We start from the raw sequence: 56,842 nt of genomic DNA on the forward strand, positions 1-56,842 counted from the left end.
GCCTTGCGGCTCAACTGGAGGTCCAAGAACTTGACCCTGCTGTCCTACAGCTATTGTATCACGGGCACCTCAAAGCCTGCTGATACCTGAAACTATTTACTTTTAACTTATTATACGAGGAGGCTCGGCCATGCAGTCCGAACGATGGGCCAATATCGGGCGCGAAATCCTGTTTTCCGCCCGCAGCGAGCTTTATATGAACCTGCCGTTCCTCGACGGCGCACTCGCGGCGCTGCCGGTGCAGGACGGCTTCGAGACGAGCTCGCTCGCGACCGATGCAAAGGCGCTGTATTTCAGCGGCGCGTGGCTTGCGCAGCGCTTCGAGCGCAGCCGCACGAGCGTCAACCGCGCCTATCTGCACACGGTCTTTCACTGTCTGCTGCGCCATCCGGCGAAAATGCGCGGCCGCGACCGCGATCTCTGGTCGCTCGCGTGCGACATTGCGGTCGAAAGCCTGCTCGACAGTCTGGATTACCGCTGCCTCGCGCCGGACAAGACCTCGGTGCGGCGGCGCAGCCTTTACCGCTCGCTGCACGAGCATATGCCTGTGCTGACAGCTGAGGCGGTCTACCGCCATTTCCGCCGCGAGCGCATGAATTCATACGACTGCGCGACGCTCACACGCGTTTTCGCGGTCGATGAGCACACGCTCTGGCCCGAGGATGATGACGATCAGGACCGCCGCTGGCAGCAGCAGGCGCAGCGCACTCAGACCGCCATGGATACGGTTTTCGCCAGCGAAGCGACCGGCGGCGAGGCCGTGCGCGAGCAGCTTGCCGTCTCCGCGCGCCGCACGACCGACTACCGCGCCTTTCTGCGGCGGTTTTCCGCCCTGCGCGAGGAGACTGCCATCGACGCAGACTCGTTCGACTACGGCTACTACGCCTACGGTCTGCGCCGCTACGGCAATATGCCGCTGATCGAGCCGCTGGAAACGCGCGAGACGCGCAAAATCGAGGATTTCGTCATCGCCATCGACACCTCCATGTCCACCTCGGGCGAGCTCGTCCGCGCCTTTCTCGAAAGGACCTGCGAGCTGCTCCAGCAGAACACGAGCTTTTTCCGCCGCATCAACCTGCGCATCCTGCAATGCGACGACAAGCTGCGCTCGGACAAGGTTATTCACGACGCGAAGGAATTTGCCGACTACATGTCGCATTTCGAGCTTATCGGCCAGTCTGCGACCGATTTCCGCCCGGTTTTCGAGCACGTCGACCAGCTTGTCGCTGAGGGCGCGTTCCACTCGCTGCGCGGTCTTCTCTACTTTACGGACGGTCTCGGCCTGTACCCGAAAAAGCGCCCGAAGTACGACGCCGCCTTCGTCATGCTCGAGGGCGAGTGCTGGCCGGACAGCGTTCCGCCCTGGGGCATCCGCGTCATCCTCCGCGAGGACGAAATTTTAACGGAGCTGTCGCAAAATTGAAGTTTTTCCGACAGGTCACGCGGCCCGGTGCAAAAGGATTTTTCCCCTGCACCGGGCCGCTCTTTGTGTATCTGGTTGTTTTCGCGGATTACTTGACGATTTCCTTTGCGGCAGCCGCCAGAACGTCTACCTTCGCCTCAGCCTCGGCCTTGTTCGCGCCCTTGGCCATGATATATACCTTGACCTTGGGCTCGGTGCCGGACGGACGAATGATAAAGGTCGTGCCGCCCTCGAGCTCGTAGTACATGACGTTCTGACCCTTGAGCTCCATCGGCTCGACTCTGCCGTCTGCCATGCAGGTACGGGTGCCCGGCATGTAGTCGCGGGTGAAGTCGACCTTGTCCGGGCCGACAGCGGTCAGCGGCTTGTCGCGCAGCTCCTGCATGAGCTCCTTCATGCGCTGGAGACCGGAAACGCCCGGCATGACGATGGAAATGGTCTGCTCGCAGTAGTAGCCGTACTTTTCGTACATCTCTTCCATTGCGTCGTACAGCGTCTTGCCCTGCGTGCGGTAATAAGCCGCCATCTCCGCGATCAGCATGGAGGCGGTGACTGCGTCCTTGTCGCGCGCATAGTCGCCGCACAGATAGCCGTAGGACTCCTCGAACGCAAAGATGTACTCATGCGAGCCGTCCTTCTCGAACTGCTTGATCTTCTCCGCGAGGAACTTGAAGCCGGTGAAGGTGTCGAAGCACGCAACGCCGTTCTTCTCTGCCGCCGCGCGCGCCATCTCGGTGGTGACGATGCTCTTGAGCACCGCCGGATGCGCCGGCATGGTGTTCGTCAGCTTCTTCGCGGTGATGATGTAATCGGTGAGCAGCACGCCGACCTGATTGCCCGACAGGGTGACGTACTCGCCGGACTTGTCCTTGAGGACGATGCCGGTGCGGTCCGCATCCGGGTCGGTGCCGATGATGAGGTCAACGTCGTTCTTCTTTGCCAGATCAATAGCCAGATAGAAGCCTTCCTTGTACTCCGGGTTCGGGTTCTTGACGGTCGGGAAATCGCCGTCGATCTTCATCTGCTCGGGCTCGCAGATAATGTGCTTGTAGCCCAGACGGCGCAGGATCTCGGGCACCAGACGGTAGCCGGCGCCGTGGAACGGCGTGTAGACCAGCTTGAAGTCGTCTGCGACCTGCTTAACGCAGTCCGGATTGACCGCGACCTTGATGACCTCGCCGAGGTACGCCTCGTCGGTCTGTTTGTCCAGAATGCGGATCATGCCGCTCTTGACCGCTTCGTCGAAATCCGTGGTCTTAACGCCGGTGAAGATGTCGGTTGCCGCCATTTCCTTTGCGACTACGTCCGCCTCGGCCGGGGGCAGCTGTGCGCCGTCCTCCCAGTAGACCTTGTAGCCGTTGTATTCCTTCGGGTTGTGGGATGCGGTGATGTTGATGCCCGCGATGCAGCCGTAGTGACGGACTGCAAAGGACAGCTCCGGGGTCGGGCGCAGCTCGTCGAAGATCAGCGCCTTGATGCCGTTCGCGGCGAGGATGCACGCGGACTGCTTTGCGAACTCGGGCGAGAAGTGACGGGAGTCATATGCGATCGCAACACCGCGGTCCATCGCCTCCTGACCGTTCGATACGATCAGCTTCGCAAGGCCCTGCGCCGCCTGACCGACGGTAAAGCGGTTCATGCGGTTGAGGCCGACGCCCAGAACGCCGCGCAGGCCTGCCGTGCCGAACGACAGCGGCGCATAAAAACGGCTCTCGATCTCTTCTTTATCGTCTGCAACCGACTGCAGCTCTGCGTGCTCCTCTGCGCTCAGTGCGCCGCTCTCCAGCCAGTGCTTGTATTCAGCCATGAAATCCATGTCTATCACCTCTCCAGATATTTGCTCCGGCAGGCGCGCTTTCGCCATCTGCCGAAGCCTCTATCTAAATTATACGATATTTGCCTGTCAATGCAAGGGGATTTTGCGCGAATTATAAAAAACTCCCGCAGCATCTCGTTGTTCTGCACAGTTTTACGTCAATTCTTTTGTGCATTCATTCAGGGAAGGTCTGGAAGCTCCGTCGGACTCCGAGGCGCGTTTCTCTTGCGATATACGGCTGATTATGCTACGATGATACTATATTCAGGCGGAAAGGGCGAAAAAATTGATACAGTGTTTTGTCAAAAAGGAATATGAGCCGCCGTTCGGGCTGACCCGGCCGCCGCGCCTGTTTTCCGTCAGCAGGACGGATGCAGAGGCATCCGCGCATCCGCGCGTCATGCACGCGCATGACGATCTGGTGGAGATCGTGCTCGTGCGCGGCGGCGAGAGCCGTTATTTCGTCGGCGGCATGCCGTATGACGCGCGCCGGGGCGACCTGTTCATCTATAACAGCCGCGTGGTGCACGATGAGCCGTCCGGCCCCGACCGGCCGGTTGCCTCGTTCAGTCTGGCGCTCGGCGGTCTGAGCGTACCCGGACTGCGCGAAAACGCGCTCATCCCGGACGATGCCTCGCCTGTCTGCCCGCTGACCGAGGCGCAGACCGTCCGGCTCGAGCGGCTGTATGATGTGCTGTACAGCGAGCTGACCGCAGGCAACGACGACGGCGCGCATCATCTGCTGATGGCGCTGCTGACGCTCGTGCAGCAGTTCCTCGCAGCCGCCGCGCAGGACGGCAGCCGCGGAGAAAACGTATTCGCGCAGCGCATCAAGGACTACATCGACCGGCATTTTGCCGAGGATTTCTCGCTTCAGAGCATGGCGGACGCGCTGCACGTCAGTCCGTACTACCTCGCGCATGTCTGCAAGGATGTGACCGGCTATTCGCCGCTTCAGTATGTCCTGCGGCGGCGCATCGGCGAGGCGCAGACGCTGCTCATCACGACCGAGCTGCCGGTGACGCGCATCGCCGCACAGGTCGGATACGACAATCCGAGCCATTTCAACGCGCAGTTTTCCAAGGCGGTCGGCATGTCGCCGCGAACGTTCCGGAAGGAATATGTTTTTCATAAATAAGCTGTCGCGAAAAGGACTTTTTCGACAGACTGAGAGCGCTCCCGACAGGGAGCGCTCTGCTTTTATCATTTTTCCAGCTCTTTGATCTGCTGCTCCATGGTCGGCACGTCGCATTTTCCGGTGCGGATCGCCTCGAGAACCACCTCCGGAGACGCCGGAACCTTATTGATGCGCACGCCGATGGCACGCGACACGGCGTTCAGGATCGCCGGCGTCACCGGCACGGTCGCTACCTCGGAAATGCCCTTCGCGCCGAACGGACCCTGCGGTTCGGGGTCCTCGATCAGAATGATCTCGTAGTCCGGCGTATCCTCGGCGCGCGGCAGACCTAGCTGACGGTACAGCGTCTTGACCGGATAGCCGTTTTCCGTCGGGTATCCCTCGCTCAGCGCATATCCCTGCCCCATCGAGCAGGAGCCGTGCATCTGACCCTCGATGATATGCGGATTGATGGCGCGGCCGACGTCATGCGCCGCGATAACCTTGAGCAGGCGCACCTCGCCGGTCTCCCTGTCCACCTCGACAATAGCGGCCTGCGTCGCATACGCATATGCCGGGAAGTTGCGGTACTTCGCGCCGCGCTTTTTCGCGCCCTCGAAGTCACCGATGGCAAAGCACGGGTCGCACGCATAATAATACTCGGCACGGCGTTCCTCGCCCGGCTGCCACGGACGGCTGTCTAAATCCTGTCTGAGCTTGACGCACGCCTCGTACACCGCGCGGCCGCCGCACAGCGTCTGACGCTCGGAGACTGACTCGCCGGTCGGTATCGTCAGCTCGGTATCGCCGTTCGTGATATAGATGTCGCAGATGTCCATATCCAGCGTTTCCGCCGCGACCTGCGTCATGGCGGTGCGGAAGCCCTGTCCCATATCCGTGCCGGATACGATCATGTGCAGGTGGCCGTCACCCTGTAAAATCAGTTTGCACGCGCCGTCATCGGTGAAGATGCCCTTGCCGACGCCGACGTTCTTGAAGCCCGAGGCCATGCCCCAGCCGAGCACCTTACTGCCCTTCGGATACTGACCCTCGTACTCCTTGAGCGCCTTTTTCAAGCTTTTTTCGCACTGGTTGATGGTATCCATCATGCCCATGCTGTATTTGAGCACCTCGCCGCCGACCGACGTCGCGCCCGGATAGACAGCGTTGCGGCGGCGCAGCTCGAACGGGTCGATGCCCAGCTTTTCCGCCATCATGTCCATCGCGGTCTCGATCGAAATCGCCGCCTGATTGATGCCGTAGCCGCGGAACGCGCCGCCCTGTAAATTGTTGTTGCGGATGGCTGAGCCCTCGACGCGGACATTGGGAATAATATACGGGCCGCCGCTCATCAGCGCGCCGGTCATCAGCGTGCCGTAGCTCTCGCACTCATACGGGCCGCCGTCCGAGAACATTCGGCAGTCCAGATATTGAAACTTGCCGTCCGGCGTAAAGCCGATCTCGTAGTCCGTATGATAGCCGTGCCGCTTGGTGGTGAGGAGCAGGTCCTCCCTGCGCGTCAGCGTGATCTTGACCGGCTTTCCGCACGCGAGCGCGGCCACGGCCGCCGGCGCCTCGAGGAACGCATCGCATTTCTTGCCGAAGCCGCCGCCGAGCGGCGTCACGATGACACGGATGTCCTCCTCGGGCTTGTCCAGAATCTTCGCCAGCATGCTGCGGATCTCGAACGGCGCCTGCGTGCAGGCATAGACGGTCGTTTTTCCGTCCTGCACCATGCCGATGGCGGAGACCGGCTCCATGCAGGCGTGCTCCTGCGGCTCGATCTCCTTGGAAACGTTTATCTTTACGATGTCCGGCCGCTGCTTTGCCTGCTCCACATCGCCGCTCTTGCGGCCGGTGTGCACGATAAAGCTGTTTTTTCGGTAGCCGTCCGCCATCGTGTAGATGCCGGGCAGTTCCTCATAGTCGATCCTGACCAGCTTCGCGGCCGCTCTCGCGTGCTCCACGGTATCCGCCACGATAAGCGCCAGATGGTCGCCGAGGAAGTTCACCTCGTCCGTGCAGAACACCGGCTGCTCAGGCGTCCACGTGCCCATTTTGTTCATGCCGGGCACATCGGCGGCGGTGACGATGCGCACCACGCCCTCCGCCTGTTCGGCGGCGGTGCAGTCCATCGCGTTAAGCCTTGCGTGCGGCACCGGCGCCCAGACGAACGCACCGTGCAGCAGAGTATCCGCGCCGATGTCCTCCGCGGTGTAGTCGTCGCAGAATTTCAGTTTGCCGCCGGTCTTGTCCATGCCGTCCACATCCCAGACCGACTTGCCGACCGCGGAGCCGGTGATGGGCGGTACGGTCTGGTTTTCACCGACCACGATGACCGTGCTTTCGTGCGTGCGGAAGCTGTCGATGTCCGGCGTTTCGCCGCGCAGGCGTGCTGCCGCCAGCTTGACCGCCTCGATGATCTTGACATAGCCGGTGCAGCGGCAGTAGTTGTTCTTCAGTCCTTCATAGATCTCCCGCTCGGCCGGCGCGGGATTGTGCAGCAGCAGCGCCTTGGTCGCCATGACCATGCCCGGCGTGCAGAAGCCGCACTGCACCGCGCCGACATCGAGGAACGAGCGCTGAATGATCGGCAGCATGGCATCGTTCGGCGCATTTTCGATGGTCTCTACCGTTTTTCCGTCCACCCGGCGCAGCAGCGTCACACACGAGCGCGTCAGCCTGCCGTCCACAAGGACGCTGCACGCGCCGCAGTGTCCCGTGCCGCAGGCCTCCTTCGTGCCCTTCATGCATTTGACATCCCGGAGGAACTCCAACAGCGTGCGGCTTTCGCCGTCCTGCACCTCGACCGATGCGCCGTTGAGCGTAAATCGAATCATTGGATCTCGCCCTCCTGCCGTTACCTGATCTTTGCCTTGATGCGCATAAAGCGTCTGTGGCCGGAGTCCAGCGCCTCATAGAAGTCGTCGCTGTCCTTCGGGTCGTCCCTGGTCAGCTTCGAGACGACATACATCAGCACGAGCGCGGTCGCGAGGCCGATGGTGCCGTACCACACATAGCCGAGGTCCCAGACGAAGAACGTCAGACAGATGACGATCGCACCGGCCGAGATGGAAACGATGGCCGCCTTGCGGGTCGCCCACTTGCAGTAGATGCCGAATACCAGCGCCGGGAACAGCGACTCGACCAGAGAATCCGCGAAGATCATCAGATTATAGACGTATTCCCAGTGCATGAGCGAAACGCCGACCGTCACCGCGCCGAACAGCAGAATGACCACGCGGACGACCGAGGTCTCGGACGCCTTGAATTTGCAGTGGCCGATGCCGACCAGCAGGTCCTTGTAGATGATGGACGACATGACCATCAGCAGCGCGTTCGCGGTGGACAGGCCGACCGCCAGCACGCCGATGAGGAATACGATCATCAAGATCTGCGCCAGCACGCCGTGCGTGCCCGCGATGATGTTGCACATATACGGGATGACCAGTTCGGTCTCCGAGCTGGTAAGGTCAGGCATGGCCGCCAGCGCGACCAGACCGATGAGCATCGTTCCGCCCCAGACGATGATCTGGAGGAAGGGCGCGAGGAATGCCATCTGCCGCTGGTCCTTCAGGCCCGCGCTGTAATAGCCCGAGCGCACAAAGACCTGCGGCAGCAGCAGCGTGTAGCCGAACGCGCACGCGAGCGGATAGCTGACGCGCGACGGATAGGTGCACACGCCGATCGGACCCGGATAGGAGAACCAGTCCGGCGTCTGCACGCGGACGGTCTGGAAGGCCTCGATGAGCGAGCCGTTGAACACGACCTTGAGCGTGACGAAAATGATCGCCCACAGCGCCAGAATGAAAAACCAGCCCTGTACGGCATCCGCCAGCGCGGTGGATTTTACGCCGCCGAGCATGACGAATACGGTCATGATGATGCCGCAGATGAGCGTGAAGGTCTGCGAGGACACCGCGCCGCCGGTCGCGACCTCAGCCGCGCGGCCGCCCGCCACTAGAACCGCCGAGATGAACGGCACGGCACAGACGATGTAGACGAGGTCGATGATGACGGTCAGCGTCTTGGACCTGTAGCGGCAGTAGAAGAAATCCGCCGGTGTGGTGAAGTGCTTCTGCTGGTTGACCAGCCATACCTTGGTCATCGTGAAGTAGCAGATGATCGGGAACATGGAGTAGATGCACATCTCCGAGAAAAAGTATCCCAGTCCGTAGCGGTAATACGCGCCCGGGCCTGCAAAGAACACCCAGACGCTCATGCACGAGGCGATGTACGTCATGACCATGACCGGCCACTTGAACCGGCCGCCCTGTAAATCGACCCTGCCTGCGTCGCGCTTTTCCTTCCATGTCGTGTAGCGTGCGATAGCGATCAAAAACAGAAAGTATGCCGCAAAAACGATCCATACTGTTCTGCCCGAAAGTAAACCCTGTGTTGTCATTTCTCTGTTATCCTTTATCTGTTCCGTTCGGTTTCAGCCGCGGGATGCGTATCCTCCTGCGCCGTCTCTTCCTGTTCCTCGTCCTCGATCAGAGGATATTCCTTTTCGGTCAGCTTGCAGCCGATGTACACGGAGAGCACCGTGCCGATAAAGCTGATGAGGCCGTGCACGATGCAGGCCGTTTCATTGCCGTAGGCCGGAAATCCCGGGAAATTATAAAATACCCAGAAAAAGAACACCGCCGCCAGCCAGCATTTTTCCGTTCTTCCGATTTTCATAGCTTATTTCACCTTTTCATTCCTTCTGCGAGCGCCATTCGCCGAGCAGCGCCTCCGAATCCACGACCAGTCCCAGATGCAGCGAGATCATGCGCAGCGCCGGCTCCTCCAGATGTTCGGAGCCGCGGGTCAGATCGCGCGGCACGACCACGCGGAAATCGCGGTTCGCGGCGTCGAACGCGGTATTGATGACGCAGCAGTCGGTCATGCAGCCGGTCAGCACCACGCGGCGGATGCCCAGATTGCGCAGCAGCAGCTCGAGGTCGGTGGGGTAGAACGCGCTCAGGCGCTTTTTCGTCGTCACCATGTAATCCTCGTCGTGTACGTCGATGGACATTCTGTTCCAGCGTGTGCCCTCGAGGGCGTGCTCTGCGATGTTGGGGATTTCGCCGACCGTAACCGGAAACACCATGCGCCACGCCGACGGGAACAGCTTTTCATCCGCGCCGTCCCTGCGAAGCGTCGAGCGCACATGGATGACCGGCAGGCCGAGTGCGCGCGCCTCGTCCATAAAATGATTCAGCGGCTCGATGATCTCGCGTCCGCGCGGAGACGGACACGGGCAGTCCGGGTCGGTTGACAGATGGCCGTCGTGCATGTCAATGGTGATGACTGCCGTGTCGTGCCGCGTGAGGAATACCTCCCGCAGCTTGTCCGGGACCTCCTTTTCGACACTGTCGAAATATGCTTTCATTCGTTTATGCTCCTTCCCTGTCAAGCACCGCCGCTCTTATGATGCGGTGCTGCCGATAGCCGTTTTACAGCTATTATAGCACACGTGTCATGACATGTGCAAACTTTTTAGTCTTGCGCGAAAAAAAATCCGAGGCGCATGGCCTCGGATGAAACTGTCGTAAAACGATCGTCTTTCCTCTGTATCTTCTGTTATTTCTTTGCGGCGGCGGCAATATTGCTCAGCGCCTTCGCGACCTGCGCCCGGTTTACATTGCCCAGCGGGTTGAATGCGTTCCTGTTGTCGCCCTGCATAAGGTGGTTCTTGATGCAGAACGAAACCGACGAGATGGCCCAGTTCTGGATGCTGCGGCTGTCGCTGAACTCATAGACCGCCATGCCGTCGCCGGGGACAATTTCGGCAAGACCGTTCTCCGCGAACAGCTTCATCGTGCGCTGAAGGACGGCTGCGAACTCCTGCCGGGTGATAGCGGCGCCGGGGTTCAGCTTTTTGTCCGAGCCGGTCATGATGCCGTGATTGTAGCAGAACGCCATGGCCGACGGATAGCTCTGACCGACGTCGGCGTAATCCGCCATCTTCGAAATGCCCTCCAACGACGGCTCACCGGCGAATTTTGTGCTCAGGCAGCGTGCGGCGCGGTAAATCGCGTCCGCGACCTCCTGACGGGAAACCGTGCGCGACGGCTCGAAAACGGGTGCGCCGTTCTCCGGGTGTCCGACGTCCATCAGGTCATATTCCATCACATAGCGCACCGCCGGCGCATACCAGTCCTGCGACGCAACATCCGCCGGCAGCATGATCGGGGTGTCGTCCGCCGCGAGCGCCGCGGTCGTCATGGACAGCGCGGTCGCGCCGGTCAGAAAAAACGAAAGAACCTTTTTGAAGGTCATCGTGTGTAGCTCCTTTCGAGGGAAATTGGCGAAGATGTATTTTCTTCGGCTATATGATTATACTACAGGTTGTGCTTTTTGTGTATAGTATGGGTGCAATTGTAACGCAGGTGTAACACTTTGCTTCGGGGCGCAAAAAAGCCCTGCTTTCCGAGGAAAACAGGGCCTTGCGTATCCTTAAAACAATTAAAAACGAATGATATCGCTTACTCTGCGGTGTACGGCAGAAGAGCGATGTGACGTGCACGCTTGATTGCCTCAGTCAGCTGACGCTGATGAGCAGCGCAGGTACCGGTCATGCGGCGGGGCAGGATCTTGCCGCGCTCGGACATGTACTTCTTCAGCTTACCGGCATCCTTAAAGTCAACGTGTGCAACCTTATCTACGCAGAAAGCGCAAACCTTGCGACGGCGACGGCCGCGCTGCGGACGCTCTGCACGCTCCGGACGGGGAGTAAATTCCTTCTTGGTTTCTTCCATTGTCACGTAACCTCCTTCAGATTAGAATGGGACATCGCCGTCATCGTCAGCGAGCTCCTGAAAATCCGAATCTCCCGCCGGGAGATCGAACGCCGGAGCAACCTGCGACGCGGCAGGCTCGGGCCGCATCTGCGAACCATTATCATAGCCGCCGGTAAAACCGCCCTGACCGCCTGCGTTGTAGGCGTCGCGGGACTTCTTGGTCTCACCGAAGGAAACCTCATCGCAGTTGACTTCAATCGCGGTGCGGTTGTTGCCGTTCTGATCCTGCCAGCGGCGGGACTGGATACGGCCGACTACGATCGCCATGGAACCCTTGGTGAACCACTGTGCAACGAACTCTGCCTGACGGCCCCATGCGACGCAGTCGATGAAGTCGGTCTGGCGTTCGCCGTTCTGATCCTTGCGACCGCGATCGATCGCGAGAGAGAACGAGCACACAGCCATGTTGGACTGGGTATGACGAAGTTCGGGATCACGGGTCAAACGACCCATCAGAATAGCCTTATTGAGCATTTTCAGTTCACCGCCTTAGTCGTCCAGGCTGACGATGATAGAACGCATAACGCCGTCCGTGATCTTGTAGATACGGTCCAGCTCAGCCGGGAACTCGGGCTTGGACTCAAAACGGATCAGAGTGTAAACACCCTCCGTCTGATCCTCGATCGGGTACGCCAGGCGACGCTTGCCCCAATCCTCGACCTCTACGTTCGTGCCGTTTGCCTCGACGAGAGACTTGAACTTGTCCACAACAGCGGTAGCTGCTGCCTCTTCCAGAGACGGGTTGACAATGAAGATCGTCTCGTACTTGCCAGAAATCTTTGCCATATTCTTAGCACCTCCTTTTGGACTTTTGGCCCACACCCTTTGATGTGAGCAAGGATACTATACCATTATAACCAACCGTGGCGAAAAGTCAAGAGAAATTTTCAAAAAAATCTTGACGAATTTTCAAAACCATGCTATACTGAAAAAGCTGTGAACGAGAAAACTCTCATTTCAGCGGCAATAACTGCTTGCGTGGCTCAGTTGGTAGAGCAGCGCATTCGTAATGCGCAGGTCGCCGGTTCGAGTCCGGCCGCAAGCTCCAGAGTCCTTCCGAAATTTCGGAGGGACTTTTGCTTTTTTGTTCCCGATTTTTCGCTCTTGCAGGGAAAAAGGGGACAGAACCGCATGTCTGTCCCCTGCTCCCGCTACTTTGCTGCCAGCGCGGCTGCGACCGTGTCGAACGCCGGCGACGCTTCCTCCTTTCCTGCAAAGGTGCGCCACAGCCTGTCCACGCGCGCCAGGCCGCCGCCGAGCGCGGTATAGAACACGAGCTGCTCCATGCCCACCCGGGCGTTGGTCAGCCGCAGATGCACCATGCAGCGCTCCGCGCTGAGCGCGATGGGATGCGTGAAGCGCAGCGCGTCGAATTCGCTCGCGTAGGCCCACCGAAACAGCTCGCCCTCGGCCAGCTCATGCACCGTGCCGTGCTCGCCGAGACGCACCGCCGTGCTGCTCAGCACCACGCCTGCTCCCATGCTCGTCAGTCCGTCGCCCTCCCGCTCGGGCGCTTCGCACGATGCAAGGACGCACAGCGCCGCCTCGCCGCCCTCCCGCATCGCGATCCTCCGCAGCGCGATCGAAGAGGCGGCCTTTTTCGTTCCCTCGTGTCTGCCTTCTCCTGTTTTCTGCTGTATTTCTGTCAATGCTGCCGTATTCGTAACCGGTTCCTCCGTTTGTCTTGGTTTGCCGCAGGCGGTTCCCCTTCCCCGCGGATGCCTATTGTATCACGGCTGCACCGCGAGCCGTGCCGAAGGCGGCAGAGAGGAAATACATCCTTGTGACGAAAAGATTTCCCGGCGGTTTTTGTTCCGCAAAACACAGAAAAAATGCTCCCATACGGTTTTCTACGCCGCATGGGAGCACTTTTTATTCTACAAGACCGGAGGCCAGCTCCAGCATGGTCTGCGCGTCCAGACCGGTATCAAAGCCGTACAGAGAATAGCTCATGCCGTCCTTCTGCCAGCTTACCGACTGAAACTGCCTGTCCTCGACCTCGTCCGAGCCCTCGCTGATGGTCAGCTCGCCGCGGCGCTCCAGTTTCTTTTCCTCGTCGCTCGGCTCGTAGTCGGGCGGAACGAAGCGGTAATGCGAGTCCCGGAAGGCAAGCGTCACGCCGTTTACCTCCTGCACCTCGTCCGGCTCCGGGTCGCTGTTCTCCTCGTCGGAGAACACGGTATAGGTCTTGTGCGCGTTGAAATTCAGCGTTACGCCGTCCTTTTCGTACTCCGCGTTCACCTCATCGACCTGCTCGGACTTGCCCGCCGCGCTCTTCGCCGTGGCGGCCACGTCATAGCCGTGCGAAAACGTGAAGTCGCCGATCGTCTCGGGCAGCGTGAGCGCCGCGCCGGCATCCTCCATGTGCTGCTGCGTCTGCTCCATGCTCAGGCGCTGGTCAGACCACGAATGGCTCGTGATGCTGCCGAATGCACCGGCGGCGAACGCGCCGGTCACGGTGATGGCGGCGACGGCCGCAAGCGCGATCAGACGGCGGCCCCAGCGGCGGCGCGGCCTGCTGCTCCCGTTCTTCAGCGCGAAGTCCACACGGGTCTTGAGCTTGTCGGGCGCGTGCAGCTCATCTGCGCACCGGTGCAGCATATCCTTCATTTCCTTGTCAAAAACGGTCTCATTCATGTGATACAGCCTCCCTCGGCTCTGTCTCTCCTGCGGTCAGCGCCTGCCGCAGATGACGGCGGGCGGAAAACAGGCGGCTCTTGACCGTGCCTTCGGTCACGCCGGTCGCCTGTGCGATCTCTTTTACGGAGCGGTCGTCAAAATAGTACAGCACGACCGCCACACGGCGTTTCTCGTCGAGTGTGCGGAGCGCGGCATACAGCCGGCGCTGCTCCTCTGTGCGCAGCACGGCGGAAAGCGCGCTTTCGCCCGTGTTTTCGTCGAAAAACTCACTGACCGGCGTTTCGCGTCTGGCCTTCCGGCAGTATTTCCACGCCGCACGGCTGAGCGTGCGGAGCAGCCACGGCCGGAATTTCGCGCCGTCGCGCAGCGAACCGATCGACTGCGCACAGGCGACAAACGCCTCCTGCGCAAGATCCTCGCCGTCCGTCCGGCTGCCGGTGATGAGGCAGGCGAGCCGGTATGCGTCGTCCTTGTAGCGCTCGTAGAGCGTGTCGAACGCCTGCATATCGCCCTGCTGCATGCGCCGGACGAGTTCACAGTCTGTCATTCTATCCTGTCCTTTCCTGGCAGGCGCGCCCCCTGCTTTCGATGCATCTGTATATAAGAGCCGCGGGAACGGATTTGGTTCAAAAAAAAATTTCCCGGCGCCGAAATTTTTTCGGAAGCCGGGAGATTTCAGAATTCTGCCGTCACCATGAGCTTGGCAAAGGCCGCGCGGGTGATGGTCTGCTGCGGACGGATCGTGCCGTCGTCATAGCCGGAGATCAGACCGCGCTCCATGCACAGCGCGACTGCCGCGCGCCGGGAGACCGGGATGGCCGCGGCGTCCTTGAGGTTTTTCAGCGCCGCTGCCGTTTGCTGTTCCCCGGGGAGCGCCGCGCCGCCGCGCACGAGCACGTTCGCAAACACCTGCATCGTGTCCGCGCGGGTCATCGCCGCCTCAGGGTCGCGCGCCGGGTCGAGACCGTCGAGCAGACCGGCGCTGCCGGCGGACGATACCGCACCGGCGTACCAGACCGTGCTGTTCGAGGCGGTGCTCAGGCCCTCGCGCCGCGCGAGCGTCATGCACACCTCGGCCTCCGTGACCGTGTCCTCCGGGCGGAACGCGCCCGAAGCGCCGTTCATCAGGCCGTCAGCCGCCGCCTGCTCGATATAGCCGGATGCCCAGTAGCTCGCCGGAACATCGGTAAACGTCGTTTTCGCCGCCGCGAGCGGACGGGAGTACGGCGTCTGGAGCGCCGCCCAGCACGCGCTCTTATGGTCGACCGCAGCGCCGAGCGCCTCGTAGGTCAGCAGATAGCTCTCCGTGTAGGCGCGGCGCGTCTCGCTCTCGTATTCATTATAGTAATAGGTGATCCCCTTCGTGCTGATGCGCGGAAAGCTGTACAGATACAGCTCATGCTCCGCCGGGAGCAGCTTTTTCACGGTATCGATGTAGTCGCCCGTCAGCAGATCGGTCAGGCGGTACTGCCTGCCGGTATTGAGGTCAAAGGCAAGGCTGTTGTTCCAGACCGACGAGCCTGCGCCGCGTCCGCTGACGCAGTTCGCCCACACGACGAGCACGCTGCCCTCGACGGACGCGCCGTAGGTACCCTCGAGCGCCTCGTATTCCGCCGTGACCGAAGGGCCCTTGAGGAAGAACGAGCGAATGTCATCGTTGATGCTCTTCTGCACCTTTGCGTCCGCAAGGCCGCTGATCTCCGGAAAACAAACGTCCCAGCCGTGCTCGGTGCCGTCCGACTGATAGCCCATGAATTTCTCGTAGTGCACGGTTTTGGCCGTGATGCCGCTGCCGAGGTCGAACGAAGCCGCCTGCGCCAGCAGCGTCCTGCCGGTCGAAAGATTGATGTATTTCGTGGTCTCATCCTGCGTCACGCGCACGACGTTTTCGCTCAGGAGCGTGGGATTTTCCGCATTTTTCAGGCTCGCAAAATAGCCGCCGTTCTTTTTGAAGAAGATCAGGCTGCCGTCCGCCATGCCGTGCCACGAAAGACCGTAGCGCAGCTCGTTAAAGCCGCCGACATAGCTCATCGTGCGGTAGGCGATGTTGCCGTTCGCGTCCACCGCAGAGGCCGAACCGTCCTCGCTCCGCGCGGCATACAGGCCGTCTCCCATGTAGCTGAGGTAGTAATACGTCGGCGCAGTCAGCAGTTTTCCGTTCGTGCCGATGAGGCCCCAGCGGTTGATCTGGCGCACCATCGCCGCGCCGTCACGGAACTCAGAGATCGTTTTATAGAGAAAATCCGTGAGATATTCGCCCTTCGAGATCGAGTACAGCGCGCTGTTCGTGCCGTTGGTCATGACGACCGTATCGCCGCCGTAGACCGTGTAATATGCCGGGTCCGCACCTGCGTCGAGCGTCGCTTTTGTCGCGCCGGCGGTGTCGATGACGAGATAGGCGCCGCTCAGGCTGCGCACGAGCGCGAGACCGTCCGAGAACGCGCCCGCAGCGGCATATTCCGCCGCGAAGGCCGCCGTGCCGTCCTCCTTCACAAAGGAATACCGGCCGGTCTGCGCGTTTCTGCACAGCAGCAGTCCGTCCTCAAAAAAGCCCTCAGCGCCCGGATAGGAACCGAGCTTCGTGCCGGAGAGCGTGTAGTAGACGCTGTGATCGGCGTAGCGGTAGGCGATCATGCTGTCCGAAAAATCGACCGAGACCGGAGACTCGGTGTAGTCGACGATCAGCTTTCCCTCGCGGTCGATGACTGCGGTCTGCCATTTTTCGTCCTCGACCGCCGCAAGGCCGCAGGGCGCGAATTCTCCTGCGCTGGCGTAGGCGAAGGGCAGCACGGTACGCCCTTCCTCATCGAGATAACCCGAACGGGTCACGCCGTCGATGTCCGTGCGGCTCGCCGGGAAGATGTTTCCCACGGCTCCGGCCGCCGTCATCACGGCGAACACCGCAAAAACGGTGCACAAAAGTTTTTTCATCATAGCAGTTTTCCATCCTTGGAGCAGTATTATTCACAGCGCCGCGCGGCGCTGCTCACGTATCAGACCGGGGACAGATATCCCCAGTTAAAATTATACCCTCCTGCTCCGCCGGAGACAAGCAAACCGGACCAAGTGTAACAAACATGACATAAGCAAGCCAAATATTACAGTTATGTTACTGTATCAGAAAAACAAAAAAGGCCGGGAACAGGTCCCCGGCCTGCGGCACTCGCGCGACAGCGCGCATAAAATAGCAATCACTCCGTGATTGCATGAAAACCGGGGGCGTGTACCTCGGTTTTCATACTTCTGGAGGGAGAAAGTTTCCGTATGGGAACTTTCGGACGACTCGTGTTCTGCGAAGTCAGAACACATCTTGTCGGCGAAACGTCAGTTTCGCGACAGGCTCTTCACTCTTCGTCCAGCACCTCATGCAGCGCCCTTTGCAGCTTTTCGCTCGTCTCGACGAGAGCAAGCTGCTCTGCATCCTGCATCCGCCCGAAGGCGGCGCGCTCGAACGCACAGATTTTATCGCTGAGCGGCTGTGCGCAGGCGCGGCCTGCTTCGGTGAGGCGGACATAGCGGCGGCGGTGGTCGACGCTCGACACCTCGCGCACCGCATATCCCTTTCGCTCCAGACCGCTGACCATGCTCGCGACCGTCTGCTTGGGCAGGCCGAGCCGCGTGCCGATCTCGCTCTGCGTCAGGGGCTGCTCCACGCAGCACAGCAGATCGAGCAGATACAGCAGGTTCGCCGTCACGCCGAGGCGCGCCGCAAAGCGCTCGTAGGCAGCGTTGATGCCTGCCCACGTTTCATAATACCGCATGATCAGCTGTACAGCTTCCGGGTTTTTCATGGCAGTTTCTCCTTCTTCGTGCGGTTTTTATCCTGCGGCGGCACCGTAGCGCGCCACCAGCAGCCGCGCCATGTCCATGGCCTTTTCGGTTTTTTCCAGACGGAGCGACAGGTAGGGCGACGAGCCTGCGTTAAGCAGCAGGCGGCCCTTGAATGCGGCGTCGCCGCACAGCGCGGACAGACGTACGAAATCGGTCTCCGCGAACGTGAGCAGCAGGCGTCCGTCCTGCTGCTTGATCTCGGCGATGCCCTTTTCGCTCGCCTGCGAACGCAGCAGCGCAATATCGAGCAGCGCGGTCGCCTCCTCGGGCGGCTCGCCGAAGCGGTCGATCAGCTCGTCGAGCATATCGCTGCGCTGCTCCTCGGTGCGGATGAGCGCGATGCGGCGGTAGAGGTCGATGCGCTGACCGGCGTCCGGCACATAATCCGACGGCAGGTTTGCCGACAGCAGCAGCTCGGCGGCGCAGTCCACGCGCGGCTTGGGCGTTTCGCCCTTTTCCTCCTGCACGGCCTCCTCGAGCAGCTTGAGGTACAGGTCGTAGCCGACGCTCATCATATGGCCGGACTGCTCGGGGCCGAGCACGTTGCCCGCGCCGCGGATCTCGAGGTCGCGCATGGCGATCTTGAAGCCCGAACCGAACGCCGCGTATTCGCGGATGGCCGACAGGCGCTTCTGCGCGATCTCGCTCAGCGCCTTGCCGTGGCGGTAGCACAGGTAGGCGTAGGCGTGGCGCGAGGAGCGGCCGACGCGGCCGCGGATCTGATGCAGCTGCGCCAGACCCATGCTGTCCGCGTTCTCGATGATGAGCGTGTTGGCGTTCGGGATGTCGATGCCGGTCTCGATGATGGTCGTGCAGACCAGAATGTCGATCTCGCCGTCCGCCATTTCATTCATGACCTTTGCGATCTCCTTCTGCCCCATTTTTCCGTGAACAATGCCGATCCGTGCATCCGGGAGCCGCTGCTGCCACATGCCTGCACAGCGCTCGATGGACTCTACGCGGTTGTGCAGATAATAGACCTGACCGCCGCGCGACAGCTCGCGCCGTATCGCATCGAGCAGCACGCCGTCGTTCTGCTCGAGCACGAAGGTCTGCACCGGATGGCGGTTCATCGGCGGCTCCTCGATGGAGGACATATCGCGGATGCCGGACAGCGCCATGTTGAGCGTGCGCGGAATGGGCGTTGCCGACAGCGTCAGAACGTCCACGTTTTTGCTGATTTCCTTGAGCGTCTCCTTGTGGCCGACGCCGAAGCGCTGCTCCTCGTCCACGACGAGCAGGCCGAGATCCTTGAACTTTATCTTTTTGTTGAACAGCTTGTGCGTGCCGATGACCAGGTCGATCGACCCGGCTTCGAGCTTTTTCAGCAGCTTTGTCTGCTCTGCGCCGGTTTTATAGCGCGTGAGCAGCTCGATCGTGATCGGATGGCCCTGAAAGCGCTGCATCGCGGTCAGGTAATGCTGCCGCGCGAGCACGGTCGTCGGCACGAGGATTGCCGCCTGCTTGCCCGCCAAAATGCACTTCATCACGGCGCGGAGCGCGACCTCGGTCTTGCCGAAGCCGACGTCGCCGCACAGCAGACGGTCCATCGGCCGGTCGGACTGCATATCGTCCTTGATCTCCGCGATGCAGCGCAGCTGATCGTCGGTCTCCTCATACGGGAACGCCTCCTCGAACTCGCGCTGCCATGCGTCATCCTCCGGGAAGGCGAAGCCCTTGACCTTGGCGCGCGCGGCGTACAGCCTGATGAGGCCGTCGGCCAGCTCCTTTGCCGCCGCCTTGGCGCGCGCCTTGGCCTTTGTCCAGTCCGTGCCGCCGAGCCTGTTCAGCCGCACGCGCTCGGTGTCGCCCGAGCCGATATATTTGGAGATGAGGTCGAGCGACGTCGCCGGGACATAGAGAAAATCCGTTCCGGCGAAGGCGATCTTGATGAAATCACGCTCGGAACCGTCCACCGTCATGCGCTCCATGCCGATAAAGCGGCCGATGCCGTGGTGCTCGTGCACGACGAGGTCGCCGGGCGACAGGTCGGTGAACGACTTGACGCGGTCGCGGTTCGAGCGCTTGACCTTGGCCTTTTTGCGGCGTGCGAGCACCTGCCCCTCGGTCATGACCACCAGACCGAGATCCGGATATTCAAAGCCGGCGGAGATCGTGCCCTCCATGATGTTGACGCAGCCGCCCTTCGGGAGAAGGTCGCTCAGCTGCACCTTGAGGCCGCTGTCGGTCAGCGCGTCGAACATATTTTTACAGCGCAGCGTGCTGCCGCAGACGACCGCGACCGCGCGTCCCTGCTCAGTATAGCTGCGGATGTCGGCGGACGCCATGTCCAGATTGCCGCCGTAGGCATTCATCTGGTTGGCGACGAAATTTTCGAGATGCTGCGGCGCAAGCTCGGGAATGCTGTTCAAAAAGCTGTCCATGCGGACGATCTGCCGCTTTATGCTGCAAATCCCGGCGAAATCCAGCGCGTAGCCGTCCATGCCGCCCGGCAGCTCGCCGCGCTCCATGAGCGCCGTTACATCGTCCGCGATACGGGCATGAAAATCCCGCGCGGCGTCGCGCAGGCGCGGCGTATCCTCGATGAGGATGAGCGTGTTCTCCGGCAGATAGTCGAACGCCGTCGCCATCTGCGGATAGATGAGCGGCAGATACTTGTCCGCCGCCGGGAGCGTTCCGCTCTCGCGCAGGCGCTCCGCGTCGCGTTCCAGATTTTTCTGAAGTTCGGCGTGCTGTTTTTTTCGGCGGCTCGAGGCAAGCGCCGCGACCGCCTTCGCCAGCCCTGCCGCGCCGCCCTTCGCGAGCGACGGCAGCGCCTCCATGCACGGCAGACAGCGCAGCGTTTCACACTGCTCCAGACGGCGCTGGCTGCCGACGTCGAATGTGGAGATCGAGTCGATCTCATCGTCCCAGAACTCCACGCGGTACGGATGCTCGGCCTGCGGCGGAAAAATATCCAGAATGCCGCCGCGCACGGAAAACTGACCCATGCCCTCGACCTGTGAGCAGCGCTCGTAGCCCGCGTCTGTCAGTCTGTGCGTCAGCTCGTCGAGCGGCGCCTCCTCCCCCGCCTTCAGCGTCACGATGGAGGAAGCGAGCAGCGCGGGCGGCATGGTGCGCTGCGCCGCCGCCTGCACGGACGCGACCGCAAAGCACGCGCCCGAAAGCGTGTCCAGCGCAGCCAGACGCGCCTGCTCGTAGCCGCGCGACACGCCGGCCACATCTGCCATGACCAGCTCGCGCGGCGGCAGGACCACGACCTCCCGCTCGGAAAAGCCGCGCAGATCGGCGGCAAAACGGTTCGCCGCGTTGTCGTCATCGGTCAGCACGAGCACCGGACGCGCCGTATCCGCGCCGAGCGCCGCCGCCAGATTCGCCTTGTGGATGGCGGACAGACCGACCGTCAGGACCGGTGTTTTCCCATCATCGATCGCCTTTTTCAACGATTTGTATTCATTAAGATAAGTTATACTTTTTGTAATCTCTGTCATGTGTTCACCTCCGTCCGGTGCTTCCGGTTACAGTATACGCCATTCTGCGCGCAGAATGAAGGTTTTCTGGTACATCCGTTTTGTAAAGACACCAAAAGGGCAGATTTTGCAATCTGCCCTGATGTGATACGAAATATTTTTTAGTCGGCCTTGTGGCAGGCGCTGCAATCTGCGTCGCAGCCGAGGATCTCAGCCGGGTCCTTGCCCATGCGCTTGTAGTAATCCGAAATTGCGGAGCGCAGCGCTTCCTCAGCGAGCACGGAGCAGTGCATCTTGACCGGGGGCAGACCGTCGAGCGCCTCGGCAACTGCCTTGTTGGTCAGCTTGAGCGCCTCCTCGAGGCTCTTGCCCTTGACCATCTCGGTCGCCATCGAGCTGGTCGCGATCGCCGCACCGCAGCCGAAGGTCTTGAACTTTACGTCCTCAATGATGCCGTCGTCCGAAACCTTGAGGTAAATCTTCATGATGTCGCCGCACTTTGCGTTGCCGACCTCGCCGACGCCGTTCGCGTCCTCGATCTCACCGACATTGCGCGGATGGGTAAAATGGTCAAGTACCTTTTCACTGTACTGCATAAAATCTATCTCCTTTTTGTCCAATCAAACGAAATATTATGTTATGGGGAACATTTCTGCGCACTTAATGTGCATGCAGCTCGGTCGCTGCGGTCAGATTCGGCTTGCCGTTCTCCCAGACCGGGCTCATCGAGCGCAGAGTCTTAACGACGTCGGTAACGGTCTCGATGACGTAGTCGACGTCCTCCTCGGTGTTCTGCTCGCCGAGGGTCAGACGCAGAGAGCCGTGCGCGATCTCGTGCGGCAGGCCGATTGCCATGAGGACATGGGACGGGTCGAGCGAGCCGGTCGAGCAGGCCGAACCGGTCGAGCCGCAGACGCCCGCATTATCCAGACGCAGGATCAGGCCCTCGCCCTCGATCGCCTCAAATACAAACGAAGCCGTGCCGGGCAGACGGTTTACCGGGTCGCCGGTGTAGTGGGAGTACGGAATGTTCTCCATGATGCCCTTGACCAGCTTGTCGGTCAGCTTCTTGACGTAGCCCATCTTCTCGTCCAGATGCTCGCACGCATCCTGCATCGCTGCCGCGAGGCCGATGAAGCCTGCGGTGTTCTCGGTGCCGGAGACAAGGCCGCGCTCCTGACCGCCGCCGTATACCAGCGGCTCGAGCTGAATGCCGTTCTTCACATACAGCACGCCGGTGCCGCGCGGGCCGCGGAATTTATGACCGGCGAGCGACAGCATGTCGATGCCCATCTCCTGTACGTCGATGTGCATATGACCGACTGCCTGCACCGCGTCGGTGTGGAACTTTGCACCGACCGAATGCGCCAGCTCGGAGATCTGCTTGAGCGGCTGAATGGTGCCGATCTCGTTGTTCGCCGCCATGACGGAGACCAGTGCGGTGTCCTCGGACAGCTCGTTCTTCAGCTGCTCCAGATCAACATGGCCTTCCTTGTCAACGTTCAGATAAGTGACGCGGTAGCCTTCCTTTTCGAGCGCTTCGCAGGTGTAGAGCACTGCATGATGCTCGATCTTGGAGGTGATGATATGCTTGCGGCCCTTGGAGGAGGGACCGTGCATAAAGCCGCGGATCGCGAGGTTGTCCGCCTGCGAGCCGCCGCCGGTGAACAGGATCTCGCCCGGTGCGTAATCGTTCTTTTCGTTGACCGGCATCGCTGCGTTCAGGCACTTGCCGACGACCTTGCGCGCCTCATTGATGGCCTCCTTCGCCTCGCGGCCCATGCGGTACAGCGAGGACGGATTGCCGTAGTGCTCGGTCAGCCACGGCTTCATCGCGTTAAACGCGATTTCGGACAGCGGGGTCGTCGCCGCGTTGTCCGCATATACAAATCTCTTTTCCATTTTATATCTACCTTTCTTTCCCAAAAAGGATGCTCAGACTTGAACGAATTACCAGTAAAACGGTAGGCTCATTTCGTATATCTAATATACACCCGAAACGGGTATTTTAGCAAGTGAAAAACTGACGAAACAGCACTCATGCGCGGGCGCTTTTTGCATCACTTCGTGCATTTTGTGTAGTTTTAACATCCGGTTTCCGTGGTTTCAGCGCTCGAGATGCTTTTTCAGCTTCTGGAGAACTGCGTCGTACTGTGCCGAACGGGCGGTCGGGTTGCCGCGCAGCAGACTCCTGCGCGTGCGGCTGAGACGCGAAGCGCGCTCGTCAAAGCGGCGCTGAAGCTCGTCCAGACGGTTCTGAATATCCTCGCGGACATCGGCGGCGTGCCGGGCGGCGGCAGCGCGGCGGGATGCAGCCTCCTCGCGCGCGTCGCGCGTGCGCTCGGCAAGCTCGTCCTTCGCCTCGTCAAGCCTCTGCTCGATGTCCTCGCGCAGATCGGCTGCACGCATGGCTGCGGCGGCGGTACGCGCCTGCGCCTCCTCCCGCGCGTCACGGGTGCGCTCGGCAAGCTCGCCGGCGGCCTCCTCCACGCGGTACGAGAGATTGGTCAGGCGCGTCAGCGCGGTCTCGCTCAGTTCCTGACGAAGCTCGGCCCCCTGCTCGCGCAGACGGTCGAGCTCCTCGAGCACTCTGGCAAGATCGAGAGCCGCACGGACGGAAACGATCACATCGGCAAGGAATGCGGCCGACCAGAGCACATCCACCGCGAGCAGCGCCCGGAACGGCAGCGCCGCGATCACCCATTCGACCGGCCGGTGAATAAAGCGCGCCAGAATGAGGCCGAGAAAACCCCAGCACAGCGAGGATTGCAGGCAAATATAGCCTCGGAACTGAAACCGGTGCTCGGAATAGTCCCAGTATTTCACCTTAAACAGTTTTTCCATCACAACGCCGACAATATACTCGAATACCGTCGCGGCGGCCATGCTCGCGAAAAAAAGCGCGGCCGGCCTGTCGTACAGCGGCAGCGAAACGTGCAGCAGGAGCACCGCGCCGAAGCCGTAGATCGGCAGCATCGGCCCGCGCAGAAAGCCGCGGTTGACGAAATGGCGCTGTTTGACCGACACGACCGTCGATTCGAAGCACCATCCCAGTACACAGTACAGGAAGAATACCAGCAGCCACTGCGGAGCGGAATAGCTGTAACCCATTGCTTTTCATCCTTTCAGCGCCGCGTTTCCTCCTGCGGCGGTATTATTATATTCTATCTAATCTTTTGACTTTTTTCAAGTAGACTACTATAATATAAGTATCATTTTGTATAACGAAGGGCAGGTAAGGCTATATGCTGAATTTCACCATTAAGACACCGACCGAGGTCGTTTTCGGCCGAGGAATCGAGGAAAAGATCGGCGAGCGCATCAAGGAATACGGCGCGCACCGTGTTCTCGTCCATTTCGGCGGCGCGAGCGCACGTTCCTCCGGTCTGCTCGACCGCGTGGAGCACAGCCTGTTTGACGCCGGCCTGTCCTTTGTCGAGCTCGGCGGCGTCTCCCCCAACCCCAAGATCTCCCTCGTCCGCAAGGGCGTCGCGCTCTGCCGCCGCGAGGGTCTGGATTTCGTGCTCGCCGTCGGCGGCGGCTCGGTCATCGACTCAGCCAAGGCCATCGCCATGGGCGCGGCGACCGGCCGCGACCCGTGGGAGTTCGCCTCCACCGGCACCAGACCGGATAAAACGCTCCCCGTCGCGACCGTGCTCACGCTCGCGGCCTCCGGCTCGGAGACCAGCAACTCCTGCGTGCTGACCAACGAGGAGACTAAGGAGAAGCGCGGCATCACGAGCGAGACCAACCGTCCGGTCATTTCCTTCCTCAACCCAGAAAACACGTTCACCGTTTCCAAATTCCAGACCGGCTGCGGCATCGTGGACATCATGATGCACACGCTCGAGCGCTATCTGACGCCGGAGGGCGGCGAGAGCGACCTGACCGACCGCATTGCGGAGGGTCTGCTCATCGCCGTGCGCGACGCAGGCCGCCGCGCTATCGCAGACCCGCGCGATTATGAGGCACGCGCGACCCTCATGTGGGCCGGCAGCGTTTCGCACAACGACTACACCGGCTGCGGCAGAAAGCGCCTGTTCCCGGTGCACAAGCTCGAGCATGAGCTTTCCGCGTTCCGCGACGAGATCGCCCACGGCGCCGGTCTTTCCGTGCTGTTCCCGGCGTGGGCGGAGCACGAAATGCCGTATGATTATCCCCGTTTCGCGCAGTTTGCAAACCGCGTGCTCGGCGTCGAGATGGATTTCGAACACCCTGAGCGCACTGCGCGCGAGGGCATCCGCACGCTGCGCCGCTTCTTCGAGGAGATCGGCATGCCGACCCATCTTTCTCAGCTCGGCATCAAGCCGGAAAACTATGAAAAGCTCGCCGCGAACACGGTCCGCACCGTGAACGGCCCGGTCAAGAGCTACTCGCCGCTCGACGAAAAGGCGATCATCGAAATCTACCGTCTCGCGGAGTAAACGGAAAGGAGCGCTACCTTGGACAAGCAGCAATTCTTCAACGGCGCAGTCTTCGATGCGTGGCGCTGGTTCGGCGCGCATCTCGGCGGCGGCGGCGCGGTTTTCCGCACGTTCGCACCCAATGCCTCGCGCATCACGCTGACCGGCGCGATGAACGGCTGGACCGAGACCGATCTGCATCAGGACGGCCGCAGCGGCTTCTGGGAGGTCTCCGTGCCCGGCACGCAGGCAGGGCAGCTCTACAAGTACCGCATCTACGCCGCCGACGGCTCCGTGACCGAGCACTGCGACCCCTACGGCTTCGCCATGGAGCTGCGCCCGGCGTGCTGCTCGATCGTGACCGACCTCGAGGAATACCGGTTCACGGACGACGCATGGATGCAGGCGCGTTCCGCCGACCCGGACGCTCCGCTGAATATCTACGAAATGCACCTCGGCTCATGGCAGCGCAATTCGGAGGACGCAAACGGCTGGTTTACCTATGAGCAGCTTGCCGACCGGCTCATCCCCTACCTGCTGGACGGCGGCTACACGCACGTCGAGTTCCTTCCGCTCTCCGAGCACCCGTTCGACGGCTCGTGGGGCTACCAAAATACCGGATTTTTCGCGCCGACCGCGCGCTACGGCTCGCCCGCGCAGCTCAAACAGCTCATCGACCGGCTGCACAACGCCGGTTTCGGCGCGATCATGGATTTCGTGCCCGTCCACTTCGCGGTGGACTCCTACGGCCTTGCGAAGTTCGACGGCACGCCGCTGTACGAGTACCCGAACGACGCGGTCGGCGTCAGCGAGTGGGGCAGCTACAATTTCAACCATTCGCGCCGCGAAGTGCGGTGTTTTCTGCAATCTGCCGCGAATTACTGGCTCGAGGAGTTCCATTTCGACGGTCTGCGCATGGATGCGGTCTCGCGCCTCATCTACTGGCAGGGAGACGAGAAGCGCGGCATAAACGGCGATACGCTCGACTTCCTCAAGGGCATGAACCGCGGCCTCAAGGCACGCCACCCCTCCGCTCTGCTCATCGCGGAGGACTCGACCGCCTACCCCGGCGTCACCCGTCCGCTCGACGAGGGCGGCCTCGGCTTCGACTACAAATGGGATCTCGGCTGGATGCACGACACGCTCGAATTCTGCCAGACGCAGCCCGACCTGCGGCCGCACAGCCGCGGCAAGCTGCTGTGGTCGATGCACTATTTCGCGAACGAGCGCTATCTGCTCCCCCTCTCGCACGACGAGGTCGTACACGGCAAAGCCTCCATCGTGCAGAAAATGTGGGGCGCGGACGAAAAGGACAAGTATGCGCAGGCGCGCACGATGTATCTTTATATGTTCGCGCATCCCGGCAAAAAGCTCAATTTCATGGGCAATGAGCTAGGACAGCTTTATGAATGGAACGAGGCCGGCACGCTCGACGGCGCACTCGCGGAGCGTCCGTTCCATCTGTTTTTCCACAGCCTGTGCAGAACTTATCGGGATAACCCGGCGCTGCACTGCGACTACGCGCCGGACAGCTTTTCCTGGGCGGACAGCCGCGCCGACGTACCCTCGCTTATCGGCATGGTGCGCCGGGGTCACGGCGAGACACTGCTCGCGCTGTGCAATTTCGGCAGCGACCCGGCGGTCTATGACGGCCCGCTCGGCGATACGCCCTCCCTGCTGCTGCACACCGATCTCATCGAGTTCGGCGGCGACACCGAGGAAGGCGAGCTGAATACCGAGCTTCCGCTCATCCTGCCGCCGTACAGTGGCATGCTGCTGCGCATCGAATAAAGGCAGCACCGCACAATGAAAGCGAAAACCACCGCAGAACGCATTTTTAACGTTCTGCGGTGGTTTTCCTTTGCGCGGGTTGAAAGAAATATGAAAAGGGGTAATGGTTCGATAGAAATCAGCCGTTCTTCGCGGTGACGATGCCCTTGTGCAGGCTCAGCACCGGAAGCAGGACCGCGCAGACGATAATGCCCGCGACGCCCTGTACGATGTTCATCGGGATGCCGACGGCGACAGCGGTCGCGGCTGCGGCTGCATTGCTGCCCATTGCGACCTCCATGCCCATCTCATACAGGAAATAGCCGATGACCATGACGGCCTCTGCCGGGATGCCGCTCAGGACAACGCGGACCGGAACGGCGCGCCTGTCTGCGCCTGCGCTCAGACGGAGATACAGCCAGCCGCCGACCATCGCGGTCAGCGCCTTGATGACGAACGTACCCGGAACATAGCTCATGTAGCCTGCGAACAGGTCGCTCAGCATCGAGCCGATGCCTGCCGCGAGCGCGCCGAGACCCGGACCGAGCAGCGCGCCGCACAGCAGCACCATGCCGTCGCCGAGGTGGATATAGCCCTGCGTCGGGGTCGGAATGCGGATGATCATGGTCGCGACCGTAGTCAGTGCCGCCATGAGCGCCGCAAAGATAATCTTTCGAAGGCTTGCGTTTTTCATGTCATACACCTGCTTTTCTTTTGTCAGACCCGTGGAAATTTCTTTATTTCCAACGGGTTTGTTCTCTTTATATAGATGATACTCTTTCTCTGGCTTGTATAAAAGGGCCAGTCCGCTTTATTTTTTCAGGGTCAGTCTGTCCGCAGCATTCGCGCGGCTGATCTTGAGCGGCGGCACTGCGGCGTTTCTCTCTTATCGCCAAAAAAGCGCGGCTGATTTTTATATTTTTGTCTCGTCCGACGAAATCATAGTAATCCTATTGACAAACAGGACAATGGCGCGTATACTGCAATCATACTAATTCACATAGGAATTATATGAATTGAAAGGAGAACGCACCATGAGCCGAATGAACTGTATGCCGACCTGCTGTATGTGTATGCACCGCTGCTGTTGTATGCGCTCCCTTGTGACATGTCGAATGTGCTGAAAAAGCATCATTCTGTATGCAGGAGGCGTGTGCTTCCTGCTTTTTTTGTCGAAAGGAGTTTCCCAACCGTGAAGCAATTTATCAAAGCCCTGCCGGTCCTGTCCATCGTTCTGGCGCTCGCGCTCGACGCGCTCCTGCCGGACAATTTACAGCACCCCGCCGCCGAGCACCCGTATTTCACCTGGCTGCTGATCGCGGCGCTCGTCTTGTACCTCATAGTTTATATCGCGTCCTTCGCCCGTCCGGCGCTGCGCGAAAAGCTCGAATACAAGGCGCTCTTCTACGCCGGCGCTGTGCTGTTCTTCAACATCCTTAACCTGCTGACCGTGAAGTTCGCCGTTCTCCCGGTGCTGTACTTTCCGTCGCTCGACCGCGTGTTCGGCGTTCTGGTCGAGGACAGCACGTTCCTCGCCAAGTGCCTCGCCTACTCGGCACGCCTGCTGCTCATCGGCTGGTTCTGCGGCGCGCTCGTCGGCATGCTGACCGGCATCGCCATCGGCTTCAGCAAGACCTTTTCCTACTGGGTTCAGCCGCTCGTCCGCGTGCTCGGCCCGATCCCCTCGACGGCATGGATCCCGATCGTGTTGATCGCCTTTCCCTCCGCCGTCTCCGCCAGCGCATTCCTGATCGCGCTCGCCGTATGGTTCCCGACCACCGTTCTCACGAGCAGCGGCATCGCCTCCATCCCCAACTCGTACTTTGAGGTCTCCTCGACGCTCGGCGCCGGCAGCCTTTACCGCATCGTGAAGGTCGGCATCCCGGCCGCCATGCCCCATATGTTCCTCGGCCTGTTCAACGGCACCTGCTCGTCGTTCATCACGCTCGTGACCGCCGAAATGCTCGGCGCGAAGTACGGCATCGGCTGGTACATCAACTGGCAGAAGGAAATGATGGCTTACGCGAACGTTTACGCCGGTCTGATCATCATCGCCGTTACGTTCTTCATCCTCATCACCCTGCTCTTCAAATTCCGCGATCATGTCCTTGCATGGCAGAAAGGAGTTATCAAATGGTAGGAAATATCTCCATTTCGGGCGTCTCCAAGCACTTTATCAACCCAACCGGAGAACGCATCACCGCGCTCGACAATGTGTCGCTCGAAATCCCCTCCGGCTCGTTCGTGTCGCTCATCGGCCCGTCCGGCTGCGGCAAATCTACGCTCCTGCGTCTGATCTCCGGCCTCATCCAGATGGACGAGGGCGAGCTGACGCTCGATGGCGTGCCCGTCACCGCTCCCGGCGCCGACCGCGGCTTCATGTTCCAGGAGCACACGCTGTTCCCGTGGCTGTCGATCTACGACAATATCGCCTTCGGCCTGCGCGCCCGCGGCATCTACAAGCAGGAAAAGGACCGCGTCGATGAGTTCATCGAAATGGTCGGCCTCAAGGGCTTTGAGCACTCCTATCCGCATCAGCTTTCGGGCGGCATGTGCCAACGCGCCTCTCTCGCACGCGCCCTTGTCGGCAGGCCCAAGGTGCTGCTGCTCGACGAGCCGCTCGGCGCACTCGACGCCTTCACCCGAATGAATATGCAGGATGAGATCCTGCGCATCTGGAAGGAGACCGGCATGACCGCCATCATGGTAACGCACGACGTGGACGAGGCCGTTTATCTCTCGGACAAGGTCGTCGTCATGACCCCGCGCCCCGGCCGCATCACCGGCACGCTCGATATCCAGCTCTCCCGCCCGCGTGCGCGCAGCTCGGAGGACTTTCTCCAGTACCGCGGCGAGATCCTGCGCCGCCTGCACTACGGCGGCAAGGTCGAGGAACCGAACTACTACATCTGACGCTTCGCTTTATAGGGGAATTCAAAATCCCCCTATATACACAGAGCGGTTCCGAAGAAACCACTCTGTGATACCCCAACGGCGCCGCCCAAGGCGTCTGGGTCGGGGTGAAAAAAACCAGGTACACGCCCCGGCTTTTTTCGGGCATCAAAGATGCCCGATTGAATGCCGCGCTGAAAGCGCGGGATTTCCTCCGCTGTTAATTATTGCACCACCAAACACCTACCTCTGTTAAAGCAAAACACCCACCCTACTCCTCGAAAGGAACGATATCCATGAAAAAGAACGGAATTTTCTCCCGTGTGCTGAGCAGCGCACTCGCCGGCGTACTCGCCCTCTCGCTCTCCGCCTGCGGCAGCAGCAGTACCGCCTCGTCCGACGCCTCCGCTGACGGCGCTTCGGACAGCGGGACCACCCATCTCCGCCTGATCTACTCCCCCTCGCTGTGCGCGGCGCCGATGTATATCGCGATCGAAAACGGCTATTTCGAGGAGGAAAACCTCGATATCGAACAGGTAACGGTCGATGCGGCGCACGTTTCCGAGGCCATCGGCGCGAATCAGGTCGATGTCGGCATGGGTCTGATCGGCAAGCTGCTCCAGCCGATCGAAAACGGCCTGCCCATCAAGTTCACCACCGGCCTGCACACCGGCTGCACCAAGCTGCTCGTCCCGGGCGACAGCGACATCAAGAGCATCGCTGACCTCAAGGGCAAAAAGATCGGCGTGCCGGGTCTGGCCGACGCCGCAACCGTTGTTTCCAAGCGTTCGCTCAGCGCGGCCGGCATCGGCGTGACCGAGCAGAACATGGAGGTCGAGTTCTCGGTCTACTCGCGCAACGACCTGCCGCAGGCGCTCGAGAACGGTGCGGTCGACGCGATCGCCCTCGGCGACCCGACCGCATCCATCGCGGAGGAGCAGTACGGTCTGACCGCCCTCATCGACACCGCAACCGATCCCAAGTACAAGGATGAATACTGCTGCAATGCGTTCGTCACCTCCCAGCTCGCCGCCGAAAACCCGAAGGCTGCCGCAGCGTTCACCCGTGCGGTGCAGAAGGCTTCTCAATGGGTGCAGGAGAACCCGGACGAGACCGCAAAGATCATCGTTGACAAGCAGTATGTCTCCGGCGATGTCGATTTCTGCGCACAGATCCTCAAGACCTACAACTACAAGCCTTCGGTTCAGGGCGGCTATGACGCGCTCAAGCTGAACGCCGAGGAGCTGAGCAAAATCGGCGTGCTCAAGGAAGGCACCGACGCACAGAAATTCGCAGACAATGCTTACATCTTCTTCGACGATGTGCCGGATGCGCCGGAGGCCTCCTCCGGCACCACCGCAGCCGCTCCGTCCGCCTCTGCCTCCTCGGTCAGCTTCACCGAAGCGGCCGAGGCCGAGGAGAACGACTGCTGCGGCGGCAAGATCGAAAAGCCTGACACCACCAGAAAAGCCTGACGGACACAGGGAGGAAAGGATATCATGTCAGAAATCAAATGCACGCACAGCTGCTCGGACTGCAGCAGACTCGGCTGCCGCTCGGCGAGCGAGGATCAGTATCCCCCGTTCTGCCTGACGACCAATGTTGACAGGGATCTGCTGGACGAGACGCTCGAGATCTACAGAAATGACGAGCTTCAGGGCAGGATCGCCCGCACCTCCGCCTGCATCGAAGGCGAATTCTACGGCCGCCTGACGCGCGTCGAGGAGACCATCGAGTTCATCCGGCGCATGGGCTTCAAGAAAATCGGCATCGCCTCCTGCGTCGGTCTGATGCGCGAGACCTCGATCTTCGCCCGCATCCTCAAGGCAAGCGGCATCGATTACTTTACCGTCGGCTGCAAGGTCGGCGCGGTGGACAAGACCGAGATCGGCGTGCCGAACGAGAAAAAGCTCAACGGCGGCTGCGGCCACGAGTCCATGTGCAACCCGATCATGCAGGCGAAAACGCTCGCCGCGAACGGCTGCGACTTCAATATCGTCATCGGCCTGTGCGTCGGTCACGATACGCTGTTCCTGCGTCACAGCAAGGTTCCGACCACCGTCATGATCGTCAAGGACCGCGTGCTCCAGCACAATCCGGCCGCCGCCCTGTACGGCGCACAGTCCATGTATTCCCGCTTCAAAAATCTGAATCTGTAAAAAAAGCTCTCCGCATCGACCTGAACTGCGGAGAGCTTTCTTTTTATTCGTTTGGAATGAGCGGCTGCACCATGCAGCGCAGGCGCGCGGACGAATGCGGATAACGGCGGTAAAAGGCGCCGGTCAGCCGTTCCGCGACCATGCAGCTGTTTTCGTAATTCGCCTGCGGCAGCATGATGACAAACTGCGACACGCTGCACCGCGAGATAACGTCGCCGCGCCGCAGATTGCCGCGCAGCAGCGGCGGCAGCTTTTCCATCACGCCGTCCAGACTGCGACGCGCAAGGGCGGAACCGTCCTTCGCCGTCACCGACAGCAGACAGATATGCACGGCGATGCCCATGCGTGCGACCGCACGCGCCTGCATACGATACAGGATCTTGAAAAAGTCATATTCGCACAGCATCGCGCCGCCGGCGCTGTTCTCCTCCTGAAGCTGCATGCGCAGCTCGTCCATCGACAGAGTATGGTCGTTGACCGTGCGCGATGCCTGCCGGTACAGCTTGCGCAGGGTCTCTCCCGGCATGACGCCGAAATCCGAGAACAGCATCTCGCTCATGTCGTCATAGACCGCCATGGCTTCCCGGTTGTCTCCGTTCTCGATGAGCGCACACATCAGATGCTCGTAAAATTCCTCTTTGTACGGCTCGATCTTAACGGCCTGCCGGCACAGCGCGGCCAGCTCCTCCGTGCGTCCGCAGTCCTCGAGGATCTCGATCGCGCTCGATACCGCCCCGGCATACAGGCCGTGGTAATACGTCTCGAGCGGCATGACCCAGATCTCGCCCGACAGGCGCGGCAGCAGATCGCCGCGGTAGCAGCCGACCGCAGCCTGATACGCGCGCAGACGCGCCTCCGGCTCCTTTTCCCGGTCTCCTCTGCGGCACCGCTCCTCAAACTGCTCGATGTCGAGCGTGATCGGTACCTCCTCATTCCACACATACCGACCCGACCGGCGGAGGAGCAGCCGGTGTCCCAGTCCGTCCTCGAGCCGGTCGAGCAGTGCACGGATGCGGTGAAAGACCGACTTGAGCGCGTTTGCGGGGTCCGAGCTGCCCGTTCCGCCGCTCCAGCAGAGGTTGATCAGCTCCTCCTGCGTAAATTCGCGGCGGCGGTTGACCAGCAGATACGCGAGCAGAGACCATACCCGGTGCGAGCGGTCGTTGCTGTCTGAGATGACGCAGTCTCCGTAGCGGATCGTAAATTCTCCCAGCATTTGAACCTGTATCGTTTCGCTCATTGCAGCTTTTCCCCCCCGCCTGTCCGAAAAATCCATGCAGCTGTCTTGTCATGCTGTTTTCTATTTACACCATATCACAAATATCGGAAAATTACAAGTAAATCGTATATAAAGCAGCACCGGACAGCGAAAACTGCGGCGCTTCGCGGCGGTATTCTCAGTTCGCCGCTGTCGGAACGGTACGGTATCCCTCCATGAGACTGTCGTTTTCCATGATAAACGGGCGCGCCGTGTCCTGATCCCAGGAGGTATCGTATCTTTCCATCAGATAATCGTTCAGCTCGATCCGGTTTCGGAGCTTGACCAGCCGGTACGGCTCCTGAAACGCCACCTTTTCAACAAAATAGAGACTGCCGTCCCCGGCTGGCAGCAGGACGCCCACGTGTCCGATGAACAGGGTATTGTCCGTATCCGAGAACCGGTCATGGAGCACCACGGAGATCAGCCGGGCAGCCCCTTCTTCAAAGGCAACGCCGCGCTCCGCCCAGCCTGCCTGAAGAGCCTTGACCTGTTCCGCCGTCTCCGTGCTGTCCGCAGCAGTCACCGGCGCAAACAGCGCACAGAATTTGGATGTGCTGTCTCCGCAGAGAACGGCTGGATCTGCGGTCAGCGTTTCGATATCCAGAAAGAGGGCGTCCTCGCCCTGCGTTTCCGGCTGGTCTGCCCCGGCAGTGATGAACTCACCGAACAGGCTGAAGGCCGTGATGCGGCAGTTGTAGCCGAGAAAGCTCCCGTTCTTTTCCGTCCACAGCTCCTGCATCTCATAAGGGTCATATTTGGTATCGGTCGGCGCGCCGCTCTCAAAGCCCTCCGTCAGCCATTCGTTCTTGACGCTGGCGTTGAACTGATCGACGCGGTCAAGAAGAATGCTGACCCTGTTTTCGCTGATGCCGGAGTCTGCGAGCGACTCGGAGAGCAGCCCTCTGGAGGCTGCATCTGTCAGATTGGAGTACGCCGCGGCTTCGAGCGGCGGCTCTGCGTGTCCGTCGCAGCCCGAGAGGCCTGCGAGCATGAGGCTGACCGCCGCAAGGACGGGCAGCAGCTTTCTTTTCCGGTTTATCATTGATCTTCGCCTTTCCTGTGACCGCCCCTGCGGGACGGATTCGTGATCTGTCTGTATCCTTATACTGTACACGCATCGGCGAAAAAAGTCCATCCTGTGTGATCATATTTTCTTTGCGCGTCAGCTCGGCCATTCCAGTCCGGCTGCCACGCAGCAGCCTCGGTTTTACTCTGTTATAGTAACACTCAAAAAAGATAACAAAAAACCGCCCATTTCAACGAAACAAGCGGTTTAACATGCATTGTGTTGACGAAAAAGATGCACTGCCCGCCGATCATGTCCCACCAAATCGAAGCCCAGCGGGAGGGATAAGCGGCAAAACCGGCCTTCTGGCCGGCGGCGCTTATGCGCCGTAAATTCGTTTTGCCCCGCAAAACAAATTGCGCAGGGGCGGCTTTGCCGACCCCGAGCATTGAAATCTCCGAAGGGTGGAGCGAATAAAATGAGCGGAACCCAACAAAGAAGTCACGACTTTCGTCGTGACTTCTTTGTTGGACTATGTTGACGAACAAGATGCACCAATCCAAAGCCCCATCTCATCAAGCCGCAAACCAGCGGAGCGTTTGCGGCTTGAAAAGGAGGAGCAGCGAAATGAGTGCGCTCTGACTTTTTGAAAAAAGTCGGAGCAAACGATATAAAGCTTGCTCCGACGTGTCATGTGTTGGCAGAAAAGATACTGGATTTTTCGTTGCCCGCAAGGAAAGGAATGTTTGCAAAGGAAGCCATAGCCAGATTTTCCTTGCTTTTCAATTCCTCCGCAGGATAAGCTTGCACAGCAAACATGCACCAAAAAGGATGCGTAATCATTTACATTATAGAGTAATTTTATGGTGAATAGAGATTTAACACCTTTGCCTGCTCTATTAGCCATCTGCGCACCCGTTCAACGTATGTGGACCACTTGTCGCTCTCTGCGGCCTGCTCAATGATTTTAAGCAGAACAATTTTTCGATCCTGATTCATCCGCTCCACAATTTGATTCAACCAATCGTGACTATCCACAACTCCTGTAACCTGCTTCGCGCAATCAGTCGCTTCATCCGCTCCATCCACATCCAAAAGCAGATCATAAATGAATTTTTCCGGGCAGTTCCCCTCAGGCAGAGAAAACTGTGTAATCAGCGAAAGCGCGGCATCAATCTTATCGTCATGGTTCGTCTCTGTTCCGGACAGCAGCCTGCGCAGCTGCCTTTTCTTGTCCTCATCTGTCCGATAAACATCGCCATCTAAAACGATCAGCCGATGCTCAAGAGAATTCCCCTCAATCATCATCCCCGCTGCTAATGTAAATGCGTTTTGAGCCGAACCGATGTTTCGAATATTGACATATCTGGATATTCGTAATCCGTCGGAAAGCTGTGAGACAATGGCTTCCGCGAGGTCGTCCTCAACATAGACAGTGAGCGGCTGCGTACTTTCCCGGTTCATATCAAAAATGATATCCGGTGTTATCCGGTCGTATACCAGCGTTTTTTCTCTTGTGTGGTACAGATACCGTATATCAACAAATTCTGTCAGCTTCCCAATTTCAAGCGAGTGGGTTGTAAAAATAATTTGCAGATTCTTCCTCTGTGCCAAATCGGACAGCTGTTTTATCAGTTGTTTCTGTGCGTTGCTGTGAAGCAGCAGGTCTATTTCGTCAATCAGGATCAGGGAATATGGAGCCGCATGGTATACCACCGTCAAAATCTTGATCAGCCTTTGCTCTCCGGCACCCATGCTCAAGGCTGAGTAGTTGATATCCGATAAGGTGCGGACTCCAAAGAAATGCTTGTTTTTCACTGCATGATCTGTTAAGGATTGGTAGTCCTTGCATAATATTTGTGCCGCAGTGTGTACGATCCGTTCCGCCAGCCGATCCTCTGAGACACTTGTGTGATAGTCGATATAGGAAGTCTGACGCTCTTTTTCGATTTCAGGCAGTCCGGAATCAATCCCGAGATAAAAAACATCCCGCTTGGGCCGACTGGTATATCTGGGGGACCACCGATCCGTGCTTTTTCGATACTTGCGCTGATTCTCCGTCTGTGTGTTTTCGTCAAAATAGGTCAATACCATCTGACTGCCTTGCCAGGAAGCATCCGGTGTCGGGGTAAAAAAGAATTTCCATTTATGATCCTCGCCTTTTTCATCCGGGGAGAACATACAGGCCAGTGCGTGCAAAACGGTGGATTTTCCAACTCCATTAACACCCATGATGGCCGTCAGATTTTTCTCAAACAGAATATCCAGCTTTTTTAATCCCTTCAGTTTTTCGATTTGAAGGCGTCTGATTTTATTTCGTGGCTTTATAATTCTGTCTGTCGAAATTCTCTGTTCTGTCAAGGCATCGCCTCTTTTGTCAGAAACATCTTCTTCCAGAGGTACTCTGTATGCAGGCCAGTCTTCAAAGTGCGGCGTTTCTGTATTATGCTCCAAATAATTTCGGAGACTCGCGGCGATCGCCCGCACAATGTAGATATCTGGCGCCGACTGAAGCATTCGATATGCTTTAAACCGGTTTTTGCAATTGTTAAAAGGGTAATTTGGATAGCCTTTTAAATATGCGTATTCATTGTGCGTTATTCGCCGCATTCCGATCTCGTCCACAAGATAACACTCATAAGGACGAACGGATACCTGTTCGCCGCCGACCACTTCTCCCTTAAAATTTCTGTTATAGAAGGGAAACAGGCGTTCAAGAGAATGCGTCCCAAATCGTCTTGGAACATTGCGATACCATGGTTCCACATCTTCCGGTGCTTCCCGAAATGGTATACGATATGGAGACTCATATATTGGCTTCGGAAAACAGAATCGCTCCGGGCCAATATCATTGCGAATTCCAACAAAATAGGCTTGCCTTCCATTCACTGGAAAACCGGAATACTCGCTCTCCCTGCATACTCGGTATGTTATAACATATCTGCGCCGTGCGGCAGTGCTGAGGAATGAGACGGATTTACCCTGAACCAACACAGCCGGAATTTGTATTAAAAACGCTTTTGGCTGATTGCACAAAATGAATTCGGAGAACAAATGCAGATAAGAATCCACATCGCCCTTTTTCTGATCCACGCGCTGCCTTGCAAGGCTCTCCGCAGGTATATCGGCCATCAGAATATCTGTGCCCGGAAGCGATGAAAGATTTTCAAGTGATATCGGCTCTGTGAAAATAGGGATATCCGGAACGATTCCGCGAAGTATCTCCTGTTTCACGGGATCACTTTCTGCGGCAGCTACAACAGAAAAACCACAATCGCGAAACGCAAGCGAGCGTCCGCCAAAGCCGGCATTGAAATCCACTACAGTAAATTCTGGAACTTGCATTCTGTAGACACCCCCTCTGCTGTGACCTAAATTATATCAAATCAGCGTGCTCAATGCAATCATTTGTCGAATCTACGAATTGGAAAGCATGGCTTATTCCATTCGGCACTATTAGCAACAACACTATGTAAATTTTCGTTCTCTCTTTTGTATGTTATCCTCTACCTCGAAGGAGGGAATCCTATGAAGTATTCAAACGAAGAAAAGCTATCCATTGTCGCACGCTATCAGCAAGGCGAAAGAATCACCGCTCTTTCCAATGAACTTGCTATCTCTCGTAGCACCCTGTACCGCTGGCTCAAATCGTTTCCTTCGGACAGCATTGGAAAGCCGTTGAAGTTTTCCTATCAAGAATACGCATCACTCCAACGCAAAGTTGAAAAATTGCAGAATATCATCACAATTCTGAAGTCTGTCGATTGTTTGGTATCTGCCCCATTGAAAGAGCGGCTGCATGCTTTAGAGCCGTTCTATGGAAAATATGAAGTCCATACGATCTGTGAAGCATTGGATGTTGACCGAGGTACATTTTATAACCACATACTGCGCAGCAAGCGCGGCAACGCCTGGTTTGATAAACGCCGTCAAGAATACTGCCAGATCATCCGTGATGTGTTTGACGAATATAGGCAGGTGTTGGGTGCAGAGAAAATTCGAACGATTCTCATTCAGCGTGGACACCAGGTCAGTGCGGAATATATTTCACAACTCATGCGTGAGATGGGCTTGAGCAGTGTTCGGTCGACAGCAAAAAAGGAATATTTAAAGCTTCGTGAGACGGAACGAAAGAAGAATATATTGCAGCAGCAATTTACTGCTGATCAGCCAAATCAGCGGTGGGTCAGCGATGTCACCTGTTTTAAACTTAGGGATCACTACTTTTATATTTGTGTAATTATTGACCTTTTCTCGCGCAAAGTGATCGCACATAAAATTTCAAAAAGGAACAGTACTCAACTTATCACCGCAGCATTCAAAATGGCGTATGAGGAACGCCAGCCACCGTCTGGTCTTATTTTTCATAGTGACCGAGGCGCGCAGTATACCTCCCATCGACTCCAGCAGCTCTTACATAAGCACAATGTAGAGCAATCATTTTCACAACCGGGTAAACCGCATGATAACGCAGTCGCAGAATCTTTCTTCGCATCGCTGAAAAAAGAAGAGCTCTACCGAAAGGATCATCCTTCCGATAGAGCATTTCAAGCCAGTGTAGCTTCCTATATTGAGTTTTACAATACCAAACGACCTCATCGCACATTGAAAAATCTGACGCCATGCCAAATGGAAGAGAGCTGCTGTGCAACTGTTAAATGAGACATCCGTGTTCGAATCGCCTAATTTACTCGTTTTCTACTACGTTTTGAGACGGTTTGTATTTTCGTGTCTCATATTTGCTTCAGCGCGCCACTCACTGAAATCCCTGTCATACCAAGACTTTCAGGACATAAAATGACCCCACCCAATCCTCAAGTCTCATCGACTTGTTCGAATTGGGTAGGGTCATTCATTTTGGTACGCCCGGTGCGATTCGAACGCATGGTCTTTGGAGTCGGAGCGGTGCTATGTGAGGTGTTTGCATCGCAGCGACTACTAAAAAGGCGCAGTTCACCAACATTTTGTGTGGTTTTTGTATGTTTTCTGCCCCTGTTGGGACTGCCGATATTCGGTGGCAGTAGCCTCGTAGTAGCCGCAGTGGCGTTGGCTATTCTTTGACCGGTGGCAGGAAACCCTCGACCTGCTGGCGGTATTCGAACTGCTCCTCGCGGAAGAACCGCTCCAGCAGGCTGTAATCCTGTTTTGTCTGCGCGGTATTCAGCGCATGATAATATTCTGCCTTGCGGCTGTCATTTACCACAAAGGGGATAATGTCGTTTTTCAGACATTCCTTAAACAGGATCAGCCGTCCGGTTCGTCCATTTCCGTCCTGAAATGGGTGAATGGCCTCATAATCTGCATGAAACTTTGCCAATCCGTGCAGATCATGTTTGTCTGCTGCATTGTATTCGTCCAGAAGTGTCGTCATGCGTGCGTGGACATCCTCCGGCAGCGCAGTTGTAATATCCGATACGATATTCCGGCGATTCTTGTATTCTCCGATCGGATAACCGTTTGCAATATCTTCAAATACGCCGCTTTTCAGCTTGTAATGATATCGTTTAATCAGTTCATGCGAAAGCGGCTCTTGATAGGTTTTCAGCATTTCATTGAACATCAGGAAGTGACCGGTCATTTCCTCCACGTCTTTTGCGCGAATCAGCGCATCTTCCGAAGTCAAGGTGCCGGTATCGAACAGAGATGCCGTCTGCTTTTCCGTTAATGTACTGCCTTCAATTCGGTTGGAATGGTAGGCGAGCGTTCTCTGTGCGAACGCGTATACGCCGCCGTGGTCATTTTTCTTCTGCTCGATTTGAAGACGCTGGGTAAGCCGAGTGGTAAAACTTTCTGCCATAGTTAGCTCTCCTGCTGTGCCAGATATCTGCTTTTATTATACCCAATCTGTTGCTGCTGCGCAAGGTGTTTACCGGTGCATCACCTTATACAGCAGGTCAAGGCAGGCGTCGGTTTCGTTGTCGAAGACAGTGACATCGTGCTTTTCACCGTTCACGGCGAAGAATACCTCCCAGCCCTGTTCGGTCCATTCCATGGAATAGCAATTCGTACCGAAATATCCGGCGCTGAAATCATACAATTCTTCGGGAACTTTCAGATAGACCAGAATAGAATGCAGCTGATGGATAGTTAATTTCGGCAGGGTTTTATTAACATCGCTATAGTATGTCATGCGATAAAGCAGATTATAACAGGCATCGGTTTCATTGGAGAATACCTCAATATCATATTTGCTGTTGCGTTCAATGCCATATACTTCCCAGCCCTGCGATGTATGTTCTATCGTTGCGCAGGCGTCCAGACGCGTATTATTGCCCAAGTCATAAGCCCTTGTAGGGACTTTCAAATAGTGGAAGATCGCACGAAGCTGATCTTGGTTCATTGTGGTCATGACACAATCACCTCTACAGTCGTATTAGAGCGCCCGGATTGTCAGCGGCACATTGAGCTCACGTGCCTTGTCCAGCGCAGCGGAAAATACCGTGAGAAAATCCGCGGTACCAATGGTGTACATGTAGTATTTTACGGTGAATGCAGTCATGACGGGGCCTCCTTTTCTGAAACAGAGATGTTTTACTTAAAGCGCTTCATAATCAATGGCATAAAAGACTTCGTATTCGTTCCGTGCGGCGTTGCACAGCAGCTCGTAGGCACGCCATGAGTCGTGAATAAAACGTTCTTTGGATTTCTCGTCGAGAAAACCTACGTAGGGGTATGTCTGCGGTGCATTCGTGTATAACGCATCGAACTGCTGCTGTACAGAAGTCAGCGCGTCCATCAATTCCTTGTTGGCTTGCAGGCTTTCGGGAATAATATTGTCAATTAATGTGCCATCGGAATCGTACAGCCACAGCGGATAGCATTGGTATTCGGGCATGAGCTTGAGTGTTTTTTTCATTTGGATCACCTTGCAGGTCTGAGTGGCTGTCCTTACCGGTGCATCACCTTATACAGCAGGTCGAGGCAGGCATCGGTTTCGCTGTCAAAGACGGCAACATCACACTTTTCGCCGTTCACGGCGAAGAATACCTCCCAGCCCTGTGCTGTCCATTCCATGGAATAGCAGTTCGTACCGAAATATCCGGCACTGAAATCATACAGGTCTTCGGGCACTTTCAGATAGACCAGAATGGAATGAAGCTGATGGATGCTCAGGGAAAGTCTTACGGAAAGCCCACGCATATGCATTACATGGTTAAGGAGCGCAAAACATGCATCGGTTTCGTTGTCAAAGATTTTAACGCTGTATTTTTTGCCGCGGTCAAAGCGGCACATTTCCCAGCCCTGCTCTGTATACTCCACATCATAGCAGGCCTCGATTCTCATACTTGTCCCAAGGTCATAAGTGTCGCATGGTACTTTCAGATAGCGGAAAATTGCAAGCAGCTGTTTTCGGTTCATTGTAATCATTGAGTAACCTCCTCCAAATATTCGCCAAGTAACTTTTCAATCGGTGCAGGCAATTTATATTGAATTCCGCCGCCCGGTTCGCCAAACGCCGGAGCGATTGTCCCTGCTTCTACATTTTCAATGGGTTTAATTACTCGATAAATGTGATATACATTTTGATTTTTGTAATAGGGCAATGATCGCATTTTATATGGTGTGCCTTTCGGCGCGGTAAAATCACCGCCTGGTCCGCCATAGCGGTCAATTAAAACACCAGTATCAAGTGTTTCTATATGCTTTGTCCCTGCCACAAATCCATCATCTAATGCGTATTTAAGGTAGTCAACATGACCGCTTTCATCAAGATATTTGGTATCACGGACAATAAGAGCATCTTCCGGCAGGTTGATTTCCGCAGCGTTTTGAGCCGCTGCATTTTCAAACGCCGCAACATCATCGATCGCTGCCGGTGCATATTTCTGCGCCAATTCATATGCGCCAAGCGCAATGGAGACAACGCCTATCGAATCCAGCCAATGCTCAAGCGATAGCGGTTTTTCCGGCGCAACCGCACCTTTTACGGTATCGGCAGTGCCTAAAGTCAGCCAGTTTGCAATGTTATACAGCGATGGATTTTCGAAAACAGCGCCGGTGCGTGTCTTTAAGCCGTCATAAAACCCACTGATCGTGCCCATTGTGAGCCAATCAAGAAATCCGCCAAGCGTTCCGCGGCCGATACGCTCCTGCTGCGCCGATACAAAACCGTTCAGGAGTGCTTTGGCCTCAGCCGGAATTTGCAGGAGTCCGTCATACCAGTTTGTCGTTTTCGAGCTGAAACCGCCGGATGTTCGATTTCCGTCCATCCCGGTTTCATAAACCGGCACGATAACGCAGCGGCAATTGGGATGCAGCGGCGGCAAAAGCTCCTGCTGTACCAGTTCCTCCAGAGTAAATGTTTGTTCGCTCAGGCTCAGACAGGTTTCGCAAAGTCCAGCTTTATGTTCGACAACATGCCGAAATTCACGGTATCCTGCCTTAGCGAACTGATGCAGAAGATAATACCAGCTCGCCTGCATATAGGCTCCGTCGATGTCCCCGGCCAGCTTTTTCGCCGCTTTATTGAACACCTCAAGCAGCTCTTCAGCCATCTGATCGGCCGACGCATTTCGGCGCACACAATCGGCTGATTTGTCGGTCAGCATCTGCGTTGTCTGTGCATTAAACTGCTCCAGCTCAGCATTCAGCTTTTTACGCAGATCATCTGGCAGACTGGCATCGTTCATGATAAAAAGCTTTGTGTATGCGTTTATCGTATCATAAAGCTGTGCTTCTAACAAGGCCGAACGAGTGCAAAGCTGGCTCCGTACCTCTTTTTCTTTTTCGCCTTGCGGTGTGGGCAGAGATTCACGTTCTTTCCGTGTCAGGAGTGCATGAAATGCTGTGGAGGGGGAAGTGTCCTCGTCGATGTTCATATGCCGGAGATAAAACCACGCTGTCTGTTCCCGAATTCGTCTGCTGGTGTTCTCTGCTTCCCGCAACGCGACTGTTTTGATTGCCTGCATGAAGTCCTCCTTTCAAGTCCGTTCTATCCGTGTGATTGATAGAATAGGACGAGATTCAGACTTTTGCAAGGTCAATCTTTTGACCATTGCCACGTTTACAGCATCATTTATTCGCCATGATTATTATTATTATTATATATCATGTTTTTTCTGTGAAATTATAATTTGATTACGCTCTCAACAATGGAATAAAGGCAGTTCAGATGAAATTTCTAAATTTCAGTTTTGAACGAAAATTCTATGTTTAGGAGTGAAAATTATGACAAACAAACAGGAAAAGATGATATGCAATAGCTTTGGTATATCGAAGCTGAAAGCGTTTCAGAAGGATGTAATTACAGACTTACTCAATGGTAAAGATGTTCTTGGCTTAGCTCGAACCTCTGAAGGCAAGTCGATCTGCTTTCTTTCTATGGTTGCCATGCACCCAAACGATCTGCTGATTGGCATTCTCCCGACGGTTGCATTGATGCGGGACTTAGTGCAGCGCTGCGAGGACAGCGAAATCCGAGCGGGCTGCCTGTACGGCGGCAATGCAGAGAATACCAATATTATTGAAAGATTGAAGCACCGCAAGCTTCAGGCGCTCTTTGTTGCACCGGAACGGCTGAATGATCCGCATCTGTGGAAGGCAATTCAGAAGAACAAATACGCTGGTTTCGAGGGGCACAAGCACACAGTGGCGTACATACGACTTGCCAGCCTGCAGGAGCTGTTGAGCTCGGTTAGTGGTAAAGTTTGGACAGATTCTGCCACCGGCAAGCTGCTGCGTGAGAATGGTCTGGTTGAGGTCGGCAAGGACGGCCATACCGCCAAATCAAAGTTTCCAAAACTGGGGCGGTTCGTTCCCCTAAATAAGGAAAACCTCGAAAAACAAGCAAAAATTCGAAAGTGAGGAAAGTATTATGTCTGATACTATTCAATTCATTCCGCAGCGTCGTTTCTACGACACGGCAACCGTCGCTGAAACCCATCGCCGTCTGCTCGCAGAGGGGCACAATATTTCGGAGAATGCTCTACGCGGATTTATCCGTCAGGGTATTCTGCCGGCCGTTAAGATTGGCCGGAAGTCGCTGTTGTATTACCCGAACGTCATCAAACTGCTGACCGAGGGCAACAACCATGTTTCGTCGGATGATGAGCGTCCGTCGTACATTCCGGCAAAGATTTCGGTATAAGCGATAGTCTGCGGTGCGTCCAAGCGGCGCACCGCATTATTCTACACGAAAGGAGAGAAAAACGTGCCAAGCATAAAGAAAATCCACACAAAATCCGGCTTGAGCTTCAAAATCACGGTTTCGTGCGGCTATGATGAACGCTACCGCAAGCGCTGTCACTATAAGACTTGGAAAGCGCCGGAAAACTGGTCGGAGCAGCGTGCCGAGCGGGAGGCACAGAAAATTGCCTACGAGTTTGAGAACAGCATCAAGCTGGGGTTTCAGCCGGACAATAACAAGACGTTTGCCGAATATGCTGCCTATGTGATTGACCTCAAGGAGCATACCGGCACCAAGCACAGCACGATTGAACTGTATAAGCACCTGTGCGAACGCATTATCCCTGCGATTGGTCACATTAAGCTGACCGAGCTGCGACCGCAGCACTTAAATCGCCTGTACATGGATCTTCTGCAGAACTGCACCAAGCATGTGCTCGACAAGGCACGCTCGAAGGCTGATTTGGGCGCGCTGCTGACCGAACGGCAGATTTCGCGCGCCAAACTGGCCAAGCTGTCTCGCCTCAATGCTGTTACCATAACGGCTGCCTGCCGTGGACAGGTTATCCGTAAGTCCTCCGCAGACGCAATTTCTGCGGCGCTGGGTATACCGCCGCAAAAGCTGTTCGAGTACATCTTGAATACCGACCACCTCGCGGTTAAAACCGTTCTGCAGCATCATCGTTTCATCTCCACCGTGCTTTCGCAGGCGGAGAAGGAAATGATCGTAACCTACAATGCAGCGGCGCGCGCTACGCTGCCTCGCGCTCAGCGAAAGAAGATCAACTATTTCCAGCCGGAAGAGATCTTCCGCATTTTGCAGGCACTCGAGAGCGAACCGCTCAAGTGGCGGACGATTACCCATCTGCTGATCGTCACCGGTGCACGGCGCGGCGAGATTATGGGGCTGAAGTGGGAGAATGTTCACCTTGATGAGCGCTATCTTTACATTGAGGTTAATCTTCGCTATTCCAAGGCGCGCGGTATTTATGAGGAAACACCGAAAACCGGTGAAACGCGCTTTATCCCGATTCCGGATGAAACTGTCACGCTGCTGCGTGAATATCGTATAGAGCAGGAGAAGCTGCGCAAGCTGAACGGTGATCGGTGGCAGAATGACGAAGGTTTCCTGTTCACGAGGGATGACGGACAGGTCATGCACCCGGACAGCATTACCGCGTGGCTTAATAAATTCAGCAAACGGCATGACCTGCCGCATATCAATCCGCATGCGTTCCGCCATACGGTTGCCAGCGTGCTGATTGCTAACCATACCGATGTCGTTACCGTTGCTCGTCAGCTCGGTCATTCCAGTCCGGCTACGACCGAGATGTACTACGCGCACTTGATTGAGCAGTCTCGCGTGCAGGCAGGTGAGTGCATCGCTGACGTTATGCTGCGCCAGTACAAGCCGACAGATAATAATCAACAAGGCAAATAATCAATAAACGAAAAGAGCGGCATTGCCGCTCTTTTTTACTGTTCAGGCTGCCACGTAGTAGCCTGCACAGTAGCCTTGATTTTATTTCGCTAAAGTAACGCTCGAAAAGATAACAAAAAACCGCTCATTTCAACGAAACAAGCGGTTCAAAGTGGTACGCCCGGTGCGATTCGAACGCATGGCCTTTGGAGTCGGAGTCCAACGCTCTATCCAGCTGAGCTACGGGCGCGAGTACATGATATAGTATACCAGTCTTTCGTGGATTTGTAAAGCAGTTATTCCGGGGCATTTCGGTCGGTTTGGCCGGGAACGCCCCGGTTTTCATCTTACGCCTGCGCGTCGGCCGGCTGTTTTTTCTTTTTGCGCTTGCGATAGCGGTCCTCCTCGGAGAAAACGCAGCCGCAGTAGTTCTGCATATACAGTCCCAGCTCGCGCGCCTTGTCCTGTCCCTCGCGGAAACGGGGCGAAAAATCACGGTGCAGATACTTGACGCCGTACTTTTCGGCCATCTGCTCGCAGATCTGACGCATCAGCTCATGATTCTGATACGGACTGACGAACAGCGTCGAAGTGAACTGGTCATAGCCGTGCTCGGCGGCATAGCGAGCCGTCTCCTCGAAGCGAAGCGCGTAGCAGGTCGCACAGCGGTTGTCCCAGTTCGGGTAGACCGCTTCAATAAACCTGCGCAGGCCGTACTCGTTTTCGATCTCCAGCTTGAGATCAATGCTTTTCGCGTACTCAACAAGCGTATTCTTGCGCATTTTGTACTCTTTCATCGGATGGATGTTCGGATTATACCAGAAACCCACCGGCTCGATGCCCTCCTGCCGCAGCGTGTCGATGCACGCGATCGAGCAGGGCGCACAGCAGATATGAAGAAGTGTTCCGGACAAAAAATCAGACCTTTCTGAAATGATACTTGGTTTTACGCTGCGTAAACGGGAAGGTTATCATTCCTGTTTATCCTTGATGGCTTTTAGAATAAAGCCGCCCATAATCGCAATCGGAATAGAAACAGAAAAGGAAACCGGCTCGAGAAATGCCCCAAGGACTCCGCCCAGGATTGTACATATGATCGCGAGAATAACCATGGCGATACCTCCGCAGATTCGGATTGACAGAGTGATTGCAGCTGCCTGTCATTATTATACCGCGTTTGTCTGCTACTTGCAAACCCCGTCGAAAAACGCTATACTGGAACTGAATAAAAATCGGAATTTTTATTAAAGGAGGCATATTCCAATGAAGGATATTGCATACTACAACGGAAAAATCGGCCGCATCGACGAGGTTCAGGCGCCGATCACCGACCGCGGTCTGTATTTCGGCGACGGCGTTTACGACGCCGCCATGGTCCGAAACAAGAAGATCTTTGCGCTCGACGATCATCTCGACCGCTTCTATAACAGCCTCAGACTGCTGCGCATCGAGCCGCCGATGGAGCGCAGCGAGCTCGCCGCAACGCTGAACGATCTGGTCAGCCGTCTGGACAGCGACGCGCCGCACATGCTGTACTGGCAGTCCACGCGCGCCGCAGCGCACCGCAAGCACGCCTTCCCGGCCGGCGCAAAGGCGACGCTGATGGCGTTCGCGGAGGCCTGCCCTCTCGACCGTCACGACCATCCCTACAAGCTCATCACGGTCGAGGACACCCGTTTCCTGCACTGCAACATCAAGACCCTCAACCTCATCCCCAACTGCATGGCAATGCAGCGCGCGGTCGAAGCAGGCTGCGACGAGGTCGTGTTCCACCGCGGCGACCGCGTCACCGAAGGCGCGCATTCCAGCCTCGCCATCATCCGCGACGGCGTGTTCTGCACGCCCCCGGCGGACGAGCTTATCCTCCCAAGCATCACGCGCAAGCACTTCCTCGACCTGTGCGACAAGCTGGGCATTCCGTCCCGCGTAGCGCCGTTCACGGTGGACGAGCTGCTGACCGCAGACGAGATCATGATCCTGTCCACCGGCTCGCACTGCATCCGCGTCTGCGAGGTAGACGGCAAGCCGGTCGGCGGCAAGGCGTCCGAGCTGCTGGAGCACCTCCAACAGGCTTATCAGCAGGAGTTCATCGAGGGTACCGAAAAGTAAAGGAGGCACCATGCCCACACTGGTTATCATCGGCGGCGGTCCCGCCGGACTCAGCGCCGCGATCTATGCGGTGCGCGCAGGTCTTGACGTTCATGTGCTGTACAAGGATGATGGCGCGCTCGGAAAGGCCGACAGGATCGAGAACTATTTCGGCTTCCCCGATGTGATCCCGGGGGCCGAGCTGCTCGCGCGCGGACAGGCGCAGGCCGACCGTCTTGGTGCGCGGCTGCACCGCACCGAGGTCACGGGAATCGAGTACGCCGACCGCGGCTTTGCGGTCAAGACGACCGGCGGCGAGCGCCATGCGGACGCGGTGCTGCTCGCGACCGGCTCTCCGCGCGCTGTCCCCGCTATTACGGGCATCCGCACGTTCGAAGGACGCGGCGTGAGCTACTGCGCGGTCTGCGATGCGTTTTTCTATCGCGGCAAGGCGGCCGCCGTGCTCGGGCAAGGCGAATACGCCCTCGAGGAGGCGCGTGTGCTGCTTCCGGTCGCAGGCTCGGTCACGCTCCTGACGAACGGCCAGAGCGCACCTGAGAACCTTCCGGACGGCCTTGCGGTCGATACCCGGCCGGTCTCCGCCGTCGAGGGCGGAGAAACGGTCGAGCGCGTGGTTTTCGCGGACGGTGAGACGCTGCCGCTCGACGGCGTGTTCGTCGCGCTCGGCACCGCAGGCAGCACGGATTTCGCGCGAAAGCTCGGCGCGCCGCTCGACGGCACGCATATCAGGGCGAATGCCGACGGCTCGACCGCCGTGCCCGGGCTGTTCGCCGCAGGAGACTGCACCGGCGGCCTGCTCCAGATCGCAAAGGCGGTCTCGGACGGCGCGCAGGCCGCTATGAGCGCGGTGAAATTCCTCCGGAAATAACAGAACAAAAAACGAGAGTACAGCCTTTGTACTCTCGTTTTTTGTTGTCTAAAAAATAAATCGCCGCTGAGCGGCGATTTCAAGGGGCCGATGCAGCGCACCGGCATCTCATTTCAGGTTGAAGTGTCGCAGAGGACGCTTCGGCGCGAGGAGCGCAGGCTCAGTCGAGAATATCGACTGTCACGCGCTTGTTTTCGCGATTGCCTGCCGCTTTCATGAGTGTGCGGATTTCCTTGGCGATGCGGCCGTGACGACCGATCACTCGGCCCATGTCACCGGGCGCTACGCGCAGGGAAAACGTGACGTTGTCGCCGTCGATCTCCTCAGTGATGGCAATCGCATCCGGCTCGGAAACCAGATTTTTGACGATATAAGTCAATAACTCTTTCATTTCGACAACCTCACTCAATTCAGCACGCCAGCCTTCTTCAGAATGCCGCGAACAGTATCGGTCGGCTGTGCACCCTTCTTGATCCACTCCTGAGCGCGGTCAGCGTCAACGTTAACGGTGGACGGGTTGGTCAGCGGGTTGTAAGTGCCGATCTCCTCGATGAAACGGCCGTCACGCGGGTAACGAGAGTCAGCGACAACGATGCGGTAGAACGGAGCCTTCTTAGCGCCCATGCGGCGCAGTCTGATCTTTACCATGAAATTTTCACCTCCTGTATTAAAACTTATCTATTGTAAATTGAAATTTACAAACAATAGCAAATCAGAACGGCAGCTTGAGGTTGCCGAGTCCCGGGAAGCCGCGGCGCTTTTTGCCCTTGCTCTTGGCCAGGCTCGTCAGCTGCTTGGTCATCTTCTGCATGGCCTCGAACTGCTTGAGCAGCTTGTTGACCTGCTCGACCGAAAGGCCGCAGCCGGCTGCGATGCGCTTCTTGCGGGAAAAGTTGATGATGGAGGGGTTGTCCCTCTCCTTCGGGGTCATAGACTGGATGATGGCTTCGGTGTGCGCCATCTGCTTTTCGTCGATCTTCGCGCCGGCGAGGGCTTTTGCATCCACGCCCGGCAGCATGCCGAGCATCTCTTCCATCGAGCCCATGTTCTTCATTTTCTGAAGCTGGTCGTAAAAATCGGTCAGCGTCAGCTTGCCGGCCATCATCTTTTTGGCGGTCTCGGCGGCCTGCTTCTGGTCGAAGGACTCCTGTGCCTTTTCGATCAGCGTCAGTACGTCGCCCATGCCAAGGATGCGGCTTGCCATGCGGTCGGGGTGGAACGGCTCGATGTCGCCGAGCTTCTCGCCCGTACCGATGAACTTGATCGGCTTGCCGGTAACGGCCTTGACCGAAAGCGCCGCGCCGCCGCGTGCGTCGCCGTCCATCTTGGACATGAGCACGCCGTCGATGCCGAGGGCTTCGTCAAAGGTCTGTGCGACCGTTACGGCGTCCTGACCGGTCATCGCGTCAACGACGAGGATGATCTCGGTCGGCTTGACCGTGGCCTTGATGTTTTTCAGCTCGTCCATCAGCTTTTCGTCGATATGCAGGCGGCCTGCGGTATCGAGAAAGACAAGGTCGTAGCCGTTTCGGCGGGCGTAGTCGATGCCGTGCTTCGCGATCTCGACCGGGTCGCCCTGTCCCTCGTCAAAAACGGGGATATTCAGCTGCCTGCCGACTACCTTCAGCTGTTCGATCGCGGCCGGACGGTAAACGTCACAGGCGACGAGCAGCGGACGTCTCTGCTGCTGTTTCCGGAGCAGAGCGGCAAGCTTTGCGCAGTTTGTCGTTTTGCCCGCACCCTGCAGACCTACCATCATGACAATGGTCGGCGGGTTCGGGGATATGGTAAGACGGGTGGTCTGGCCGCCGAGCAGGGCAACCAGTTCCTCGTTTACGATTTTAATGACCTGCTGAGAGGGCGAAAGGCTTTCCAGGATCTCGGCATCGGTCGCCTTTTCGGTGACGGCCTTGATGAAATCCTTCGCGACCTTGAAGTTGACGTCCGCCTCGAGCAGCGCCATGCGGATCTCACGCATAGCCTCCTTGATGTCGGACTCGGTCAGACGGCCTTTGCTTCGCAGATGCTTAAACGCAGATGAAATTTTTTCGGTAAGACCTTCAAATGCCATATTAAGCCTCCTGCCTGAGCTGGTCGAGCAGCGCGGTCATGCGGTCGGCGATGGCCTCCGCCTCCGGGCTGTGCAGTGTGTCGGTGTTAAGGGCTCGCAGGCGGCTGACCTCTTCCCGAAGCTCTCCGGCGCAGCGTTCGGTGTCGCCGTAACGGGCGACCAGTCCGAGCTTGCTCTCCATCTCGCCGAGCGCGTGTTCCGCGCGCTTGATGCTGTCGCGCACACCCTGACGGGTGATGCCCGCGTGCTCCGCGATCTCCGCGAGAGACAGATCTTCGTTATAGTACAGGTCGAACAGCTCGCGCTGCTTTTCCGTGAGCGTCTCGCCGTAAAAGTCGAACAGCAGGCTCATTTCGAGCGGTTTGCCTTTCATCGGCGGGCCTCCTTGACAGTGTAAAGTTCTACGCCTTTACATCGAACGTATTTATTCTACATGATGAGACCGCGAAAGTCAAGAAGAATTTGCAGAAATTTTTCGAACTGTACGCAATGCAAAAAGGATGCCCGAAGGCATCCCCTGAGACTGTCGAAAAACTACAGTTTTTCCGGCAATCTGTGTTCTGACGAACGCAGAACACAAGTCGTCCGAAAGTTCCCATTCGGAAACTTTCTCCCCCTTAAAGTATAAAAACCGAGGCGCATGTCCCCGGTTTTTATACAATCACTTCGTGATTGCTGTTTGATGCGCGCTATCGCGCGGCTGCTGTTTTTATGCAAATGCAGCTTTATTGACAAACCATATTATTATATAATCACGCCTGCGCCCTGCGCTTTTCCGGCAGCTGCGCGAGCACGATCGCGCCGAACATCAGCACGCAGCCGAAGATCTCGCGCGCCGACAGCGCCTGATCGAGCAGCAGCCAGCCGGAGATGGCCGAGATAACCGATTCCAGGCTCATGATAAGGCTTGCGATCGTCGGACGCAGTCCCTTCTGGCCGATGATCTGGAACGTGTACGCCACGCCCGAGGACATCGCGCCCGCATACAGGATGGGCTTCCACGCAGCGAGAATATTCGCCCACGTCGGCTGTTCAAAGAGCAGCATGCCGATGCCCGCGAGGACCGCGCAGGTGAAAAACTGGATGCAGGACATTTTTACGCCGTTCACTCTGGTCGAAAAATAGTCGATGACGAGAATGTGGCAGGAGAACAGGAACGCGCAGCAGAGACCGAGCAGCGTGCCCAGATCGAGGCTGAAGCCGCCGCCCGTCATGCACAGGAAGTACAGGCCGGCCAGCGCGATCGCGACGCTGCACCAGTGCTTGAGGCCGCAGCGGCGGCCGAACAGCAGGCCGATCAGCGGCACGACCAGAATATAGCACGCGGTCATAAAACCTGCCTTGCCGACCGTGGTGTGCAGCAGCGTGAGCTGCTGCGTACAGCTTGCGATACACAGGACGGCGCCGCAGCAGACGCCACCGATGACAAGCGTTTTCCGTCCCTTCCGGCGTTCCTCCGGCGTTTCAGCCGCGCGCGGCGGCCCGACCCGGTTCAGCACCGCGATCACAGGCAGCAGCACGATCATTCCGATGATGCTTCGCGCGCAGACGTAGGTCATCGGCCCGACATAGTCCATGCCGACGCTCTGCGCCACGAACGCCGTGCCCCAGATGGTCGCTGTGATCAGCAGAAGCAGGGAATTTCGCAGTTTCATTCGTATCTCTCCCCCCGAGACAGGATTTTTTACAAAAAAAGAACCGCTCTTTTCAAAGCGGTTCTCTTTGGAGCTGATAACCAGATTCGAACTGGTGACCTCATCCTTACCAAGGATGCACTCTACCTACTGAGCTATATCAGCATTGGCAGGGGCAGTAGGGATCGAACCCACGGCACTCGGTTTTGGAGACCGATGCTCTACCAGCTGAGCTATACCCCTGTGTGGCTCCTCAAGTTGGACTCGAACCAACGACCCTGCGGTTAACAGCCGCATGCTCTACCAACTGAGCTATTGAGGAATGTTGAAATATGCTGGTACATTGCCGACATGAATTTTATCACAATCAGCTTACATATTATATCGCGAAAGCGCGGGACTTGTCAATAGATTTGCAGCAAAAAATCTTTCCATATTTTTTTGCATTTTTCGCTTGACAATTCTCTCTGAATATTATATACTGTTAAAGTCGCACAGGACAAAGCCGAATTGTGTAAAGGTAGCACGACAGACTCTGACTCTGTTTGTGAGGGTTCGAATCCTTCTTCGGCTGCCACATTGCCCCGAAACCTTACGGTTTCGGGGTTTTTTTCTGCCTTTTTTCCATGATCGACCCCAAAAAGCGCCCGCTCGTTCCGTAAACCGGATAGAGCGGGCGCTTCTGCTTCACTTGTTAACGGATCGGCAGCATCTTGCCGGTCTCGAAGGACTCCTTGCAGCGGTAAGCAGCCTCGGAGACTGCGGTGCCGTCATAAACGGTGAGGTCAGCCGGCTTGGTGTTGTCGCGGACATGGCCGGTGAAGGCAACCATCTCGGCCACGAAGGCCTCGTGCCAGCGGCTCATGAAGTCCGGATAGTATTCCTCGCGGGATCCGTGCTCGTCGACGATGTTCAGCAGGTTCTTTGCGCCGACGTTCGCGATGCGCAGCGTGCCGTGCGTGCCGATGATCTCGGTCTCGACGTTCGAGCCTGCCGCATGGGTGCGGTTGGTGAACATGAAGCCCATTGCGCCGTTCTCCATCTGGATGGTAGCGGCTGCGTTGTCGGCATCGTTCAGCTCCTTGTACAGGTCGAACTCGAATACGCCGCCGATCGCCCAGACGTTCTTGACGTTGGAGCCGGTGAACCAGCGGATGAGGTCGATGTCATGTACGCACATATCGAGGTACTGACCGCCGGAGTGCGGTGCGAACTTGAGGGTAGACTCGATGGTGCTGCGCGGGTCCTGCGTGTAGGAACGGACCAGAACGACCTTGCCGATGTCGCCGTTGTCGATCTTGCGCTTTGCCTCAGCATAGGACTTGTCGAAGCGGCGCATAAAGCCCAGCTGGAAGATCAGATCGGGGTGTGCCTCGATGACCTTTTCCGCAGCCTTGCACTGCTCTACGTCGGTGCCAAGCGGCTTCTCGCAGAAAACGTGCTTGCCGTTGTTCATGGCGATCTCGATCTGCTGGCAGTGCAGGAAGGACGGGGAAACGATGACGATCGCGTCGAGCTCCGGGTTCCTGCACATCTCCTCGAAGTCAGTGTAGGTGTACTGAACGCCGAGCTCTTCGGCGACCTCCTTGACGCGGTCTGCGTCTACGTCGCAGATCGCTGCCAGCTCACAGCCCGGAACCTGCGTTGCGAGGTTCTTTGCGTGCTCGTGGCCCAGACGGCCCAGGCCAACCGAACCAATCTTTACAGTTTTCATAGCAGAAACTCTCCTTTTCAATCCAAAAACTCTCTTTTCGCGGCTGTTTGGGCCGCCTGTTCTCTCTGTTGACTATGGCTCTATTTTAGCGCTTCCGGCGGGGAAAAACCAGAGCAATCTTGCGAAAAGAACGAGGGATTTTCCGCAGAAAAACCGAGAGCAGACGGAGAAACTTTCAAATTCTTGCTATAGCGGCAAGCGCGGCCTCTTTCTTTCCCGTCAGCGACGGGAAACGGTTCCGCCGTTCCGGCGGCCTGCCGCCGCAGGCGAGATTGGCTGCCGATGGGCAGGCCGGGCATTGCCGCCGCCCGGCGGCGGGGGCAAGAGGGGCAGGGACACCAAGGTTTCCCTGCCCCTCTTGACTCCCCAACCTTTCCTTAGGACGCGACTCCCTTCGGTCGCGCGTCTAAATGCGAGGGGCCCACAGGGGCGTTTGGTGCTCCAAGGATCAGCACTTGATGGAAGCGGAGCTTTTCGCAGTACAATGCAAACGCCCTGCACCGGATGGCCGCGCACTGACAGCGCTGCCAATCACGCAAAGTAACCTCAGGGCCTAACAGCGTCCCCAAACCTGCCCGACGCACGGAACCGAGCCCCCGTTTCTCTCGTTTCGCCGCGCGACCGAAGGGAGTCGCGGTGCAAAGGAGGGTTTGGGGGAGTCAAGAGGGGGCAAGGGAACCATACGGTGCCCTTGCCCCCTCTTGCCCCCGCCGTGGACACGGCCTTCCCCTTGACTGATACTGCCTTTTCTGCTATTCTTGAAATACAGAGTACCGCGCCGCCGTTCCGCTTTCTGGCGGCGCCAGAAAGAAAATGAGGCGTATAACTATGAAAATCGACGGAAATGAACTTGCCATCCTGCAAAATGAGCTCGACCAGCAGGGCTTTAAGGACGAGGCGCTTAAAATCAAGCTGGAATTCCTGCGTCAGGTGCGTGAGTCCGGCGACCACTGCCCCTGCAAAGAGGCCTGCCGCCATCACGGCAACTGCTTCGAATGCGTGACCATCCACCGCGGCCACCGCGACCACCTGCCCATGTGCCTGTGGGATATGGTCAACGAGCGCATCGCCGCCCTCAGCCACATCACTGAGGGCTCGCTCCATGCCTATGAAGCGCGCGTCAAGGCCGAGCGCGAGGCCGCCGAGGCGCAGGGCTGCACCGGCGGCTGCGACAGCTGCGGCGGCTGCGAATAAAATTCCACTCGAAATCTGCACGGTTCCGCCAGTCTCAAAGGCTCACTTCGGTGAGCCTTTTCTTTCTGTATTTTTTCGGATAAATCGGGGAAAATATCTGTATTTCGTTAAAATGTTTCCAGAACTGTGCTCTGCATATTGCTTTTTCTGCGCCGAAAGGCTATAATCCAATAGTAACATGGGCGAGGTATTCGCCCGGCAGGCGACGGACGCTTTATCGGAGCGCTCCGCCGCTCAGTATATAAGATCGGAGGCGCAGTATGCGCATCATAATTGTAGGCTGCGGCAAGGTAGGCTCCGCACTGGCGGAGCAGCTCTCCGCAGAGGGTCATGAGCTGACGCTCATCGACCTGTCCGAACGGCGTCTGGAGAAGCTGACCAACCGTCTCGACCTCACGGCTGTTGCCGGCAGCGGCACAAGCTATCAGGTTCTGCTCGAGGCGGGCGTGCAGGACACCGACCTCGTCATCGCGGTCACGGCACACGACGAGATCAACCTTCTCTCCTGCCTGACCGCCCGAAAGGCTTCCGGCTGCCATGCGATCGCGCGCGTGCGTGATCCGCAGTATGTGGCCGATCTCGGCTTTATCCGCGACGAGCTCGGTATTTCCATGGCGATCAATCCCGAGCTTTCGACCGCCCGCGTCGTTTCCCGTCTGATGCGTTTTCCGTCTGCGATCGGCGTCAGCACGTTCGCGCGCGGACGCATCGAGCTGCTCGACATCCGCATTCCGGCCGAGTCCCGTCTGGACGGCATGGCGGTCTGCGAGGTCAATCCCCTTCTGCGCACCAATGTACTGCTGTGCATGGTCCGCCGCGGCGAAACGACCTACATCCCCAAGGGCGACTTTATCCTGCACACCGGCGACGACGTCACGGTCATCATCCCGCCGAAGGAGCAGAAGTTCTTTTTCGACCAGGTCGGCGTGCCGAGTATGCCGATCAAGACCGCCATGCTCGTCGGCGGCGGCAAGATCGCCTTTTTCCTCGCGAAGATCCTGCTCGATTCCGGCATTTCGGTCAAGATCATCGAAAACCGTCTGGAACGTTGTGAATTTCTGTCGGAAAAGCTGCCTGCGGCAACCGTTATCCACGGCGACGGCACCGACCGCGAGCTGCTCGACGAGGAGGGTCTGTCCTCCTGCGGCGCGTTCGTGTCCCTCACCGGCA

The 56,842-nt window shown here is 57.5% G+C and carries 53 protein-coding genes and 6 tRNA genes (1 of these 59 cut by a window edge); 18 read left to right on the plus strand and 41 right to left on the minus strand.

Features of this window, described 5'->3' with window-relative positions:
* Positions 1–130 precede the first annotated feature (130 nt).
* Entirely contained in the window at positions 131–1,423 is a 1,293-nt protein-coding gene (locus H8S02_RS11465) for a vWA domain-containing protein (RefSeq protein ID WP_186970627.1), read from the plus strand.
* An 88-nt stretch (positions 1,424–1,511) separates the two neighbouring features.
* Here the strand turns inward: H8S02_RS11465 and H8S02_RS11470 are convergent, their stop codons facing one another.
* Positions 1,512–3,239 (minus strand): phospho-sugar mutase, encoded by a 1,728-nt coding sequence (locus H8S02_RS11470; protein ID WP_186970628.1) that lies wholly within the window; start codon positions 3,237–3,239, stop codon positions 1,512–1,514.
* 286 nt (positions 3,240–3,525) lie between these two features.
* Between H8S02_RS11470 and H8S02_RS11475 the strand changes: the two genes are divergently transcribed.
* Positions 3,526–4,377 (plus strand): helix-turn-helix transcriptional regulator, encoded by an 852-nt coding sequence (locus H8S02_RS11475; protein WP_243166515.1) that lies wholly within the window; start codon positions 3,526–3,528, stop codon positions 4,375–4,377.
* A 65-nt stretch (positions 4,378–4,442) separates the two neighbouring features.
* On the opposite strand, the gene H8S02_RS11480 is transcribed toward H8S02_RS11475, so the two are convergent.
* The 8 genes from H8S02_RS11480 to rpsF form a co-directional block, all read right to left on the minus strand.
* Positions 4,443–7,196: a molybdopterin-dependent oxidoreductase gene (locus H8S02_RS11480; RefSeq protein WP_186970629.1), complete on the minus strand. Its 2,754-nt coding sequence runs from the start codon at positions 7,194–7,196 to the stop codon at positions 4,443–4,445.
* A gap of 20 nt (positions 7,197–7,216) precedes the next feature.
* Positions 7,217–8,761 carry a sodium:solute symporter family protein gene (locus H8S02_RS11485; RefSeq protein WP_186970630.1) on the minus strand — a complete coding sequence of 515 codons (1,545 nt, stop codon included), beginning with the start codon at positions 8,759–8,761 and terminating at the stop codon, positions 7,217–7,219.
* Positions 8,762–8,775: 14 nt separating this feature from the next.
* Complete coding sequence (locus tag H8S02_RS11490) at positions 8,776–9,039, minus strand: hypothetical protein (protein WP_118684421.1); 264 nt, start codon at positions 9,037–9,039, stop codon at positions 8,776–8,778.
* A gap of 16 nt (positions 9,040–9,055) precedes the next feature.
* A complete protein-coding gene (locus H8S02_RS11495; protein ID WP_186970631.1) occupies positions 9,056–9,733 on the minus strand; it encodes a cysteine hydrolase family protein in 678 nt (225 codons plus the stop codon).
* Positions 9,734–9,924: 191 nt separating this feature from the next.
* Entirely contained in the window at positions 9,925–10,623 is a 699-nt protein-coding gene (locus tag H8S02_RS11500; protein WP_186970632.1) for an S-layer homology domain-containing protein, read from the minus strand.
* Between the two features lie 206 nt (positions 10,624–10,829).
* Positions 10,830–11,102: a 30S ribosomal protein S18 gene (gene rpsR, locus H8S02_RS11505; protein WP_118684427.1), complete on the minus strand. Its 273-nt coding sequence runs from the start codon at positions 11,100–11,102 to the stop codon at positions 10,830–10,832.
* A gap of 21 nt (positions 11,103–11,123) precedes the next feature.
* Positions 11,124–11,618: a single-stranded DNA-binding protein gene (locus H8S02_RS11510; protein WP_118684429.1), complete on the minus strand. Its 495-nt coding sequence runs from the start codon at positions 11,616–11,618 to the stop codon at positions 11,124–11,126.
* Between the two features lie 15 nt (positions 11,619–11,633).
* Positions 11,634–11,930 (minus strand): 30S ribosomal protein S6, encoded by a 297-nt coding sequence (rpsF, locus tag H8S02_RS11515; RefSeq protein WP_118684431.1) that lies wholly within the window; start codon positions 11,928–11,930, stop codon positions 11,634–11,636.
* A 186-nt stretch (positions 11,931–12,116) separates the two neighbouring features.
* On the opposite strand from rpsF, the gene H8S02_RS11520 reads away from it, so the two are divergent.
* Positions 12,117–12,192, plus strand: a tRNA-Thr gene (locus H8S02_RS11520).
* Positions 12,193–12,295: 103 nt separating this feature from the next.
* Here H8S02_RS11520 and H8S02_RS11525 read toward each other — a convergent pair.
* The 9 genes from H8S02_RS11525 to H8S02_RS11565 form a co-directional block, all read right to left on the minus strand.
* The gene (locus H8S02_RS11525) at positions 12,296–12,793 is read right to left on the minus strand and encodes a hypothetical protein (protein ID WP_186970633.1); all 498 of its coding nucleotides are present in this window, start codon (positions 12,791–12,793) and stop codon (positions 12,296–12,298) included.
* A gap of 223 nt (positions 12,794–13,016) precedes the next feature.
* A complete protein-coding gene (locus tag H8S02_RS11530; protein WP_186970634.1) occupies positions 13,017–13,781 on the minus strand; it encodes a hypothetical protein in 765 nt (254 codons plus the stop codon).
* Complete coding sequence (locus H8S02_RS11535; protein WP_186970635.1) at positions 13,774–14,331, minus strand: RNA polymerase sigma factor; 558 nt, start codon at positions 14,329–14,331, stop codon at positions 13,774–13,776. Before H8S02_RS11535 ends, H8S02_RS11530 begins: the two co-directional genes overlap by 8 nt.
* 128 nt (positions 14,332–14,459) lie before the next feature.
* Positions 14,460–16,718, minus strand: coding sequence for an S-layer homology domain-containing protein (locus tag H8S02_RS11540; RefSeq protein ID WP_186970636.1), 2,259 nt, complete (start codon positions 16,716–16,718; stop codon positions 14,460–14,462).
* 410 nt (positions 16,719–17,128) lie between these two features.
* The gene (locus H8S02_RS11545; protein ID WP_186970637.1) at positions 17,129–17,575 is read right to left on the minus strand and encodes a MarR family winged helix-turn-helix transcriptional regulator; all 447 of its coding nucleotides are present in this window, start codon (positions 17,573–17,575) and stop codon (positions 17,129–17,131) included.
* A 27-nt stretch (positions 17,576–17,602) separates the two neighbouring features.
* Positions 17,603–21,067 (minus strand): transcription-repair coupling factor, encoded by a 3,465-nt coding sequence (gene mfd / locus H8S02_RS11550; RefSeq protein ID WP_186970638.1) that lies wholly within the window; start codon positions 21,065–21,067, stop codon positions 17,603–17,605.
* Between the two features lie 140 nt (positions 21,068–21,207).
* Entirely contained in the window at positions 21,208–21,642 is a 435-nt protein-coding gene (nifU, locus tag H8S02_RS11555) for a Fe-S cluster assembly scaffold protein NifU (RefSeq protein ID WP_186970639.1), read from the minus strand.
* Between the two features lie 64 nt (positions 21,643–21,706).
* Positions 21,707–22,948, minus strand: a complete 1,242-nt coding sequence (locus H8S02_RS11560; RefSeq protein WP_186970640.1) for a cysteine desulfurase family protein — start codon at positions 22,946–22,948, stop codon at positions 21,707–21,709.
* A gap of 204 nt (positions 22,949–23,152) precedes the next feature.
* Positions 23,153–24,157 (minus strand): putative ABC transporter permease, encoded by a 1,005-nt coding sequence (locus tag H8S02_RS11565; protein ID WP_186970641.1) that lies wholly within the window; start codon positions 24,155–24,157, stop codon positions 23,153–23,155.
* A 134-nt stretch (positions 24,158–24,291) separates the two neighbouring features.
* On the opposite strand from H8S02_RS11565, the gene H8S02_RS11570 reads away from it, so the two are divergent.
* Both H8S02_RS11570 and glgB read left to right on the plus strand, forming a co-directional pair.
* Positions 24,292–25,470 (plus strand): iron-containing alcohol dehydrogenase, encoded by a 1,179-nt coding sequence (locus tag H8S02_RS11570; protein ID WP_186970642.1) that lies wholly within the window; start codon positions 24,292–24,294, stop codon positions 25,468–25,470.
* An 18-nt stretch (positions 25,471–25,488) separates the two neighbouring features.
* Positions 25,489–27,240 carry a 1,4-alpha-glucan branching protein GlgB gene (glgB, locus tag H8S02_RS11575; RefSeq protein WP_186970643.1) on the plus strand — a complete coding sequence of 584 codons (1,752 nt, stop codon included), beginning with the start codon at positions 25,489–25,491 and terminating at the stop codon, positions 27,238–27,240.
* Between the two features lie 118 nt (positions 27,241–27,358).
* Here the strand turns inward: glgB and H8S02_RS11580 are convergent, their stop codons facing one another.
* On the minus strand, positions 27,359–27,913 hold the full coding sequence (locus tag H8S02_RS11580; protein WP_186970644.1) for an ECF transporter S component: 555 nt from the start codon (positions 27,911–27,913) through the stop codon (positions 27,359–27,361).
* A 498-nt stretch (positions 27,914–28,411) separates the two neighbouring features.
* Between H8S02_RS11580 and H8S02_RS11585 the strand changes: the two genes are divergently transcribed.
* The 4 genes from H8S02_RS11585 (at position 28,412) to H8S02_RS11600 (ending at position 32,270) form a co-directional block, all read left to right on the plus strand.
* Positions 28,412–29,359: an ABC transporter permease gene (locus tag H8S02_RS11585; protein ID WP_330601958.1), complete on the plus strand. Its 948-nt coding sequence runs from the start codon at positions 28,412–28,414 to the stop codon at positions 29,357–29,359.
* Positions 29,353–30,132 carry an ABC transporter ATP-binding protein gene (locus H8S02_RS11590; RefSeq protein ID WP_186970645.1) on the plus strand — a complete coding sequence of 260 codons (780 nt, stop codon included), beginning with the start codon at positions 29,353–29,355 and terminating at the stop codon, positions 30,130–30,132. The genes H8S02_RS11585 and H8S02_RS11590 overlap by 7 nt, the downstream gene beginning before the upstream one ends.
* 275 nt (positions 30,133–30,407) lie before the next feature.
* A complete protein-coding gene (locus H8S02_RS11595) occupies positions 30,408–31,586 on the plus strand; it encodes an ABC transporter substrate-binding protein (RefSeq protein ID WP_186970646.1) in 1,179 nt (392 codons plus the stop codon).
* A 24-nt stretch (positions 31,587–31,610) separates the two neighbouring features.
* Positions 31,611–32,270 carry a DUF1847 domain-containing protein gene (locus H8S02_RS11600; protein ID WP_186970647.1) on the plus strand — a complete coding sequence of 220 codons (660 nt, stop codon included), beginning with the start codon at positions 31,611–31,613 and terminating at the stop codon, positions 32,268–32,270.
* Positions 32,271–32,313: 43 nt separating this feature from the next.
* Here H8S02_RS11600 and H8S02_RS11605 read toward each other — a convergent pair whose 3' ends face one another.
* The 4 genes from H8S02_RS11605 to H8S02_RS11620 form a co-directional block, all read right to left on the minus strand.
* Entirely contained in the window at positions 32,314–33,510 is a 1,197-nt protein-coding gene (locus H8S02_RS11605) for an AfsR/SARP family transcriptional regulator (protein WP_186970648.1), read from the minus strand.
* A gap of 157 nt (positions 33,511–33,667) precedes the next feature.
* Positions 33,668–34,573: a DUF4300 family protein gene (locus H8S02_RS11610; RefSeq protein WP_243166516.1), complete on the minus strand. Its 906-nt coding sequence runs from the start codon at positions 34,571–34,573 to the stop codon at positions 33,668–33,670.
* A gap of 185 nt (positions 34,574–34,758) precedes the next feature.
* Positions 34,759–35,100, minus strand: a complete 342-nt coding sequence (locus H8S02_RS11615; protein ID WP_186970649.1) for a hypothetical protein — start codon at positions 35,098–35,100, stop codon at positions 34,759–34,761.
* Between the two features lie 298 nt (positions 35,101–35,398).
* Positions 35,399–37,882 (minus strand): AAA family ATPase, encoded by a 2,484-nt coding sequence (locus tag H8S02_RS11620; RefSeq protein ID WP_186970650.1) that lies wholly within the window; start codon positions 37,880–37,882, stop codon positions 35,399–35,401.
* Between the two features lie 183 nt (positions 37,883–38,065).
* Here H8S02_RS11620 and H8S02_RS11625 point away from each other — a divergent pair, with 183 nt between their 5' ends.
* Positions 38,066–39,199 carry an IS3 family transposase gene (locus tag H8S02_RS11625; protein WP_186970651.1) on the plus strand — a complete coding sequence of 378 codons (1,134 nt, stop codon included), beginning with the start codon at positions 38,066–38,068 and terminating at the stop codon, positions 39,197–39,199.
* 388 nt (positions 39,200–39,587) lie between these two features.
* Here H8S02_RS11625 and H8S02_RS11630 read toward each other — a convergent pair whose 3' ends face one another.
* The 6 genes from H8S02_RS11630 to H8S02_RS12635 form a co-directional block, all read right to left on the minus strand.
* Entirely contained in the window at positions 39,588–40,334 is a 747-nt protein-coding gene (locus tag H8S02_RS11630) for a Fic family protein (protein ID WP_186970652.1), read from the minus strand.
* Positions 40,335–40,403: 69 nt separating this feature from the next.
* Positions 40,404–40,886, minus strand: coding sequence for a hypothetical protein (locus H8S02_RS11635; RefSeq protein WP_186970653.1), 483 nt, complete (start codon positions 40,884–40,886; stop codon positions 40,404–40,406).
* Positions 40,887–40,910: 24 nt separating this feature from the next.
* The gene (locus H8S02_RS12730; RefSeq protein ID WP_272884499.1) at positions 40,911–41,036 is read right to left on the minus strand and encodes a hypothetical protein; all 126 of its coding nucleotides are present in this window, start codon (positions 41,034–41,036) and stop codon (positions 40,911–40,913) included.
* A gap of 36 nt (positions 41,037–41,072) precedes the next feature.
* Entirely contained in the window at positions 41,073–41,393 is a 321-nt protein-coding gene (locus tag H8S02_RS11640; protein ID WP_186970654.1) for a hypothetical protein, read from the minus strand.
* A 32-nt stretch (positions 41,394–41,425) separates the two neighbouring features.
* Positions 41,426–41,905 (minus strand): hypothetical protein, encoded by a 480-nt coding sequence (locus H8S02_RS11645; protein ID WP_118722972.1) that lies wholly within the window; start codon positions 41,903–41,905, stop codon positions 41,426–41,428.
* Positions 41,902–43,446 carry a glycohydrolase toxin TNT-related protein gene (locus H8S02_RS12635; protein WP_243166517.1) on the minus strand — a complete coding sequence of 515 codons (1,545 nt, stop codon included), beginning with the start codon at positions 43,444–43,446 and terminating at the stop codon, positions 41,902–41,904. The genes H8S02_RS11645 and H8S02_RS12635 overlap by 4 nt, the downstream gene beginning before the upstream one ends.
* A 259-nt stretch (positions 43,447–43,705) precedes the next feature.
* Here H8S02_RS12635 and H8S02_RS11655 point away from each other — a divergent pair, with 259 nt between their 5' ends.
* The 3 genes from H8S02_RS11655 to H8S02_RS11665 all read left to right on the plus strand — a co-directional run bounded on the left by H8S02_RS11655 (position 43,706) and on the right by H8S02_RS11665 (position 46,103).
* Positions 43,706–44,341: a DEAD/DEAH box helicase gene (locus H8S02_RS11655; protein WP_186970655.1), complete on the plus strand. Its 636-nt coding sequence runs from the start codon at positions 43,706–43,708 to the stop codon at positions 44,339–44,341.
* 10 nt (positions 44,342–44,351) lie between these two features.
* Complete coding sequence (locus tag H8S02_RS11660; protein ID WP_186970656.1) at positions 44,352–44,624, plus strand: MerR family transcriptional regulator; 273 nt, start codon at positions 44,352–44,354, stop codon at positions 44,622–44,624.
* A 99-nt stretch (positions 44,625–44,723) separates the two neighbouring features.
* Positions 44,724–46,103, plus strand: a complete 1,380-nt coding sequence (locus tag H8S02_RS11665; RefSeq protein ID WP_186970657.1) for a tyrosine-type recombinase/integrase — start codon at positions 44,724–44,726, stop codon at positions 46,101–46,103.
* A 152-nt stretch (positions 46,104–46,255) separates the two neighbouring features.
* Here the strand turns inward: H8S02_RS11665 and H8S02_RS11670 are convergent.
* From H8S02_RS11670 to H8S02_RS11680, 3 genes are all read right to left on the minus strand, one after another.
* Positions 46,256–46,332, minus strand: a tRNA-Arg gene (locus H8S02_RS11670).
* A 97-nt stretch (positions 46,333–46,429) separates the two neighbouring features.
* Entirely contained in the window at positions 46,430–46,996 is a 567-nt protein-coding gene (locus tag H8S02_RS11675; RefSeq protein WP_186970658.1) for an epoxyqueuosine reductase QueH, read from the minus strand.
* 57 nt (positions 46,997–47,053) lie between these two features.
* The gene (locus tag H8S02_RS11680) at positions 47,054–47,194 is read right to left on the minus strand and encodes a hypothetical protein (protein WP_186970659.1); all 141 of its coding nucleotides are present in this window, start codon (positions 47,192–47,194) and stop codon (positions 47,054–47,056) included.
* A gap of 151 nt (positions 47,195–47,345) precedes the next feature.
* On the opposite strand from H8S02_RS11680, the gene H8S02_RS11685 reads away from it, so the two are divergent.
* Positions 47,346–48,191, plus strand: a complete 846-nt coding sequence (locus H8S02_RS11685; RefSeq protein ID WP_186970660.1) for an aminotransferase class IV — start codon at positions 47,346–47,348, stop codon at positions 48,189–48,191.
* A gap of 10 nt (positions 48,192–48,201) precedes the next feature.
* Positions 48,202–49,059, plus strand: coding sequence for an NAD(P)/FAD-dependent oxidoreductase (locus tag H8S02_RS11690; RefSeq protein ID WP_186970661.1), 858 nt, complete (start codon positions 48,202–48,204; stop codon positions 49,057–49,059).
* Positions 49,060–49,219: 160 nt separating this feature from the next.
* Here H8S02_RS11690 and H8S02_RS11695 read toward each other — a convergent pair whose 3' ends face one another.
* From H8S02_RS11695 to H8S02_RS11730, 8 genes are all read right to left on the minus strand, one after another.
* On the minus strand, positions 49,220–49,450 hold the full coding sequence (locus H8S02_RS11695) for a KH domain-containing protein (RefSeq protein ID WP_031476974.1): 231 nt from the start codon (positions 49,448–49,450) through the stop codon (positions 49,220–49,222).
* Positions 49,451–49,464: 14 nt separating this feature from the next.
* The gene (rpsP, locus tag H8S02_RS11700) at positions 49,465–49,707 is read right to left on the minus strand and encodes a 30S ribosomal protein S16 (RefSeq protein WP_118686795.1); all 243 of its coding nucleotides are present in this window, start codon (positions 49,705–49,707) and stop codon (positions 49,465–49,467) included.
* A 64-nt stretch (positions 49,708–49,771) separates the two neighbouring features.
* A complete protein-coding gene (gene ffh, locus H8S02_RS11705; protein ID WP_186970662.1) occupies positions 49,772–51,130 on the minus strand; it encodes a signal recognition particle protein in 1,359 nt (452 codons plus the stop codon).
* Between the two features lies 1 nt (position 51,131).
* On the minus strand, positions 51,132–51,503 hold the full coding sequence (gene ylxM, locus H8S02_RS11710) for a YlxM family DNA-binding protein (RefSeq protein WP_118686797.1): 372 nt from the start codon (positions 51,501–51,503) through the stop codon (positions 51,132–51,134).
* 379 nt (positions 51,504–51,882) lie between these two features.
* Positions 51,883–52,785 (minus strand): DMT family transporter, encoded by a 903-nt coding sequence (locus tag H8S02_RS11715; protein WP_186970663.1) that lies wholly within the window; start codon positions 52,783–52,785, stop codon positions 51,883–51,885.
* 68 nt (positions 52,786–52,853) lie between these two features.
* A tRNA-Thr gene (locus H8S02_RS11720) sits at positions 52,854–52,929 on the minus strand.
* 2 nt (positions 52,930–52,931) lie between these two features.
* Positions 52,932–53,007: transfer RNA gene (locus tag H8S02_RS11725), tRNA-Trp, on the minus strand.
* Between the two features lie 3 nt (positions 53,008–53,010).
* Positions 53,011–53,086: transfer RNA gene (locus tag H8S02_RS11730), tRNA-Asn, on the minus strand.
* 181 nt (positions 53,087–53,267) lie between these two features.
* Here H8S02_RS11730 and H8S02_RS11735 point away from each other — a divergent pair.
* Positions 53,268–53,341 (plus strand) — tRNA-Gln (locus H8S02_RS11735).
* Positions 53,342–53,458: 117 nt separating this feature from the next.
* On the opposite strand, the gene H8S02_RS11740 is transcribed toward H8S02_RS11735, so the two are convergent.
* Positions 53,459–54,478 (minus strand): Gfo/Idh/MocA family oxidoreductase, encoded by a 1,020-nt coding sequence (locus H8S02_RS11740; RefSeq protein WP_186970664.1) that lies wholly within the window; start codon positions 54,476–54,478, stop codon positions 53,459–53,461.
* A gap of 828 nt (positions 54,479–55,306) precedes the next feature.
* On the opposite strand from H8S02_RS11740, the gene H8S02_RS11745 reads away from it, so the two are divergent.
* Together H8S02_RS11745 and trkA are read left to right on the plus strand one after the other, a co-directional pair.
* Positions 55,307–55,672, plus strand: coding sequence for an LPS biosynthesis protein (locus tag H8S02_RS11745; RefSeq protein ID WP_186970665.1), 366 nt, complete (start codon positions 55,307–55,309; stop codon positions 55,670–55,672).
* 260 nt (positions 55,673–55,932) lie between these two features.
* Positions 55,933–56,842, plus strand: the 5' portion of a protein-coding gene (trkA, locus tag H8S02_RS11750; RefSeq protein ID WP_186970666.1) for a Trk system potassium transporter TrkA. Its footprint extends 452 nt past the window's final position; the window shows 910 of its 1,362 coding nt (coding positions 1–910); the start codon lies at positions 55,933–55,935; its stop codon lies off the right edge, out of view.

It is taken from the genome of Agathobaculum hominis (genome assembly GCF_014288055.1).
GTDB lineage: Bacteria > Bacillota > Clostridia > Oscillospirales > Butyricicoccaceae > Agathobaculum > Agathobaculum hominis.

What these genes read in the sequence shown, in the direction of transcription:
- H8S02_RS11465 (WP_186970627.1), top strand. Translation starts at nt 131, where the DNA reads ATGCAGTCCGAACGATGGGCCAATATCGGGCGCGAAATCCTGTTTTCC.
- H8S02_RS11470 (WP_186970628.1), bottom strand. Translation starts at nt 3,239, where the DNA reads ATGGATTTCATGGCTGAATACAAGCACTGGCTGGAGAGCGGCGCACTG.
- H8S02_RS11480 (WP_186970629.1), bottom strand. Translation starts at nt 7,196, where the DNA reads ATGATTCGATTTACGCTCAACGGCGCATCGGTCGAGGTGCAGGACGGC.
- H8S02_RS11485 (WP_186970630.1), bottom strand. Translation starts at nt 8,761, where the DNA reads ATGACAACACAGGGTTTACTTTCGGGCAGAACAGTATGGATCGTTTTT.
- H8S02_RS11490 (WP_118684421.1), bottom strand. Translation starts at nt 9,039, where the DNA reads ATGAAAATCGGAAGAACGGAAAAATGCTGGCTGGCGGCGGTGTTCTTT.
- H8S02_RS11495 (WP_186970631.1), bottom strand. Translation starts at nt 9,733, where the DNA reads ATGAAAGCATATTTCGACAGTGTCGAAAAGGAGGTCCCGGACAAGCTG.
- H8S02_RS11500 (WP_186970632.1), bottom strand. Translation starts at nt 10,623, where the DNA reads ATGACCTTCAAAAAGGTTCTTTCGTTTTTTCTGACCGGCGCGACCGCG.
- rpsR (WP_118684427.1), bottom strand. Translation starts at nt 11,102, where the DNA reads ATGGAAGAAACCAAGAAGGAATTTACTCCCCGTCCGGAGCGTGCAGAG.
- H8S02_RS11510 (WP_118684429.1), bottom strand. Translation starts at nt 11,618, where the DNA reads ATGCTCAATAAGGCTATTCTGATGGGTCGTTTGACCCGTGATCCCGAA.
- rpsF (WP_118684431.1), bottom strand. Translation starts at nt 11,930, where the DNA reads ATGGCAAAGATTTCTGGCAAGTACGAGACGATCTTCATTGTCAACCCG.
- H8S02_RS11530 (WP_186970634.1), bottom strand. Translation starts at nt 13,781, where the DNA reads ATGAATGAGACCGTTTTTGACAAGGAAATGAAGGATATGCTGCACCGG.
- H8S02_RS11535 (WP_186970635.1), bottom strand. Translation starts at nt 14,331, where the DNA reads ATGACAGACTGTGAACTCGTCCGGCGCATGCAGCAGGGCGATATGCAG.
- H8S02_RS11540 (WP_186970636.1), bottom strand. Translation starts at nt 16,718, where the DNA reads ATGATGAAAAAACTTTTGTGCACCGTTTTTGCGGTGTTCGCCGTGATG.
- H8S02_RS11545 (WP_186970637.1), bottom strand. Translation starts at nt 17,575, where the DNA reads ATGAAAAACCCGGAAGCTGTACAGCTGATCATGCGGTATTATGAAACG.
- mfd (WP_186970638.1), bottom strand. Translation starts at nt 21,067, where the DNA reads ATGACAGAGATTACAAAAAGTATAACTTATCTTAATGAATACAAATCG.
- nifU (WP_186970639.1), bottom strand. Translation starts at nt 21,642, where the DNA reads ATGCAGTACAGTGAAAAGGTACTTGACCATTTTACCCATCCGCGCAAT.
- H8S02_RS11560 (WP_186970640.1), bottom strand. Translation starts at nt 22,948, where the DNA reads ATGGAAAAGAGATTTGTATATGCGGACAACGCGGCGACGACCCCGCTG.
- H8S02_RS11565 (WP_186970641.1), bottom strand. Translation starts at nt 24,157, where the DNA reads ATGGGTTACAGCTATTCCGCTCCGCAGTGGCTGCTGGTATTCTTCCTG.
- H8S02_RS11570 (WP_186970642.1), top strand. Translation starts at nt 24,292, where the DNA reads ATGCTGAATTTCACCATTAAGACACCGACCGAGGTCGTTTTCGGCCGA.
- H8S02_RS11580 (WP_186970644.1), bottom strand. Translation starts at nt 27,913, where the DNA reads ATGAAAAACGCAAGCCTTCGAAAGATTATCTTTGCGGCGCTCATGGCG.
- H8S02_RS11590 (WP_186970645.1), top strand. Translation starts at nt 29,353, where the DNA reads ATGGTAGGAAATATCTCCATTTCGGGCGTCTCCAAGCACTTTATCAAC.
- H8S02_RS11595 (WP_186970646.1), top strand. Translation starts at nt 30,408, where the DNA reads ATGAAAAAGAACGGAATTTTCTCCCGTGTGCTGAGCAGCGCACTCGCC.
- H8S02_RS11600 (WP_186970647.1), top strand. Translation starts at nt 31,611, where the DNA reads ATGTCAGAAATCAAATGCACGCACAGCTGCTCGGACTGCAGCAGACTC.
- H8S02_RS11605 (WP_186970648.1), bottom strand. Translation starts at nt 33,510, where the DNA reads ATGAGCGAAACGATACAGGTTCAAATGCTGGGAGAATTTACGATCCGC.
- H8S02_RS11610 (WP_243166516.1), bottom strand. Translation starts at nt 34,573, where the DNA reads ATGATAAACCGGAAAAGAAAGCTGCTGCCCGTCCTTGCGGCGGTCAGC.
- H8S02_RS11620 (WP_186970650.1), bottom strand. Translation starts at nt 37,882, where the DNA reads ATGCAAGTTCCAGAATTTACTGTAGTGGATTTCAATGCCGGCTTTGGC.
- H8S02_RS11625 (WP_186970651.1), top strand. Translation starts at nt 38,066, where the DNA reads ATGAAGTATTCAAACGAAGAAAAGCTATCCATTGTCGCACGCTATCAG.
- H8S02_RS11630 (WP_186970652.1), bottom strand. Translation starts at nt 40,334, where the DNA reads ATGGCAGAAAGTTTTACCACTCGGCTTACCCAGCGTCTTCAAATCGAG.
- H8S02_RS11635 (WP_186970653.1), bottom strand. Translation starts at nt 40,886, where the DNA reads ATGACCACAATGAACCAAGATCAGCTTCGTGCGATCTTCCACTATTTG.
- H8S02_RS12730 (WP_272884499.1), bottom strand. Translation starts at nt 41,036, where the DNA reads ATGACTGCATTCACCGTAAAATACTACATGTACACCATTGGTACCGCG.
- H8S02_RS11640 (WP_186970654.1), bottom strand. Translation starts at nt 41,393, where the DNA reads ATGAAAAAAACACTCAAGCTCATGCCCGAATACCAATGCTATCCGCTG.
- H8S02_RS11645 (WP_118722972.1), bottom strand. Translation starts at nt 41,905, where the DNA reads ATGATTACAATGAACCGAAAACAGCTGCTTGCAATTTTCCGCTATCTG.
- H8S02_RS12635 (WP_243166517.1), bottom strand. Translation starts at nt 43,446, where the DNA reads ATGCAGGCAATCAAAACAGTCGCGTTGCGGGAAGCAGAGAACACCAGC.
- H8S02_RS11655 (WP_186970655.1), top strand. Translation starts at nt 43,706, where the DNA reads ATGACAAACAAACAGGAAAAGATGATATGCAATAGCTTTGGTATATCG.
- H8S02_RS11660 (WP_186970656.1), top strand. Translation starts at nt 44,352, where the DNA reads ATGTCTGATACTATTCAATTCATTCCGCAGCGTCGTTTCTACGACACG.
- H8S02_RS11680 (WP_186970659.1), bottom strand. Translation starts at nt 47,194, where the DNA reads ATGGTTATTCTCGCGATCATATGTACAATCCTGGGCGGAGTCCTTGGG.
- H8S02_RS11685 (WP_186970660.1), top strand. Translation starts at nt 47,346, where the DNA reads ATGAAGGATATTGCATACTACAACGGAAAAATCGGCCGCATCGACGAG.
- H8S02_RS11690 (WP_186970661.1), top strand. Translation starts at nt 48,202, where the DNA reads ATGCCCACACTGGTTATCATCGGCGGCGGTCCCGCCGGACTCAGCGCC.
- H8S02_RS11695 (WP_031476974.1), bottom strand. Translation starts at nt 49,450, where the DNA reads ATGAAAGAGTTATTGACTTATATCGTCAAAAATCTGGTTTCCGAGCCG.
- rpsP (WP_118686795.1), bottom strand. Translation starts at nt 49,707, where the DNA reads ATGGTAAAGATCAGACTGCGCCGCATGGGCGCTAAGAAGGCTCCGTTC.
- ffh (WP_186970662.1), bottom strand. Translation starts at nt 51,130, where the DNA reads ATGGCATTTGAAGGTCTTACCGAAAAAATTTCATCTGCGTTTAAGCAT.
- ylxM (WP_118686797.1), bottom strand. Translation starts at nt 51,503, where the DNA reads ATGAAAGGCAAACCGCTCGAAATGAGCCTGCTGTTCGACTTTTACGGC.
- H8S02_RS11715 (WP_186970663.1), bottom strand. Translation starts at nt 52,785, where the DNA reads ATGAAACTGCGAAATTCCCTGCTTCTGCTGATCACAGCGACCATCTGG.
- H8S02_RS11740 (WP_186970664.1), bottom strand. Translation starts at nt 54,478, where the DNA reads ATGAAAACTGTAAAGATTGGTTCGGTTGGCCTGGGCCGTCTGGGCCAC.
- H8S02_RS11745 (WP_186970665.1), top strand. Translation starts at nt 55,307, where the DNA reads ATGAAAATCGACGGAAATGAACTTGCCATCCTGCAAAATGAGCTCGAC.